Genomic DNA, 57671 nt, shown 5'->3' with positions numbered 1-57671 from the left:
CGTACGGCGGCGACCGGGCCGCCCGGATGCGGCTCACCCTGGAGGTGGCCCGCGCGGTGCGCGCCGCGGTCGGCGAGGACGTGCCGGTGCTGACCCGGATCTCCGCCACCGACTGGGTCGAGGGCGGCTGGACGATCGAGGACAGCGTGGTGCTCGCCGGCGAACTGGCCGGTGTCGGCGTCGACCTGGTCGACGCGTCCTCCGGCGGGGTGAGCACTGACCAGCGCATTCCGCTCGGCCCCGGCTACCAGGTGCCGCTGGCCGCCCAGATCCGCCGCGAGGCCGGCGTGCCGACCGGCGCGGTGGGCCTCATCGTGGAGCCCGAGCACGCCGAGCAGATCGTCGCCAGCGGCGAGGCCGACCTGGTGCTGCTGGGCCGGGAGTTGCTGCGCGACCCGTACTGGCCGCGCCGGGCCGCCGCGAAGCTCGGCGTCGCGTACTCCGGGCCCGCCCAGTACGCCCGCGCCGCCTGATCACCACCGGTCGGGCGGCCGCCGCGTGAGCGGCCGCCCGACCGTCGGTCAGCCGGCCAGGTGCGACCAGTCGCCCTCCAGGTCCTGCCAGGTGCCCTGGGCGGCCACAGTGCCGCCGAGCAGCACCACCACGTGGTCGGCCCGGACCAACGCGGCGCGCTTCGCTGTCGAGCCGACAACCGTCACCCCGTGGCCGCGCAACGCCTGCCACAGCGCCAACTCGGTGGTCACGTCCAGCGCCGACGACACGTCGTCGGCGACCAGCAGTTCGGTACGCGGGGCCAGCGCCCGCGCCAGCGCCAACCGCTGCAACTGCCCGCCGGAGAGCCGGGTGCCCTTGTGCCCGATGAGCAGCCCCAGCCCGCCACCAGCGGCGGCCAGGTCATGGTCGAGCTGGGCGATGCTGACCGCCCCCGCCGCGTCCACCTGGTGCCCGAGGGCGATGTTGTCGGCAACGGTGCCGGAGAGCACCCGGGGCAACTGACCGACGTAGCCGACCTGGTTGGGACGCAGGAACAACTCCGGCTCCGTGACCGGGTCACCGTTCCAGGCCAGCTCGCCGGTGTGGTGCACGATCCCGGCCAACGCCCGCAGCAACGAGGACTTGCCCGACCCCACCGGCCCGACGACCAGCACCAACTGCCCCCGCTGCACGGTCAGGTCCACGTCCCGGACGGCCACCGTGCCGTCGGAGTGCACCACCCCGAAGCGACGCAGCTCCAGCCGGCGCAGCGGATGCCGGGGCGGCATGGTCGGCGCGGGAGCCGTCCCGGCGGTCAGGTCGACCTCCGGCACCCCCGCGGAGTACGCGCCCACCCCGGTCATCGCCGCCGTGCGCCGGGTCCAGACCCGCGCCGAGGGCAGCTGCGAGATCAACGACGCCGTCGTCCAGGCGAACCAGCGGGCCGCGCCCAGGGTGGAGACAGCCACCAGCACAGCCCCGGCGGAGAGCGAACCGTTCAGGTAGAGCGCCCAGGCGCCGATCGGCAACAACCCACTGGCCATCGACGGTGTGGAGCGCGCCCACACCTGCACCGAGATCTCCCGCCGCTGCCGGTCGCTGCGCAGCACGTCCAGGCTGGCCAGGTGGCGCAGCACCGCCGCGGTCGCGCCGGCGAGCTTCACCGTCCGCGCCGCGGAGAGCGCGGAGACCAACGCCGTGGCGAACGCGGCCTGCGCCGCCACCGTCGCCCGGGCCGCACGCTCCAGCTTCGGCCCGAACAACGTCGCGGCCAGCCCGGAGACGACCATCGTGCCGAGGAAGAACAGCCCGGGTACGACGCTGCCGGTGACCGCCGTCATGGTGACCACGAGCGCCAGCGCGACGGCCTGGTCCAGCACGTTGTCGGCGAGCTGGACCACCCGCTCGGTGTCCCCACCCTGCGCCACCACCTCGGCGGGGGTGTGGGAGCTGACCCGACGCGGCCCGGTCTGGCCGTGCACCAGGCGCAGGCCTATCCGCAGCATCTGCCGCACCCACCACTGCGGAAACCAGACGTGGGTGTAGAACGGCAGCGGCAGGGTGACCAGCAACCCGGCGACGATCCCCACCGCCGGCAGGTACGGGTTGCCCGTCCCGTCGACCAGGTCCGCCCAGAGCCAGGGAAGCACCGGGCCGTCCAGCCCGAGCAGGCTGAGCCCGAGGAACAGCACGATCGCCGCCACCCCGTACCGGGGATCGTTGGTGCAGAGTCGACAGATCTCCCGCAGCGTCCGAACCGGCGGCACCGGCGGCAGTGGCGGCGGGTCGGCCCGCGTCGGCCCTACCGCGCCCTGCGTGCTGTCGGGCGGTGTCTTCCGGCTGGCCTGCTCATTCGGCTCGACCCGTGTCGGCGCCGGCTCGGTCGGCCAGGCGGCGCCCTGCTCATCCGCCGCGATCGGCTCACCCCGCGCGGGCACCGGCTCGGTCGGCCACGGGTCGGCCGGGCCGGGGCCGACCAGCAGGTCGGTGCCGACACCGGTACGACCGGCCGGCACCACAGTGGCGTACGCGGCCGCGTGGCTGGTCGCCAACAGTTCGGCGAAGCGCGTCGACGTCTCCAACGGACCGGCCTCGACCACAGCGCCGTCGGCCAGGACGACCACCTCGTCACAGCGGCGCACCGAGGAGAGTCGGTGCGCGATGACGATGCCGATCCGGTCGCGCAGCAGTCGTTCGGTGGCCCGCTGCACCCGCGCCTCGGTGACCGGGTCCAACCGTGCGGTGGCCTCGTCGAGGATCACCACGTGCGGCTCCCGGACCAGGATCCGGGCGAACGCCACCAACTGCTCCTGACCGGCGGAGAGCACGTGCCCGCCCTCCCCCAGCCGGGTCGTCAACCCGTCCGGCAGCTCGGCGATCCAACCGGCCAGGCCCAGCTCGTCGAGCGCCCGAGCCGCCGCGTCGAGCAACTCCCTGTCGAAGAGCGCCACGTTCTCGGCAAGCGTGCCGGCCAGGATCTCGGTGCGCTGCGGCACCAACGCCACCCAGCGGCGCAACTGCTCGACGTCGAGGTCGCACAGGTCGGTTCCCCCGAGGAAGACAGTGCCCGGCGGCACGTCGACCGCCCGGGTGAGCACCTTCGCCAGCGTCGACTTGCCCGAACCGGTCCGTCCGATCAGCGCGTACGAGCGACCACGCGCGAAGGTGAGACTGAGCCCGCGCAGCGCGGCACCCCGGTCACTTTCGCCGTACCCGAATGTCAGGTCCCGAATGCGCAGGTCACCCTCGCTCGGGCTGGCCCCGCCGACCGGCTCCTGGCGGGCCTTGTAGAGCAGCTGCACCCGCGCCCACGCGCCGAGGGCCTCCTGGATCTCCGGCACCATCCGGCTGACGTGCTCCGCGGTGGCCCCGAAGGCCAGGGCGAGCAGCCAGATGGCGGTGAGCCGGGCGGCGTCGATCCGGTCGGTGGCCAACGCCCAGGCACCGCCGAGCACCACCGCGCCGATGCCCGTCCGGATCGTCGCGGTGGCCACCGTCGCCACCCGGGCGGACAGCACCCAGACCACCAGGCCCCGGGACAGCACGGCGGCGGCCCGCTGGGCGTACAACCGCAGCACGTACGGCCGCGCCAAACTGGTGCGTACGTCGTCCTGGCCGTGCACCGCCTCCTCCATCACGGCGGCCAGGTCGGACCACGCCTCCTCCTCGGCCATCCGGGCCGGGCCGATCCGCGCCGTGGGCCGGCGCAGGCCGACCGCGAGCAGCACAGTGAACAGCACCATCGCGATCCCCGCCGGCCACCACACGAACAGCGCCACGACCATCGACAACAGACCGACGCAGAGGCCCTGGGCGAGTCGGGTGCCCTGGTTACGAATTGCCGACGCCACCTGATAGACGTCCCCGTCGATCCGGTCCAGCAACTCGCCCACCGGGGTGGTCTCCAGGGTGGGCAGGTCCTGCCCGAAAGCGACGCGACAGAGCCGGCGACGCACGTCGGCGGACCAGTCGGCGGTCAGACCGGCCATCAGCAGACTCACCGCGAGGTCGCTGAGGACCACGGCGACCAGGGCCACGGCCAGTACGGTGAAGAAGCCCGCCGAACGATGCACCAGCACCGCGCCGGCCAGCGCCGACGCGCCCGCCTGCCCCGCGGCCCCCAGCACGATCAGGACGGCCACGATCGTCATACGACGGGTCGAGGTACCCCACAGATCACGGAGCAGGCGCATGGAAGTCCTCCGGGACGTGGGTGGCGGAGACCTCAGCCTGCCGGCACCACCCCGTCAACTCAACCGATTTTCCGGTCCTGAGCAGGGCATCCATCAGTTCCGCCAGCGGCGGCGACCGACCTGCTCGATGCCGCGACCACGGCCGGGCCACCCCGTGCCCGCACCGGACACCAGGCACCGAACCGGCGGTTTCCGTGTCAGTGCCGCCAGCGGCCGGGCAAAGGCGGCAACGCCCGGGTCGGCGCCGGCCGAAGCCCGACGGCGTTGCCGGACTCTGGACGTTTTTCCCGATCTGATGCGATCCAGCCGATCACGATGCCCCCGAGGCTTCTTGATCGACTCGGGTTCCTTGATGTCGGGGTGTCCCGGCGTCGGGGATGCCCCGACTTCCGTGAGCCCGAGTGGATCACGTAGGTGCGGGCGGTTTCGACGCCGTGGACGGCGTGCCGCCTGGGTGGTTTGTTCGGTGGTGGGTGGTTGTGGGTGGTGACCGGGCGCACCCTCAGGGCGGAATCCTGGCGGGGTCGGGGTCGTTACATACCCTGACGATCGCAGGACCACCGACCCGCCGCCCGAGCGCTGGGGGCTGGTCGCGCAGGTGGGAATGCCAGCCCGGACCCGGTCGTTACAGTCCCCACGAACGACCGACAGGCACCGCCTCGACGAGGGTGCCGGCGGGTGGGCCACCCCCGGAATGACCCCGGCCCCCCGGTCGTTACATCTGGACCCGGCGCCACGAGCCCCCGCTCGCCAGGCCGCCGACAGCGGACGCCCGACAGGGTGTCCCCCCTCCTAAGACTTTGTGCAGCGCCGGACGAGGTGCTCACACCCTGCCGCCGCCCCCCTTGGCGGTTCGGGTGTCCTACCCCCGAAGGAGCTACCCCTCATGAACACGATCTTCCGTAAGAGCATGCTGTCTGTTGCTGGTCTCGCGTTCGCCGGTGGCGTCTTCGCCGGCCCGATCGCCGCCCACGCCAACCCGGCCGTGGACGCCAAGCCCGTCGCCGCCGTGCAGTCGGCAGCGCCGAAGCCGCAGGGCGACCAGTCCCACATCACCCTCAACGACGAGCAGAGCGCCAACGTCAAGGCGATCATCGCCGCCACGAAGAAGGCCGGCCTGCCCGAGCGGGCCGCGGTCATCTCGATCGCGACCAGCCTGCAGGAGTCCAAGCTGGAGAACCTCGGCCACCTGGGCGACGCCAACGACCACGACTCGCTGGGCCTGTTCCAACAGCGCCCGACCAGTGGTTGGGGCACCCCGGAGCAGATCACCAACCCCGAGTACTCCACCACCGCGTTCCTCAAGGGCCTCAAGCAGGTCGACGGCTGGCAGGACATGCCCCTGACCCAGGCGGCGCAGACGGTGCAGGTGTCGGCGTACCCGGACGCCTACGCCCAGTGGGAGCAGCAGGCCACCGACCTCGTCGCCCAGCACTGGAACAGCTGACCCACACGACAAGCACGCAGACATCGACCGCTGGCCGGCACCCCCAACCCGGGGTGCCGGCCAGTTCTGCTCTCTGAATCCGCAGATCTTGGACAGTTTCCGTTCCGCGCGAACGGAAACTGTCCAAGATCTGCGGGGATGCTTCACCGCGAGCCAACCCGCAGCGGTTCAGAAGAGGACGGTGGCCAGGGTGCCGATCGGCTGGAAGCCGCAGCGCTCGTAGACGCGGCGGGCCGGGAGGTTGAAGTCGTTGACGTACAGGCTGACGGTGGGGGCGACCCGCAGCAGCGCGTCGCGGACCACGGCGGCCATGGCGGCGGTGGCGATCCCCCGACCTCGCCATTCCGGTGCCACCCAGACGCCCTGGACCTGCGCAGTCCGCTTGGTCACCACTGCCAGTTCGGCCTTGAAAACGACCTTGCCGTCGACGATGCGGGCGTACGCGCGACCGCTGCGGACCAGGTCGTTGACCCGCCGGCGGTAGCTGCGTCCACCGTCTTCGGCCAGCGGGGAGACACCGACTTCTTCGGTGTACATGGCGACGGCTGCCGGGAAGAGCCGGTCGACCTCGCCGGAGCGAACCTGGCGTACCTCCGGATCGGCGGGTACGGGTGGCAGCGTGTCGGTGACCAGCAGTGGCTGATTGGGGCGCACGTCTCGCGCTGGCCCCCAGGTGTCGGAGAGACGGTCCCACAGGCCGAGGACGGCATCGGCCCGGCCGACGATGGAGGAGCACAGCCGTTCCTCGCCAGCGAGCAGGTCGGCGAAGGCAGCCACCGCGGCGTCACTGGCCAGCACCGGGGTCAGGTTGCCGCCGAGCCAGCAGAGTGATTCGAGGTTGCGGCGGGCCCCGTACCCCAGGATTCTGCCCTCGGCCCGCCACCAGGAGAGTCCGCGCGCGGCGATCCGCTCGGCGACCTGCGCGCCCGCGAACGGGTCATGGTCGAGCAGTCGCTCGACCGCGCGGCGCTCCGATTCCCCCAGTTGGCGTACCGGCACCGTCAGCACGACTATCAGCCTGCCAGATCGACCCCCCGCTCCGCCGGTCGAGTGCCGAGGCCGGCACCGGTTCTGCTGGCCCACCGAGCGGCCGGGTCCGCCCGGCCCAGCGGACGACCGGGGGCACCAGGGCTCCGAGCAGGAGAAACAGGGCACCGAGTACGAGCCAGCCGGGTACGCCCCAGCCGAGCGCGAGGGTGGTCACCACTACCGGTGCGAGCATCTTGCCCAGTTCGTAGCCCATGCCGTACGTCCCCTGGTACTGCCCCTGTGCATCCGCTGGCGCCAGCCCGAAGGAGATCCCCCAGCCGGCGGCGGAGTGCCACAGCTCCCCGGTGACGTGCGCGAGTGCCCCGAGGCCGAGCAGGCCCACCGCTCCGGCGGTGGGCAGCGCACCGCTGGCGGCGAAGAGTACGCAGGCCACGGCGATGGCCACACCCGCTCGGCGGGCGGCGCGGGCGGCTCCGGGCAGTGTGGCGGCGGCGCCCGCGGCGCGTACCTGAAGGAGCACCACCAGCACGGTGTTGACCAGCGTCAACGCGGAGATCATCCAAGCCGGGGCCTGGGTGTGGCCGGCGATCCACAGCGGCAGGGCGATGGTGAGCAGGCTGAAGTGCATCGACATCAGCCCGTCGACCAGGGTGAAGACGAGGAACGGGCGGTCCCGGAGGGCGACCAGCCGAGGGCCGTGCGTCGGGGCGGCGACCGGGGCGACGGCGGGCAGCCGGAGGAAGACCACCGCCGCGGCCAGTGACGTCGCCGCCGAGGCCAGGATCAGCGCGACGTACCCGGTTCGGGTGTCGGCGGCGATGGCGAACCCGCCGAGGACCGCGCCGACGGAGATCCCGACGTTCGTGGTGGCTCGCAGGTAGGCGCGGGTGCGGACCCGCTGGTCGGCGGGGATCGCTCCGGCGATCAGCGCGCCGCGGGCACCGCGCTCGACCGCGTCGGCGAGGGCGGTGGCCGCTCCCACCAGCACGAACGTGGGAAACGACCGGACAGCGATCAGGCCGATGGTCAGGGTGCCGGCGACGAAGAGCGCGCCGACCTGCACACCGCGTGGGCCGACGCGGTCGGCCAGGTAACCGCTCGGGGCGCTGGCCAACACACCAACCAGGGCCGAAATGGTCAGCCCGATGCCGACCTGGGTTGCCGACAGGCCGACCGACCGGGTGAGGAAGAGCGCGCTGGCGACGAGCCAGAGGCCCCGTCCAACGGTTTTGACCAGGGTGCCAAGGGTGAGGACCCGGGCCGGGCCCGGCGGGGGGAGCAGGCGCATGGCCGACACCCTAACAAGACGTACGTACGGTTTGGTAAACCAGGGTTGTCGGCGATGCATTGCCGATATATCGTTGATGCATCAGCGATAGTCCTACGGAAGGAAGAACCCGATGAGGTTCCACCGACAGCACCACCCGATGCACGAGGCCCGGATGCGGGGGTTCGGTTTCCCGCCGGTTCCGCCCGGTCCGCACGGTCATGGCCACGAACACGGACACGGCGGCCCCTGGGGCGGCCGGGGTCGTGGACGGGGTCGGGGCCGACGCCCCAACGTTCGAGGCTCCGTGTTGGCCCTGCTCACCGAGCGGCCGATGCACGGTTACGAGATGATCCAGGAGATCGACTCCCGCACCGGCGGTGCGTGGCGGCCGAGCCCCGGCTCGATCTACCCCACCCTCCAGCTGCTGGAGGACGAGGGTGTGATCGTCGCCAGCACCGAGGAGTCCGGTGGTGGGCGGAAGCGGTTCACTGTCACCGAGGCCGGTCAGGCGGAGGCCACCGAGGCCGCGCAGACCCCGCCGTGGGCGGACGTCGCCCAGGGCACGGTGAGCAGCTGGCACGACATCCGTGACTCCGGCGCACAGGCGATGAACGCGCTGCGCCAGGTGATGATGAACGGCACCGACGACCAGCGTGAGCGGGCCGCCCAGGTGCTCGACGAGACCCGGCGCAAGCTGTACGCGATCCTCGCCGAATCCGAGTGACGCCAGGCCGCACCACGGCACGGCACGAGCAGCACAGCGCGAGAGCGCAGGATCAGCACGAACGCACAGCGGCCGTTCCCCGCACGGGGAACGGCCGCTTTTTCCATGTGGAAAATCAGTGCACGGTGACGGTCGGGCCGGTGACCAGCCCGCGCAGCTCCTCGGGGAGCTCGGCGCCCATCTCGTCGGCGATCCGCAGCGCCTCCTCGATCAGGGTCTCGACGATCTGCGCCTCGGGCACCGTCTTGACGACCTGCCCCTTGACGAAGATCTGGCCCTTGCCGTTACCGGAGGCGACGCCCAGGTCGGCTTCCCGGGCCTCGCCCGGACCGTTGACAACGCAGCCCATGACGGCGACCCGCAGCGGCACCGGCAGCCCTTCCAGGCCGGCGGTGACCTCTTCGGCGAGCTTGTAGACGTCCACCTGGGCCCGCCCGCAGGACGGGCACGAGACGATCTCCAGGCCCCGCTCGCGCAGGCCGAGGGACTCCAGGATCTGGTTGCCGACCTTGATCTCCTCCACCGGCGGGGCGGACAGCGACACCCGGATGGTGTCGCCGATCCCCTCGGCCAGCAGCGCACCGAAGGCGACCGCCGACTTGATGGTGCCCTGGAACGCCGGCCCGGCCTCGGTGACGCCGAGGTGCAGCGGGTAGTCGCACTGCTCGGCGAGCTGCCGGTACGCCCGGATCATCACGACCGGGTCGTTGTGCTTGACCGAGATCTTGATGTCGCGGAAGCCGTGCTCCTCGAACAGCGAGCACTCCCACAGCGCCGACTCGACGAGCGCTTCGGCGGTGGCCTTGCCGTACTTGCTCAGCAGGCGCTTGTCCAGCGACCCGGCGTTGACGCCGATCCGGATCGGCGTCCCCGCCGCCCCTGCGGCACGAGCGATCTCCTTGACCTTGTCGTCGAACTGCCGGATGTTGCCCGGGTTGACCCGGACCGCCGCGCAGCCGGCGTCGATCGCGGCGAAGACGTACTTGGGCTGGAAGTGGATGTCGGCGATCACCGGGATCTGCGACTTCTTGGCGATCGCGGGCAGCGCCTCGACGTCGTCCTGGGACGGCACCGCCACCCGCACGATCTGGCAGCCGGACGCGGTCAGCTCGGCGATCTGCTGGAGGGTCGCGTTGATGTCGGAGGTGAGGGTCGTGGTCATCGACTGCACGGACACCGGCGCACCACCACCGACCGGGACCGAACCGACCATGATCTGGCGGCTGGCCCGACGAGGAGCGAGCGGCGGTGGAGGCACGGCCGGCATACCGAGACTGATAGCTGTCACTTCAGGCACTCACCTTGAGAAGAGCGTGATGGGGTTGACGACGTCCGCGGCGATGGTCAGCAGCGTGAACGCGCCGCCGATCAGGATCACCGCATACGTGAAGGGCATCAGTTTGAGGTAGTCCACCCGACCGGGGTCGGCCCGGCCGATCCGCGCGTAGACCCAGGAGCGGGCCCGTTCGAACCAGGCGATGGCGATGTGGCCGCCGTCCACCGGGAGCAGCGGCAGCAGGTTGAACACGCCGATGAAGAAGTTCAGCGACACGAAGAGCATGAAGAAGACCAGCCACGCGTTGTTCTCCACCGCCTCGCCGCCGAGTCGGCTGGCACCGACCACACTGATCGGGGTGTCGATGTCCCGCTCGCCGCCGGTGAGGGCGGTCCACAGGGCGGGGACCTTCTGCGGGAGGCGCTGGAGCGCCTGGGCGGTGCCGACGGCCAGTTGACCGGTGAAGTCGGCGGTGGCGCCGAAGGCGCCGACCGGCCCGTACGTCACGCGGGTGGGCGTGCTGGGGACGAGCCCGACGCCGAGCGCGGCCACCGGCGCGGCGGCACCTGTCGGGTTGTCCAGCGGCGGCCGCTGGGTCTGCGCGAGCACCGTGCTGGTGGTGGCCGGCTGTCCGTCGCGGACGTACGCGATCTGCGCGGTCTCCCCGGGCTTGAGCGAGCGCAGGGTGCTGAGCAGATCGCCGTAGGAGTTGATCGCGGTGCCGTTGATCGAGGTGATCCGGTCTCCGTTGCGCAGTTGCGCCTGAGCGGCAGGGCTGGCCGCGTCGGCGGGGGTGCACGCCCGCACCGCGTTCTCCGGAACCACGCACTCACTGAGCTGGATGACGGCGGGCTCCTGGCGGGCCTGCGCGTCGGTGGTCGGGAAATCGGGGTTGGGCAGGCCGGCGGAGACGGCGAGGATCCAGATCGTGACCAGGGCGAGCGCGAAGTGCGTGATCGACCCGGCGGCCATCACGATCGTCCGCTTCCAGACCGGGTAGCGCCACATCACGCGCGACTCGTCGCCCGGCTCGACGTCGTCGTCCTGCGGCGTCATCCCGACGATCTTGCAGAAGCCGCCGAGGGGGATGCCCTTGAGGCCGTACTCGGTCTCGCCCCGGCGGAACGACCAGATTGTGGGGCCGAAACCGACGAAGTACTTCGTGACCTTCATCCCGAACGCCTTGGCGGTCAGCAGGTGACCCGCCTCGTGCAGGCTCACCGAGATGAGAATGGCCAGGGCGAAGAGGACCACCCCGAGCAGGTACGACATCAAGCTCCTTCCACCGAACCCGCGATGATCTCCTGCGCGTGCGCGCGTGCCCACGACTCGGCCGCGAGCACGTCCTCGACGGTACCTGGTTCGTCGAAGTCCGGAGCGTCCTCCAACACGCGTTCGAGGGTGTCGACGATGCCGAGGAACGGCAGCCGGCCCGCCACGAACGCGGCCACGCACTCCTCGTTCGCCGCGTTGTAGATCGCCGGCCGGCAACGCCCGATCTCCCCGGCGGCCTTGGCCAGGGCGACGGCCGGGAACGCCTCGTCGTCGAGCGGCGCGAACTCCCAGGTGTGCGCGGCCGTCCAGTCGACGGCGGTGGCCGCCTCGGGCACCCGGTCCGGCCAACCGATGCCGAGCGCGATGGGCAGCCGCATGTCCGGTGGGCTGGCCTGGGCGATCGTCGACCCGTCGACGAACTCGACCATCGAGTGGATCACCGACTGGGGGTGCACCATCACTGTGATGTCGGCGTAGGGCACGTCGAACAGCTCGTGCGCCTCGATCACCTCGAGGGCCTTGTTGACCATGGTGGCGGAGTTGATCGTGACGACGGGCCCCATGTTCCAGGTCGGGTGAGCGAGCGCCTGCTCGGGTGTGACCTGCGTCAACTCGTCGCGCAGCCGACCCCGGAACGGGCCGCCGCTGGCCGTGACGATCAGTCGGCGCACCTCGCCGCGCGATCCGGAGCGTAGGCACTGGGCCAGCGCCGAGTGCTCCGAGTCGACCGGGACGATCTGCCCCGGCCGCGTCACCGCGGCCTTGACCAGCGGGCCGCCGGCCACGAGCGACTCCTTGTTGGCCAACGCGAGAGTACGACCACCGCGCAGCGCGGCCAGCGTAGGAGCGAGGCCCAGCGAGCCGACCACCCCGTTGAGCACGATGTCGCACGGCCACTGGGCAAGCTCGGTCATGGCGTCCGGGCCTGCCACGATCTTGGGAAGCTTGAAGTCACCGGTGGCCCACCCGCGCCGGCTCGCCTCGGCGTAGAACGCGAGTTGCAGATCCTGCGCGGCGGACGCCTTGGCCACCCCGACCGCCTCGACGCCCAGTTCGAGGGCTTGCGCGGCGAGCAGTTCGACGTTGCCGCCGCCGGCACCCACGGCGACCACCCGGAACCGGTCCGGGTTGCGCCGGACGATGTCGATGGCCTGGGTGCCGATCGAACCGGTGGACCCGAGCAGAACAAGGTCGCGGGGGGAAGTCACCCGGCCATTCTTCCCCACCCCCGCTGCACGCCCGCTGGGAGCCTCAGCCCTCCCCCTCCGCCGACGCTTCGGGCAGCGCCTCCTCACCCAGCAGGTCGGCCGGATCAATGGAGAACTCGAACGGCTCCCGCATGACGAAGCGCGTCCCGGCCGCAGCGGCAGCCACCGGCCGATACTCCCCCTCGGTCAGCTCGTACAACGCGATGGTGGGCACCCGATTGCGCAGGTCAACCCGGAGGAAAAAGGGCACGCGGGCGGCAGCGTACTCACGCGGGCGGTCGATGATGTCCTTGCGCCGGTTTCCGGGCGAGACGATCTCCCCGAGGAGCACGGCGTGCCTGATGTCCATCGTCGTGCGACCTCCGCCGGGAGCGTCGAGAATGACGATGTCCGGGATGAAGAGATCCTGGCCCGAGACGATGTTCGTCTCAAGATAGAGCCACAGCTTCGCCCGACGGGCCGCCTGCTTGAGGAGATAGGCGAGGCCCAGCTCAGCGTCCTGATGGTCGTACCCGGCATGTGGTGTCACGATCACGCTTCCGCTCAAGACCTCAACCTTGGGGCCGTTGGTCTCCGGCAACAGGTCGAGGGCGAGCTGCGCAGTCCAAGGCTCGTCGTGCCACCGCAGCACGTCGAACGACGGCTCGGTGTCCTGCGGCGCTGGCTCCGGCGCGAACGCTGCCTGGGCCATCCGGGCTCACCCCCTCAGCGGACCATCCTGCTCAGCTCAGCCTAGTCGCGCTGCCCCACCCGGAACGGCATCGCACACGCGGTGCGACAGATGGGGATATCGGCTTGGCCCCGGGTTCCGGCGGCGTTCAGGCCGGGGCGACGCAGAACACGACGTCGAGGTAGTCGGAGCGTTTTGTCCAGTTCGAGTAGTGGTAGTCCATGAAGCCGGGCGCCTGGGCCTCGCACACCGCGTCGGCCTGCGCCTCGTCGACGACGGCCTGTTCGATGCGAGCCAGCACCCGCCATGTACCGGGACCGCACGGGGCGATCGCGTACACCACCCTGGCCGCGTCACCGGTGTTACGCACACACTGCCCGGCCCGCACGAACTGCTCGTCGCCGTTCGCCCTCGCGGTGGGCGTGACCACTGTCGGGCTCGCTCCCGCGCTGGTCTCCGCCGCTGGCGTGGCACGGGAACCCGCCCATTCGATCACCTGGAACACCACGCCCACGATGCCGGCAATCGCGGCAGCGGCACCCAACCAGCGCAGTAGGGCCCGCAGCGGCCGGCTTGGGGTGGACCCGGTTTCGTCATCCATGCTCGCCTCCGACCCTGGTGCTGGGCAGCCCTTCGCGAATCGCGGCGCCGATCCACTTTCCACATTGACAGGTCGCCACGAGGCACGTCACGCACCCCGGATCGCCAACGGGGGCAGCACGGCTTCCGCTACCCACCCTGTCGAGCCAGGTCAACGGCCGTCCTCGGCGGTCATGACCGGTTCGACCCGTCGGCGGTGGCGTCGGATGTCCGACTGACGCCGCTCGTCGGCGATGATCGACTCGGGTTTACGGAAGTCGGGGTGTCCGCATCGTGCGGACACCCCGACTTCAGTGAAACCGTGTTGATCAAGCGTGGTCGTCGACCGGGGGCCGCCGGAGCGGCCCCCGGTCACTGTCAGCCGCCGTTGATGACGAACTGTGAGCCCGGCTGGATGACGATGTTGCCGTCGGCCGAGTTGGTGATGGTCACGTTGGTCAGGTTGGCGTTGCCGCGCGCGCCGCTCATCGCGAGGATGCCGGCACCGTTGACGGACTTGTCGATCCGGACGTTGGTGATGGCGAGATTCGGTATGTTGCCGCCACCGTTCTTGAACTGGATGCCGTCGTAGGTGGAGTCGATGATGTCGGTGTCCCGGATCGTGACCCCGACGATGTCCCTGGTGGCCGGGAAGATCGTGATGGCACCGAACTCCTGGTCCTCGTTCCAGAACGCGCCGCCGGTGCGGTAGAGCCCGTTGTTGGCGATCAGCGTCGTGCCGGAGAACGGCAGCGGGTCGTGGTCGGTCGCCAGCATGATGCCCGGGTAGTTGGCGGTGTCGTAGATCAGGTTGTTCTCGATCGAGTTGTCGTAGCCGCCGTAGATGGCGATGCCGTTGGCCCGCCAGGGCAACTGGATGGTGTTGTTGACGAAGTGGTTGTCGTGGGCGATGTCGACGCTGCGGTCCTTGACGTACGGGTTGGCCCAGACGGCGAGGGCGTCGTCACCTGTGGTGCGGAAGGACGAGTTGAACACCCGCGAGTTACGCGTGCCGTTGCTGAAGTTGATGCCGTCGGCGTACGTGTTGCGGATCCGCATGCCGCTGAAGTCCAGCCCGTCGGCCGGCCCCCACAGGTCGGGGATGTTGTCGTAGTCGCGACCCACCCAGACACCCACGTTGGCGTGCTCGATCCAGACGTTGCTGATCTTCGTCCCGGTGCCGAAGCGCCCGTTCAGACCGACGCCGCCCTCGGCGTTGCCGTCACCACCGCGGATCCGGCCCGAGCCGAAGATGGCGATGTCGGAGATCTGGGTGTTCTTGTCGATGTCGAAGCCGAAGTTGCCCTCGTGCGGGTGGTTGATGCCGCCCACCACGTTCTGCGGCTCGGTCAGCGTGTAGAGCTGCGAGTGCCACATGCCGGCACCCCGGATCGTGACGTTGCTGATGCCGACCTGGTTGTGCGTGCCCCGGTTCAGCGGGTCGTCGGTCAGGATCTTCTGCTCCTGCCGCCACTGCCCGGCGGGGATCCAGACGCAGCTGATGACACCGTTCTGGTCGTCGGTCACCGCCCGCTGGATGGCGGCGGTGTCGTCGAGCCCGTCGTTCGGGATCGCACCGTACGAGGTGATCGAGGTGCAACCGGCCGGCTGGCTCGCCGCCGGCGCCACCTGCTCCAGATCGATCATGTCGATGACGTAGAAGGAGGCGGTGTCACCCGAGTCGCGCTGCAACTTGAACCGGGTGCCGGCCGGGTACGACTGCGCCAGCAGCGCGTTCGACTCGTCGAAGAGCCGCCGGGCGTCGGCCTGCGGGGTGTTGGTCAGCGCCTCCGGCCCGTCGGTGTTGCCGTAGAGCCAGCTGTGCTTCGACGACAGTGTCAACTTTCGGGAGAAGACGTCGTTGACGTAGAGGCTGATGGTCGCCTCGATGCCGCCGCCACCGGGCGCGTCCGGGATGGAGTTGCGCACCACAATGGAGTTGGCCTGGTTGGCCGAGGTGAACTCGACGAACTGGCCGGTGCTGGTGAGCCGTACCGACTTGCGCCCCGAGGACTCGCTGGCGAAGTTGGTGTGCCCGAAGGTCCGCAGCGGGTCGGCCTCCAGCAGCGTGCCCTGGTAACGGCCGGCCTCCGCCTCGTAGGAGACGTACGGGACGGCGGCCCCACGGCCGACCACTATCGACTGGCTGAACGCGTTGTTGGTCTCGTTGGTCTCGGTGACCACGTTGGTGGCGTCGGCGGTGGCGGTGATGGTGGCGCCGCCGCTGGTGGCGGTCCAGCTACCGCTGACGGCCACTGTGACCGTCGCGCCGGCGGCGATGGAGGCGGTGTTGGTGTTGAGCGTGGTGCTGCCCGCCACCAGCCGGGTGACGGTTGTCGCGCCGGTTGCGGTGGTGCCCCGGTTGCGGACCGTCACGGTGAAGGTGACGGACGCCCCGACTGCCGGGTTCGGCGGGTTCGAGGCGATGCTGAGCACCTGGAGGTCGGGGCCCGGGGCCTGCGCCACCACCAGCGGCGACGCCGCGGTGAGGCTGTTGTTGCCGTTGTTCTGCTCGACGATCGTGTTCGCCGGGTCGACCACCGCCGAGACGGCGTAGCTGCCCATCGGCCGCGTACCGGCGTTGAACGACACGGTGGTCGAGGCACCCGCGGCGAGCGTGCCCACCGAGGCGCTGCCGACGACAGCGCCGGCCAGGCTGAAGTTCACAGTGGTCGCGCCGGCGGTGGCGGACCCGATGTTCTGCACCACTGCGGAGAGGGTGACCGGGGAGACCTCGCTGGGCGACGAGGGCGACCAGGTCACCGAGCTGACGACCAGGTCCGGGTTGGGCGCCGGGGTGCCGCACACCTCAAGCTCGGCCACCTGGCCGGACGGGGCGCCGGTGTTGCCGGTGAACCGCAACTGCACGTCAGCGGTGGTGGCGCTGACCGGGATGGTCACCAGGTTGGTGCCCTGGGCGAACTGGTAGGCCGCCGCCGACACCAGACTGGTGTACGAGGACGACGCCTGGTCGCGACCGAGGACCTGGATGGTCTGGGTGCGGGTGCCCCAGGCCGGGTCCGGGTTGAGCTTCACCGTGACGCCGGAGATGGAGTGGTTCGCGCCCAGCGCCACCGTCAGGTTCTGCGGGTAGCTCGCCGCACCCTCCCAGTAGGTGGTGAGCTGCCCGTCGTTCGCCTTGTCCGGGGTGAAGCTGAAGGTGGAGCCGCTCGCCGTCATGCTCTTGCCCTGCGCCACGTTGGTGCAGGCGGGCGGGTTGCTGCCGGTCCGGGTGACGGTGTTGCTGTTGCCGGACAGGTTGCCGGCGCCGTCGCGGGCCCGGACGTAGTACGACACGGTCGCCGTCGCCGGCTGGGTGTCCTGGTAGGTGAGGACGGTGCCCAGCGTCGCGATCAGGCTGCCGCCCCGGTAGACGTTGTAGCCGGCGAGCCCGCTGCCACCGGAGTCGGTGGAGGCCCCCCAGTTGAGCGTGATCGTGCTGCCCGACGTGCTCTGCGACAGGGTCCCGGGGACGCTCGGCGCGGTGGTGTCACCACTGCCGGTGCGGGTCACCGTGTTGCTGTTGCCGGAGATGTTGCCGGCGGCGTCGCGGGCCCGGACGTGGTACGACACTGTCGCCGTGGCCGGCTGCGTGTCGTTGAACGTGGTCACGTTGCCGACGGACTGGAGGAACGCGCCGTTGCGGTAGACGTCGTAGCCGGCGATGCCGCTGCCGCCCGCGTTGTCGGTGGAGGCGACCCAGTTGAGGCTGATGGTGGTGCCCGACTGGGTGTAAGAGAGGCTTCCGGGGACGCTCGGCGCTGTGGTGTCGGGGGTGGTGCCGCCGCTGCCGTACACCTCCAGCTCGGAGAGCTGCCCGGCCGGCCAGCCGCTGTTGGCGGTGATGGTGATCCGGACGTAGCGGGTGGAGGTCGAGCTGAAGTTGATCGTGGCGGCGCTGCCGCTCGCCGGGTTGAAGGTGTACGTCTGCGACCCGACCAGGTCGGTGAAGGAGGAACCGTTGGTGCTGCCCCGCACGCTCAGCGTCTGCGTCCGGGTGCCCCAACCGCTGGTCGGCAGCTTCAGTACCACCTGGTTGACGCTCTGCGATGAGCCGAGATCGACCTGCACCCACTGTGGGAAGGCGTTGTTGACGCTCTCCCAGTAGCTGCCCGTGTTGCCGTCGACGACCTTCGACGAGTCGTAGACGTCGGCGTGGCCGCTCTCCTGGGTGGGACGGCCCTGGGCGAGGTTGGTGGCCGCCGGGGCGAAGCCGGCGCTAGGAGCGGCCGCCGGGCCGGCGGGGCGGGCGGCGGCGGCCGGGTTCGCGACGGCGGTCGCCCCGGCCGTGGCGATCAGTGCGGCGGCGGCCGTGGCCGCCACCATCCTGAACAGATTCGTTCGTCTCATCACTGTCCTTGTCGTCGGGGGACGGTTGCCGCGGTGGCTGGACCACGGGGTGGGGGTGCGGCGGTGCAGCGCCGGCCGATGCGAGAGGGCCGGTGTCGAGAGAGACGGGGTGGTACGGGCGGCGCGGGGGCGCCGCTCGTCCGGGAAACACCAGATGGGTACGACCATCAACGGGCCTCCCCAGGAGGCCCGTTGAATCTTCCGAGGGCATGCACAGAACCGTGCATACCTTTGTCAAAATCTTGCGTTACTTTGGTCCAAAGGTTACTGACGTGCTACGGGAGCGTCAACACTTCGACCACCGTGACTATTGACGGACTTGTCTGCCCTGACGGCCGTCACCCGCGTCGCCCTGCCCACAATTTCGGGGAAGGTGCCGGCCCCCGACGACTGGAGGCCACACCTTCCCCGAAGTTGCGCGGATCTTGCGTCAGGTAGTGCGAGAACGATCAGGCATCTGGCGCCGTCAGCACGAAGGTCTCCAGCAGTTCCCCGCCGTACCAGTCGGTGCGCTGGCCCACATGCTTCATGCCCAACCTCCGAGCGACAGCCATCGACGGCTCGTTGCCCGGCGACACGACCGCGTAGATCTCCCGGGTGCCGGTGGCGAACTCCCGATCCAGCAGCACACGAGCGGCCTCGGTGGCGTAGCCGTGACCCCACGAGTCCGGATGCAGGTGCCAACCCGTCTCGATGTCCTCGGTACGCACCGCCTCGTCCCGGCCGGGCAGCGGCTTGAGCAGCGCCGTGCCCACCACCTGACCGGTCTCGCGTACCTCGACCGCCCAGGTGCCGTACCGGCCACCGTCGTCGGCGTGCCGGTCCTGCCAGATCCGCAGCCGCTCGACGGCCTGGGCGGGGTCGGTCATCGGCATGCCTGGCGACACCGCCAACCAGCGGGTGATCTCCGGGCGGGAGTAGATGTCGTAGATCCGGGCCAGATCGGCCGGATCGTCGGTCCAATCACGCAGGATGAGGCGTTCGGTGGTGAGAACAGTCATGACCGGCGATCTTAAGGAGTGACGGCCGCGACGACAGGGAAGGAGGACCCGATGGGCAACGGATGGCAGCGCGCGAGACGGATCACCAGTGCCGCGTTCCGTCCGGTGCGCGGACGGGACCTGTCGCTGCACGCCGCCGCGATCACCTTCTACGGGGCGATCGCCGTGGTGCCGGTCGCCCTGCTGGCGATCTGGCTCACCGCACTGGTGGCCGGTGCCGACCGGGTACGCCGGCTCACCTCGTACGCCGTGGAGGCCCTGCCCACCGCGATCGGCGCGCCCCGGGCGGTGGAGGCGCTGGTCGACGCCGGGGTGGGCTTGACCCCGCTGCTGGCGCTGGCCTCCCTGCTGCCCGCCTCACTGTACGGCGAGGGCCTGCGCCGGGCGTTCGTCTCGGTGGCCGCGCCCCGCTCCGACGAGCACCTGGTCGGCTGGCGGGGCCGGCTCCTGCTGCTGCCACTGCTCGCGCCGGCCCCCGCGCTGCTGCTGTCGATCCTGCTGGCGCTCCCGCTCACCACCCGCCTCGTACGCCAGGGCGGTTGGCTCGGTGTGCTCGGCGTGGTGCTGTCGTTCCTGGCGGTCTGGCTGGTGCTCACGCCGGTGCTGGTGTGGGTGTTCCGGGTCGTCGGGCCGGCCTCACCGGACTGGCTCTCCACCCTCGGGATCGGGTCGTTCACCGCGGCGAACCTCTCCGGCTTCCTGCACGGTTTCGTGCTCTTCGCCTCGCTCCCGCTGGACCTGGGCGTGCCCTTCGGGGGCTTCGACGAGATCGGCGGCGGCGTGGCAGTCCTCCTCTGGCTCTACCTGTTCCACGTGATCGTCCTGGCCGGCTACTCCGCCACCCTGGCCCTCTCCCGCTGGCGCGCGAACCGCACCCGAACCCCCGCCCCCGCCCCCACCCCCACCCCGCCGGGTTGATCAAGAGATTTGCGTCAAGAAACGGCCTCCCGGTGACGCAAACCTCTTGATCACCACAGGCAGGGGTCAGGGGGTGGAGAGGGCTTCGGTGGGGGTCAGGCGGGCGGCTCGGATCGACGGGTACACGCCGGCGACCACTCCCACCAGGAGGGCGCCGGTGATTCCGCCCAGCACCGCGGTCAGGGGAATCGTGGGCGGCCAGCCCTGGTAGCTGGCGTAGCCGACCGTCGCGAGCACCCCGAGCGCCGCTCCGGCGGCACCGCCGAGCACGCTGAGCAGCACCGACTCGGTGAGGAACTGCACCCGGATCTGGCCGCGGTTCGCGCCGAGCGCCCGGCGCAGGCCGATCTCCCGACGGCGCTCCAGCACCGAGATCACCATCGTGTTGGCCACGCCGATCCCGCCGACCAGCAGGGCGACAGCCGCCAACCCGAGGAACAGCGCGGAGAAGCTGTCCTCGGTGGCCCGTTTCGCGGCGAGCGCGTCGGAGGGGCGGCTGACCTGGACCAGCCCGGGCAGCTGCGGGTTGAGGGTGGCCGGCAGCACGGCACGGACGTCCTCCAGCGCGTCCTCCCTGGCCCGCAGGTAGACGACAGTGGGGTGACCGTCGAAGCCGAGCATGGCCTTGGCGGCGTCCCACCCGACCAGCACCGAGCGGTCGAGATCCGGGGAGAGCGGCAACGGGTCCAGGATGCCGATGACTGTGAACCAACGCTCGCCGATGAACACCTGGGGTGGCTGCCGGGGGTCCACAGTGGCGAAGCCGAGCCGGCTCGCCGCGACGTAGCCGAGGACGGCGGTCGGGAGCCCGGCCGACCCGGCGTCGAGGGCCCGGCCGCTGCGGATCCTGCCGTTGACAGTTCCCAGCAGGTCCGGCCGGGACGCGAGCACAGTGAGCCCGGACGTGTCGTACCGGTCCAGCAGGTCGTTGCGGCGCACTGCCGTGTGGGTGTTCGCGACAGCGCTCGCCGTGTGGACCGGCCCGATCCGCGACGCCATGGCGGCGGCGTCCTCGGGCAGGAGGACGGGCGGGTTCTGATCCGGCACGGGTTCGGCCCGCAGCAGGTTGGTGCCCAGGGCCGAGAGCTGGTCCATCAGGTCGCGCTGGCTGGACGCGGGGATACCCACCACGACGACCAACGTGGCGATGCCGATGGAGATGCCCAGGGCCGAGAGGACGGCCCGCACCCGGCGGGTGGTCAGCCCGAGCAGACCGAGCCGGAGTACGTCGGTCGGGGCGAGCCGGAACGGGCTCATGCTCATGCCCTGCTCCCGGCGACGGTGTCGGCGACGATCCGGCCGTCGCGGATCTCGACCTGTCGAGGCGTACGGGCGGCGAGATCGCGGTCGTGGGTGATCACGGCGATGGTGGTTCCCTCCGCGTTGAGGTCCATGAGCAGGGCAAGAACCGCCTCCCCGTTGACCGTGTCGAGGGCGCCGGTCGGCTCGTCGGCCAGCACCAGCGCGGCCTCGTTGACGAGTGCCCGAGCTATCGCCACCCGCTGCCGCTCCCCGCCGGAGAGCTGCTGTGGCAGGTGGTCGACCCGGTGCGCCAGGCCGACCCGGGCCAGCGCCTCGATCGCGGCGCGGCGACGACGACGGCGGGGCACCCCGGCGTAGAGCAGGCCGGTGGCGACGTTCTCGGCGGCATCCAGCCCGTCGGTGAGGTGGAACTGCTGGAAGACGAAGCCGAGCCAGCGGCCCCGCAACGCGGAGAGCCGACGGTCCGACAGCGCGGTGACCTCCTGACCGGCCACGCGTACCCGGCCGCTGGTCGGCAGATCGAGGGTGCCCATGATGTTCAGCAGCGTGGACTTGCCGGACCCGGAGGGCCCGACGATGGCGAGCATCTCGCCAGCGCGCACTGTCAGTGAGACGTCGTCCAGTGCGGTCACCCCGCCGGGGTACGTCCTACTCACCCCCTCGACGTTCAGCACCGGCTCGGCGATCACGATGCCGTCACCACGTCGAGGCCCTCGGTCACACCGGTGCCGCTGACCTCGACCAGGCCCCGGGCGAACATCCCGGTCTCCACGGCCACCAGCCCACCGTCGGGCAGTTGCAGCGCGTGCCCGCCCTCGCGGAGCGCCACCAGCGCGCCCACCGGCACCGCGAGCACGCCCTTGCGGACGGCGGTGGTGAACCGGACCTGCACAGTGGCCGCGTCCAGCTTGGCCACGTCCGCCGCGCGGGTCGGTGCGACGAGGACGTCCACCGTCGGTGGGCTGCCCTGCCCGGTGCCGCCGTCCGCCCCGCCGCCGCGCACCGTCTGCGAGATCGAGGCGACAGTGCCCGGGATCTCGGAGCTGTCCGGCAGGGCGACGACCACGGCGGCGCCCACAGTGATGGTGCCGACCTCGGCGGCCCCGACCGGCACGGTGACCAGCTTGACCTTCTCGGTGACGGCCAGCAGCTCACCGGCGACCGGGTCACCGGGTAGCGCCTTCACCGCGCTGACCCGGGCCGGCCCGGTCAGCACGGCGACCTGCCCGACCCCGATCGTGCCGGTGGGGTCCAGGCCGAGGGCCTGCTGCCACTTCTTGATCGCGCCGACGAGGCTTCCGGTGAGCACTGCCTGACCCGCGCCGATCTTCGTGCCGTCGGTGCCCCGGGACGGCTGCGACGCGATGGGGTAGCCCAACGCCTTCAGGTTGTCCGACACGATTCGCACGTCGCTGCCCACCAGACCTGGCTTGTCGAGCGGGCGGAAGAGCGGGGTCCCGCCGAACAGCACCGGCACCGGTCGGTCGTTGACCCAGTAGAGCGGCTTGCCCCGGGCCACCGTGTCGCCCACCTTCGGCAGCCGGGTGACGACGCCCTCCCCGGCACCCTTCACCAACCGCTCCGGGCCGAAGCCGAGCATGCCGTTGAGCGAGCGGCTGTCCGACAGGTCGGCCCGAGTCACAGTCGTCGTGGTGACCGGCGGCGGGGCGCTCGCGGCGTCACCGCCGGGGTGATGCCGCAGGGCCAGCGCCCCGACGCCGGCACCGACGGCGATCACCAGGGTCACCAGGGTCACCACGACCCCGGTACGCCGGGTCGTCCGCCGACCAGGATCGTCGGTCGGGTTACTTCTTGGCACCGAAGATCTCCATGGTGCATTCCCTCTCGACAGCGGCGAGGGCGGGACCCTCAAGGCCGCCGGCCGGGTCGGCGACCCCGTCGTCGTAGGTCCATCCGGAGCCGTCCGGCAGCGAGTGGATCTTCATTCCGCGTCCGCGCAGGCACTGGACGTAGTCGTTCCACTGGCTCACGTAGTTCGGGTTCTTCTCCGGGTCCAGCTCCGGCGGCTGGAGCGGCAGCTTGTTCGCGCACGCCACGTACGCCGCCTTCGGCTCCCCGCTCTGGTCGAGGGACAGGCCCGTACCGTCCCCCACCGGGCCGGGTTGTGACCGGCCGTCGTTCAGCTTCACGCCGTTGTCGTGCAGGCAGATGTTGTACGTCCCCCAGAGCCGCTCCTCCTCCTCGTCGGTCATGTCCAGGCGTAGCTGCGGCCGCCCGTTGGCGGCACCACCGGCAGGGGTCGCACTCGCCGGGGCGGACGGGGTGACGAGCGACGCGACGTCACCGCTGGCGGTGCCCTTGTCGGCGCTGGACGCACCGCCGCCGCAGCCGGTGAGGGCGACGGCGAGCACTGCGACCGCGGCGAGCCCGGTGGCGACCCGATGGGTTGAGTTGGTCATGGCGTGCAGCTTCACGACCAGGTGTCAGAGACCTGTAAGGAACCGGTCGTCATCCGATAGCCCCAGCTCAAGGCCGTACTGCAACCGGTCGGGGCCACGTACAGTCGCTGCCGTGTGTGCGTACGTGCTGGTAGCCGAGGACGACCAGAAGCAGGCGGAGTTGGCGCGCCGGTATCTGGAACGCGAGGGGCACGAGGTGGTCGTGGTGGCCGACGGGCGGGCCGCCCTGGAGCAGATCCGCCAGCGGCCCCCGGCGCTGCTGGTCCTCGACGTGATGATGCCGAAGGTCGACGGCCTGGACGTCTGTCGCATCCTGCGCCGGGAGTCCGACCTGCCGGTGCTCATGCTGACCGCCCGGTCGACCGAGGACGACCTTCTGCTCGGCCTCGACCTGGGCGCCGACGACTACATGACGAAGCCGTACAGCCCACGTGAACTGGTCGCCCGGGCCCGCAGCCTGCTGCGCCGGGGCCAGCGGACGCAGACGGACCCGGTGCTGCGGGTCGGCGCGGTGCACGTCGACCCGGTGCGCCACGAGGTACGCAGCGACGGACGCCTCGTCGACTGCACACCTGGTGAGTTCCAACTGCTCCAGGCGATGGCCGCCCAGCCCGCCCGGGCGTTCACCCGGGACCAGCTCCTGGGCTACCTGCACGGGTTCGACAGGTACATCACCAACCGGACCGTCGACGTGCACGTGATGAACCTCCGCCGGAAGATCGAGCCGAACCCGCGCAAGCCGGCCCGGCTGGTGACCGTGTACGGCATCGGATACAAGCTTGTCGAAGAGTCCCCCCGTGTCGGGTGAGGTTCCGCTGCGCCGCAGCCTGCTGCTCCGACTGCTGGCGCTGGCCGTCCTCATCGCCATCGGCTCGATCGCGGCGACCGCGTGGCTGGCCGTGCGCACCACCACCGGAGCGATCCGGCAGGAACAGGGGCAGGCGCTCGCCGACGACGCGCACATCTACGACACAGTGCTCGCGTACGCGGCGACCCACCCGAACTGGGACGGGGTCGACGCGACCCTTCGGCCGCTCGCCCGGGACGTCGGCCGGCGGATCGCCCTGACCACCGAGACCGGTGCGCCGATCGTGGACTCGGCCCCCGGCGCGGGCCCGTTGCCGACGACGTCGTCCGCGACAGTCGACGCGCTCGCCGTCGACACCGCCCTGATGCCCGGCACCACAGTGCCGGGCAGCGGTGACGGTGGCACCAGCCGCATCGACCCCCGCACCACAGGGCCGTACCTCCTCCCGCCCGAGGAGCGCGCCGCGCTGCGCGACAAGGCGGCCGAGGCGGTCCAGTGTCTGCGGCTGCGGGCGCAGATCGACGCCGCCGTCGTGGACGGGCCCACCGGCCGCCCCCGCATCGACACCCCCGGCACCGACCTCGCCGACAGTGCCGCCTGCGGCCAGTTGAGGGAAGAGCTCGCGACCCGAACGGCCACCGAGGGCAAGGCGCTCACCCAGCTCAACGCCCTGGTGAACACCTGCCTGGCGCGGCGGCGCCTGCCTGCCGTGCAGGTGGACCTGAACTGGACCTGGACGAGGCAGCCGGCGGCCAGCGCACCCGACTCCCGCAGCGCGGCCGGCGTCGACCAGGAGCACAACAGGGCGGTCAGCGCCTGCGTCGGCACCAGTCGACGGGAACAACTCCTCCCGTACGTGGCCCCGGCCGCGACCCTCTTCGTCACCGACCCGGGCGGTCGCCCCTCGACCACCTTCGACCTGTCCCCCGCCAACCAGACCCGCATCGTCGCGGTCGCCGGCCTCGTCCTGCTGGTGACGGTCGGCTTCACGGTCCTCGCCGGCATCCGGCTGACCCGTCCGCTGCACGCGCTGACCGGGGCCGCCCAGCGGATGCGCGACGGTGACGGCGCCGCACGGGTCCGGGTGACCGGACGCGACGAGATCGCCCGGCTGGCCGAGGTCTTCAACGACATGGCCGAACGGCGGGAACGGCTGGAGCAGCTGCGCCGGGCCATGGTCAGCGACATCGCCCACGAGATGCGTACGCCGGTGAGCAACATCCGGGGCTGGCTCGAAGCGGTCGAGGACGGCGTCGCGGCCCCCGACCGCCGGCTGCTCTCCTCGCTGCTGGAGGAGGCGACTCTGCTCCAGCACGTGATCACCGACCTGCAGGACCTGGCCGAGGCCGACGCGGGCGCGCTGCGGCTGCACCGTGAAGAGGTCTACCTCACCGACCTGCTCGCCCAGGTCGCGGAGGCGCACCGGGCCCACGCCGACCGGATCGGCGTCGCCATCACGGTACGCACCGAGGCCGACCCGCAGGTGGACGCCGACCCGGTGCGACTCCGCCAGGCCGTCGGCAACCTGGTCGCCAACGCGGTACGGCACACCCCGTCGGGAGGGGGCGTGACGATCAGCGCCAGCGCGACCGACGCCGAGGTCATCGTCTCGGTGACCGACACCGGCAGCGGTATCAGCGCCGAGGACCTGCCCCGGGTGTTCGACCGCTTCTGGCGGGCCGAGAAGTCCCGGAGTCGACAGACCGGCGGCAGCGGCCTGGGCCTCGCCATCGTTCGCAAGCTCACCGAGGCCCACGGCGGCACGGTCAGCGCCACCAGCACCCCCACCAAAGGCTCCACCTTCACCCTCCACCTACCCCCCTCCCCCGCCCCGCCCCCGCCCCCACCCGGTTGATCAAGAGGTTTGCGTCACCGGCAGGCCGTCGAATGACGCAAACCTCTTGATCACCGAGAGCGGGCCGGAGGAGGGGTGGGGTGGGTGGGGTGGGTGGGGTGGTGGAAGGGGTGACCTGGGCTGGTGGGGCGGACTAGGCTGCCGCGGCATGAGCAGTGAGATTCCGGCCCGCGCCGACGTCGTGATCGTCGGTGCCGGGCACAACGGGCTGGTCTCCGCGGTCCTGCTGGCCCGGGCCGGCCTGGACGTCCTCGTGCTGGAGGCCGCCGACGTGATCGGCGGCGCGACCCGCACCGAGAACCCGTTCCCGAAGGTGCCGGGGCTGCGCCACTCCACCGGCTCGTACCTGCTCGGGCTGATGCCCCCGGAACTGCTCGCCACGCTCGACGTCCGGATCCCGGTGCTGCGCCGCGACCCGCACTACTTCCTGCCCACACCGGGTGGCCTCGGCTCGCCGTACCTGCTCTTCGGCAGTGACACCGCCGCCACCCGGGCGCAGCTCGCCGAGTTCTTCTCCCCCGCCGACGTGGCCGCCGACGACGCCATGCAGGCCGAGCTGGCCGCGCTGCGGGAAGACCTCGCCCCGGCCTGGCTGGCCGAGCCGCTGAGCGTCCAGGAGACCGCCGAGCGGCACGTCCGCCCGGCGCTGCGCCAGATCTTCGTCGACCTCGTGCAGGGCTCGGTCGCCGACTACCTGGCCCGGTTCGAGTTCCGCTCCGAACTGCTGGTCAGCATGTACGCGGTCACCGACGGCCTGTCCGGGCTCAACGCCGGCCCGGACGACCCCGGCACCGGCCACAACTTCCTCGTGCACAACATGTGCCGACTGCCCGGCTCCGGCGGCACCTGGATGATCGCCGAAGGTGGGATGGGCACTGTCTCCCGGACGTTCGCCGAGGCCGCGCGCGCCGCCGGAGCGACAATCCTGACCGGTACGCCGGTGCACGCGGTGACTCTGGACGGCGGCGCGGCGAGCGGAGTGGTGCTGGCCGACGGTCGGGAGGTCGCCGCCCGGGTGGTGCTCGGCGCGTGTGACCCGTACCGGTTGATGGACCTGTTGCCCGACGGCGCGCTCCCGGCGCGGCTCGGCGAGCGGATGGCGGCGGTCCGCCGGCCCGGCACCACGCTCAAGCTCAACCTGGCGCTGACCGGGCTGCCGCGCTTCTCCTGCCTACCGGACGGCACGCCGAGCCCGTTCGGCTCCACCATCCACCTGCTGCCGGGGTCGGCGTCGCTGGTCGGCGGGGCGGAGGCGTCGCCGATGACAGCGCTGCGCGCCATGTGGGCGGACGTGCAGGCCGGCCTCCTGCCGGCGGAGCCCACCATCGAGTGGTACCTGCACACCACAGTCGACCCGTCGCTCTCCGACGCCGCCGGGCACCACTCGTCGGCGCTCTTCGTGCAGTCCGTCCCCTACGAGCTGGCCGGCACCACCTGGGACGCGGAACTGCCCGGCTACGTCGAGCGGCTGCTGGGCATCGTCGAGCGGTACGCCCCCGGCACCACCGACCTGATCGCCGACGCGGTGCCCCTGCCGCCGCCCGGCATCGAGGAGCACTTCGGCATCACCGGCGGGCACATCCACCACGTCGACAACACCGTCTCGTTCACCGACCGGATGCCCTACGCCACCGGCGTCGACGGTGTGTACGCCGGCAGCGCCGGCTGCCACCCGGCCGGCAGCGTCATCGGCGCGGCCGGCCACAACGCTGCCCGCCGCATCCTCAAGGACCTGAGCGCCTAACCCAGACTCCCGCGATCTTGCACTTTCGGACGTCGCTATGGGCCATATGCCCCTCGTTGTCGCAACAGCAAGTGCAAGATCGCGGTGTGGTGAGGCGGGTCAGATCACTGCCTCACCGGCGGGGGCGGGGGTTTCCGCGTCCACCCGGTGGGCTCGCACCTTGTGGCCGACACTTGTCAGGCAGCGGCCACTGGGCAGGTCGAAGCGCCAGCCGTGCAGCTGGCAGGTGAGCTGGTCACCGTCGACGATGCCGAAGCGGGTCAGGTCCGCCTTCAGGTGCGGGCACCGCCGCTGCACCACCCAGTCGCCCAACGTGATGTCCTCGGCGTCGGTGCTGCGTTCGTGCTCGTCGTACCAGCCCTCGGCGTACTGGAGCCGCTCCTCGGAGAGGCACTTGAAGAACGCGTAGACGAACTCGTTGTACTGGCCGATCCGGGCCGCCGAGAACCGGCAGGACAGGAAGAGCGAGTTGACCCAGTCCACCTCGTCGATGAAGAGCAGGTGCTCGATCAGCGACCGCTCCATCCGGAACCGGTAGCGCACCTTCTCGTCCGCGTACGGCCGGACCTCCTTGCCGGGGAAGTCCACCACGATCGACTCGACGCTCTCGCCGTCATACCCCACCAGGTCGAAACGGACCGGGCCGCCCACCCCCTTGGCCAGGTAGATCGACTCGTCGAGCAGCGGCTCGATCCGACGCTTCATCTCGCCGAGCACGTCCACCTCAGGGTGCCGCCAGGACGCCTTCTCCGCCTCGATGATCGGGCGCTTGCGCTCCCGCATCTCCTCCAGGTGCGCGACCTTGTCGGCGAAGAACTCCTGCACCGGCACCGGGTGGGTGGTGCTCGCGCCCTCCGTGGTGACCTCGGCGACGCTGCCCGGCAGCAGCACGATCCCGTTGGTGCCGCCGACCTTTGCGTACTCCGACAGGAAGACGGACTGGTCGGGGAAGATGTTGCCCTCGTCGCCGTGGATGTCGTTGAACTGCCACAGGGCGTCGTCGAGGAAGCACGGCGGGCCGGCGATCGGGAAGACGTGCGACGCCTTCAGGTCGTCGATGTACCGCCAGGTCCGGTCGAACTGCCGGTCACGCTTCTGCTTGCCGAACGCGGTCTTCGCCGCCTGCGGCAGCTCGTAGACCATCGGGTACCAGATCGCACCGGAGAACTGGAGCAGGTGCGCGTGCACGTGCCCCAACTCGGCGAAGACGCTCAGGTCGGTGGGACGGGCATCGTTCTGGTTGAGCAGCCGCACACCCTCGTGCTCGACCCAGAGCGAGGAGTCGCCGATCGGCCCGTCGGTCGGGCTGGTCAACGCCTGAATCATGATCTTCAGGCCGCCCGGCAGCTCCACCACCTGCTCGTTGGGAGCCTTCAGGAACTTGGTGAAACCCAACGCCCGGAACTCGTCCTCCATCTCCGAGGTGGGGAACTCGGGGAGCAGGACCGTCGCGTCCTTGGAGACGAAGTCGCGCAGGTGCTTCGCGTCGAAGTGGTCCCGGTGCAGGTGGGAGACGTACAGGTAGTCGACCTGACCCAGGCTCTCCCAGTCCAGCAGAGAATTGTCCGGGAACGGGAACCACGACGCGAAGTAGGCCGGGTTGACCCACGGGTCGCACAGGATGCTGCCCGCGGTCGTGTCGATCCGCATGCTGGCGTGCCCGGTTCCGGTCACTCGCACCGCACAGTCCCCCTCAAACAGACAATCAGGTGTACGCCAAACGCTACCGGAGGGAGTCTGACCGCCGCCCCGCGACGCCGGTAGTGCCGTCCAGCCCAGGTGGGGCAGGGCCGATGGCCAGGAAACCCCCACCCCACCGCACCCCGTACGAGGCGTGCCAGACTAACCAAAGATCCGATCGCGAGGGAAGGACCGACAGTGGCAGGAAGCGAGCCGGTAACGTCGCCAGACCAGCACAAGCCCGGGCACCGCAAGGCCGGGCAGATCGGCGCCGTGCTGTCCGCACTGGCGCTGCTGGCGATGATCTGCGGCAACCACGAGGGCAGGGTCGAGGACATCTGGCTGATCGGCCTGGCCGCGCTGCTGCTGATCATCGTGATCGGCGACGTCGTGTTGCGGCGCAGCGGTCTGCGCTCCTGACCCGACCACCGCCGGACGACCGGCCGACGTACGCCGAGGGCCCGCCCCCACCCGGGGGACGGGCCCTCGTCCGTATCGCGTCGGGGTCAGCGCCCGAAGAGGATGTCCTGCACGTCCTTGAGCGCGGCGTCGACCTCGGCCTCGAAGTAGCCGCCCGGCACCAGGCCGAACCGGAGCGTGTCCAGGTCCTTCGGGTCGACCGGCATGGGGTTGCGGCGCTGCATGCCACCGAGCAGGGTGTCGAAGAACCGGTCCACCTGGTCGGGGTCGTACCCGCTGCCGAACCGGCGCACCTGGAAGCTACGACGGATCTGGTCGACCCGGTACAGGTCGCTGCCGGGCGGACCGGCCATCGGCGGACCACCCATCGGCGGGCCGGCAACCGCGGGCGGGCCGGCCATCGGCGGACCACCCATGCCCTGCTGCGGCAGCGGAGGCGGACCGGCCGGACCACGGCGCATGTCGCGCAGATCCCGCTCCGGCATCCGGATCTCGGCCGTCATGTCGGCGCGACCGTGCCGCCCAGCCTCGAAGCCGTCGAAGCGCGGCTCCTCCGGCGGCGGCGGATAACCGCCGGGCGCGCGCTGGTCGTCGGAGCCGTACCCACCGCGCTGGTCATCCGGGCCGTAGCCACCGGGTGAGCGCTGGTCGTCCGGGGGGCCGTACCCGCTGGGGCCGGCGGGCAGACCGCGCTGCGGCATGCCGTGGCCACCCATCGGGCCGGGGCCCATCGGGCCACCGGGACCCATCGGGGGGCCGGCCGGGCCACGTGGCGCGTCGTAACCACCGCCACGGGGGGCGTCGTAACCACCGGCGAAGGCACCGGTCGGCTCGTCGTAGCGACCGTAGGGCGGGCCGGCCTGCGCGGGCATCGGCCGGGGCGGCATCGGCTGCGGAACCATGCCCCGGTCATCACGCATCGGCGGACCCATCCGGTCCGGTGGGCCCATCCGGTCGCCCATCCGGGGGTCGCCACCGCGCCCGGCGCTGTTGCGCTCCTCCAGCTCGGCCAGCTGCCGCTCGACCCGGTCCAGGTGAAGGTCGACCTGCCACTCGTCGTAGCCGTTGAAGCGGACCCGGAAGACGACGTCATGGACCTCCTGGGAGGCCACCGGGGCGCCGACCTGTCGGCCGTCGAGCGTAGCCTCGACCCGGTCGAGGAAGGCATCCACCTCGTCGACCTTGTATCCCCGGCGGAGCGCCTTGCGCCGGAAACGCTGACCCTGACTCGCCACTATGTCTCCTGGTCTCGTTCGCCACGCCCGGTCACGCCGGTGCCTCTCCGGCGCGGTCGGTGAAGGTGTCGTTGTCTTCGGCGGCGGCGAGCTGGCCACACGCGCCGTCGATCTCGCGACCTCGGGTGTCCCGAACTGTGGTGGACACCCCCGCGTCGCGCAACCGCCGGACGAACTCCCGCTCGACCGGCTTCGGGCTCGCGTCCCAGCGGCTGCCCGGCGTCGGATTGAGCGGAATGAGGTTCACGTGGGCCAACTTGCCGGCCAGCAGCCGCCCGAGCAGGTCGGCTCGCCACGGCTGGTCGTTCACGTCCTTGATCATCGCGTACTCGATCGACACGCGGCGGCCCGTCCGGGCGGCGTAGTCCCACGCTGCGTCCAGCACCTCGGCTACCTTCCAGCGCTGGTTTACCGGCACGAGTTCGTCGCGCAGATCATCATCGGGCGCGTGCAACGACAACGCAAGGGTCACTGAGAGGTCTTCGCTGGCCAGTCGGTGGATGGCCGGAACCAGGCCGACCGTGGAAACGGTGATGTGCCGCTGGGACAGGCCGAGCCCCTCCGGGGCCGGGCTGACCAGCCGACGGATCGCCGCGACCACCCGGTTGTAGTTGGCCAGCGGCTCGCCCATGCCCATGAAGACGACGCGCGACAGCCTCGGCGGGGAACCGGCCACCACGCCGGAGGCCGCCACCCCGGCCATGTACACCGCCTGGTCGACGATCTCCGCCGTCGACAGGTTGCGGGTCAGCCCGGCCTGGCCGGTCGCGCAGAACGGACACGCCATGCCGCAACCCGCCTGGCTGGAGATGCAGACGGTCACCCGGTCCGGGTAGCCCATCAGCACGCTCTCCACCAGCGCACCGTCGTGCAGCCGCCAGAGCGCCTTGCGGGTCGCGCCGTCATCGCAGGCCAGCTCGCGCACCGGGTTGAGCAACGTCGGCAGCAACTTCTCGGCCAGCCGCTCCCGGGTCGCGGCGGGCAGATCGGTCATCGCCTGCGGGTCGCGGACCAACCGCCCGAAGTAGTGGTTGGAGACCTGCTTGGCGCGGAAGGCCGGCTCACCCAGCCCGGCGATCAACGCCTGGCGGCCGGCCAGGTCCAGGTCAGCGAGGTGCTGAGGGGGCATGGAGGCCCGGCGCGCGGCGGGGGCGACCGAGATGGCGGGGATCAAGGGCAGGCTCGTCATGGCTGGTCCAGTGTGTCACGCCGTCGGCGGCGGCTGCCGGTCCGGAGGTGTCGAACGGGCCGCGACCGCCGGAGCCGGATGACCAGGTCGCCGTGATTCATACCTCAGCTCACCACCGGCACGAAGACCGCCAACAGCAGGTAGGCCGTCGGTACCGCGAACAGGATCGAGTCCAACCGGTCCATCAGACCGCCGTGGCCGGGCAGCAGGTTGCTCATGTCCTTCACGCCGAGATCCCGCTTGATCATCGACTCGGCGAGGTCGCCGAGGACCGCCGCGCAGGAGACGGCCACCCCGAACAGCGCACCCCACCAGGGGGCAACCTCGAACATCAGCCACAGCAGCAACGCGCCGCCCAGGGCCGCCGCGGTGACCGAACCGGCGAAGCCCTCCCAGGACTTCTTCGGGCTGATCGACGGGGCCATCGGGTGCCGGCCGAAGGAGACCCCGGCCGCGTACCCACCGGTGTCGGAGAGGACCACCCCGATCAGCGTGGCCAGGATGCGCAGGTGCCCGTCGTCGGGGGCCGCCGCCAGCAACGCCGCGAAACCGGCGAGGAACGGCACGTAGACGGCGATCAGGGTGGCCGCGGTGAGATCCCGCTGGAAGCCCGCCGGCCCGTCGCCCAACCGCCAGATCATGGTGCCCAGCACTGTGACCAACAGCCCCAGGCTGAGCGCGTCCGGGCCCGCGTACCAGGCCAGGCCCACTGTCAACACGCCACCGGCGATCAGTGGCACCAGCGGCGGGTGCGCGCCGCTGCGGCGTACCGCGCGGGCCATCTCCCAGATGCCGACGGCGACAGCGGCGGCGATCACCGGCAGGAAGGCCAACGGATAGACGATCAGCGGCACCACGATCAGCGCGCCGAGGCCGAGCCCGACCCCGATCGCCGCGGGAAGGTTGCGCCCCGCCCGCCCGTTGCCCAGCTGCTGGGTGGCCGGTCGGTCGAGGCTGGCCCGACGTCGGCCCTTCGACCGTCGACCGGTCGTCGGAGCCTCGTCCGGCACCACCTCGGCCCGCACGGGCGCGAGCTGCTCGGTCGGGTACCCCGGGTCGTCGAAGCGGACGGGAGGGCCGTCGAGGCGGCTCGGCTCGTCCAAGCGCCCACGGTCCGGGCCGTCGTAACGGGGTGGCCCGTCGCCCGCAGGAGGTCGGTCCGGGTAGCGGTCACCGCGACCCCGGTCGTCGTACCGGTCAGGCTGGTTGCGGTCGTCGACGTGCCGGTCCCGGTCGTCGAAACGATCGTGCCGGTCGCGGTCGTCGAAGCGGTCGTCCGGGCGGACCGGGCGGCCACGCTCGTCGTACGGGTCCGCGGGGTGCGGGTCCGTGTACGGCCGGGCGTGCGGGTCGGCATACAGCTCAGGGCCGGCGGCCGGACGGGGGCTCCACTGGCCGGCCTCCAGCTCCTGGTCCGGCCAGGGCAGCGCCACCGGGCGCTCCGGTCGGTCCCAGCTGCGAGGCTCACTGCCGTAGGGGTCGGGGTGGGACATCACGCACCGCGACGCGGCACGAGAACCACCACATGACGCAAGACCACAAGCATCCCCTACACGTGCGATGTTCCTCCGATTGACCGCCCCGACGGTCGGTCGATCCCCGGTGTTCACCACCCGGTGGCCGGGAATCCTGCCGAGCCTACTGCACACGCCGGATCGGCACGGCGGACGAGGCACGCCCACTGACGCCACAGGGTGCCGCCAGGCCGTCGGCCAGCGACGCACACCCATCCGGTACGGCAGACCGCAGGCGATCCGCAGCCGTCGATCCGACTCCTCGGGTGCGCGATCGAGTACTGAGCAAACGCGTCCCGCGTGGTCCGCTGGTGCCGCGCTGGCGCCAGCCCGCGCTCCGCAACGGGGAAGGGCACTCACATGTTCACGTTCGGTCTCGCGGCGTTGACGGTAGCCGCCATGGTCCTGGGAGCAGGGTCACCGGCCGCCGCCACCACCACGGCACGGACCAGGATCACCATCGACCGCCACACCAGCGAGCTGTTCCCGTTCGAGCCGCCCTACGCTGAGCCGCCGGGAGTGACGTACCCGGCGGCACGGGTCACCGCCACCGCCCGGCACTGCCCGGCCGGCATCGTCCTCATGTCGGCCTCGCTGGTGCAGGACGGCCTGCCGACCCTCTGGGCCACCGCGGGACACGGCGCCGGCGAGATCCTCTGCGACGGTGGCACCGTCGAACTCGGGATGGCGTTCGCCCGGATCGCTCCGGCGCTGCATCCCGGCCGGGCCACCGCCCACTTCTCGCTGCGCGACTCGACCACCGGCGAGCAGTTCACCGAGAGCACCAGGACCGTCTGGATCCCCTGCTGACCTACGGAACGAGGCCCGTTCCCGACGTCGGGAACGGGCCTCGGAGCATGGCTCACACCTCGAGCAGCTCGGTTTCCTTGTGCTTCACCAGGTCGTCGATGTTGGCCACGTACCGCTGGGTCAGGTCGTCGAGTTCCTTCTCGGCGCGGCGACCGTCGTCCTCGCCAGCCTCGCCGTCCTTGACGATCCGGTCCAGCTCTTCCTTGCCACGGCGGCGGACGTTGCGGATCGCCACCTTGGCCTCCTCGCCCTTGTGCCGAGCCACCTTGATCATGTCGCGGCGGCGTTCCTCGGTCATCTGCGGGAGCAGGATGCGCAGCTGGTTGCCCTCGTTGTTCGGGTTCACCCCGAGGTCCGAGTCGCGGATCGCCTTCTCCATGGCGTTGATCTGCGAGTTGTCGTACGGCTTGATGATGGCCATCCGCGGCTCGGGCACCGCGATGGACGCCATCTGCGTGAGCGGCGTGGGCGTGCCGTAGTAGTCGATGATGACCTTGGAGAACATGGCGGCGTTGGCGCGACCGGTACGGATGGCGCCGAACTCCTCCTTGGCGTGCTCAACCGCACGCTCCATCTTTTCCTCGGCCTCGAGGAGGGTGTCGTCGATCACCGGTCTCCTCGCCTCCTTCTGTGCTCGTGGTGGGCTCTGCTGAAAGTCGTCAGACCGCTGTCGTCGTCGCCGGTCGGCGGGACTCAGGCGGTGATCAGGGTGCCGATCTTGTCGCCACCCACCGCGCGGATGATGGTGTCGTCACCCTGCGCGCCAAAGACCAGCATCGGCAGGCCGTTCTCCATGCAGAGGCTGAACGCCGCCGCGTCGGCCACCCGCAGGTTGCGGCGCAGCGCCTCGGAGAAGGTGATCGAGTCGAGCTTGCTGGCGGTGGGGTCGATCCGCGGGTCGGCGGTGTAGACGCCGTCCACGCCGTTCTTGCTCATCAGCACCACGTCGGCCCGGATCTCCAGCGCCCGCTGGGCGGCCACGGTGTCGGTGGAGAAGTACGGCATCCCGGCGCCGGCGCCGAAGATGACCACGCGGCCCTTCTCCAGGTGCCGGATGGCCCGCAGCGGGATGTACGGCTCGGCGACCTGGGCCATCGTGATGGCGCTCTGCACACGGGTCTCGATGCCCTCCTTCTCCAGGAAGTCCTGGAGCGCGAGGCAGTTCATCACGGTGCCGAGCATGCCCATGTAGTCGGCGCGGGCCCGGTCCATCCCACGCTTCTGCAGCTCCGCGCCGCGGAAGAAGTTGCCTCCGCCGACCACCACGGAGACCTGCACGCCGCGGCGGACCACTGTGGCGATCTGCCGGGCGATGGCCTGGACGACGTCCGGGTCGACGCCGATCGCGCCGCCACCGAAGACCTCACCGGAGAGCTTCAGCACCACCCGGCGGGCACGCCCAGGCGGCGGTGCCGTCGGATCGTCCAGCTCCAGCGTCCGGTCACTCACAACCTGCGTCATCCGCCCCGCCCTTCCCCACGCGCACGCCCCGTGCGGCGCGTACCGCGAACCTGCCGCTGCCGACCCTATGTGACGAGGAGGCCGCGGTGCCTGTCACGTACACCGGCGGCCTCCTCGTTGACGTCTTCTGCCCACGGGCGCGCGTGGCGCCCGGTGACGGCTCAGGCCTGGCCGACCTCGAACCGCACGAAGCGGGTGACCTCGATGCCGGCCTCGGCCAGCAGCTGCTTCACCGACTTCTTGTTGTCAGAGACGGACGACTGCTCGATCAGGACGAAGTCCTTGAAGAAGGAGTTGACCCGACCCTCGATGATCTTCGGCAGGGCCGCCTCGGGCTTGTTCTCCTCGCGGGCGGTCTGCTCGGCGATGCGCCGCTCGGACTCGACGACCTCAGCCGGAACCTCGTCCCGGGTGAGGTACTTCGGCCGCATCGCGGCGATCTGCATGGCCACACCACGGGCGTCGGCGTCGCCGGCCTCGTCGGTCTTGCCGGTGTACGACACCAGCACGCCAACGGCCGGCGGCAGGTCCTGGGCCTTGCGGTGCAGGTAGACGGCGGTGGTGCCCTCGACCCGGGCGAACCGGTTGAGCACCAGCTTCTCGCCGATCTTGGCGGACTGCTCCTGGATCAGGTCCGCGATGACCTTGCCGTCGAGCTCGGAGGCGAGCAGCTCCTCGGCGGAGTTCACGCCGGCGCGCTCACCGTGCTCGACCAGCTGCTGGCCCAGCGCGATGAACGACTCGGTCTTGGCGACGAAGTCGGTCTCGCAGTTGAGCTCGAGCAGCGCCTTGCCGGAGTGGGCGACCAGGCCGTTCGCGGCCGTACGGCCGGCCCGCTTGCCGACGTCCTTGGCGCCCTTGACGCGCAGGATCTCGACGGCCTTGTCGAAGTCGCCCTCGGCCTCGGTCAGCGCCTTCTTGCTGTCCATCATGCCGGCGCCGGTGAGGTCGCGGAGCTTCTTGACGTCCGCGGCGGTGATTTGGGACATGGCTCTCTCTTCGGTGTTGAGACGGCGTGTGGATGGTCAGAGGTGCCGGTTACCCGGATCCGGGCGGATCGTGCCCGGCGTACCGTCGCTGCCCGCCGTTCGCGAAAACGGACGGCGGGGCAGCGACGGTGCGATCACTCCGCGGTGGCGGCCGCCGGCTGCTCGGTGGCGGCCTGCGCCGGCTGCTCCGGGGTGGTGGCGGGCTGCTCGGTGGCGGCAGCGGCGGGCTGCTCGGCCGGGGCGGCCGGGGCGGCCGGAGCGGCCGACTCGTCGGCCTTCTTCGGCTCGAGCAGCTCGCGCTCCCACTCGGTCAGCGGCTCGTCGCTCGCGACACCCTCGGGCTTCTCGTCGTTGCCCCGGCGACGGCCGGAACGCGCGATCAGACCATCCGCGACGGCGGCGGCGACGACCTTGGTCAGCAGCTCCGCCGAGCGGATCGCGTCGTCGTTACCCGGGATCGGGAAGTCGACCTCGTCCGGGTCACAGTTGGTGTCCAGCACCGCGATCACCGGGATGCCCAGCTTGCGGGCCTCGTCGACGGCGATGTGCTCCTTCTTGGTGTCGACGATCCAGACCGCGGCGGGAAGCTTCTGCATGTCCCGCAGACCACCGAGGGTGCGGGTCAGCTTGATCTTCTCGCGGGAGAGCTGCAGCGTCTCCTTCTTGGTGTAACCGGCGGCGGTGCCGCTGAGGTCACCCAGGCCCTCCAGCTCCTTCATCCGCTGGAGCCGCTTGTACACGGTCTGGAAGTTGGTCAGCATGCCACCGAGCCAGCGGTGGTTGACGTACGGCTGGCCGACCCGGGTCGCCTGCTCGGCAATCGCCTCCTGGGCCTGCTTCTTGGTGCCGACGAACAGGATGCTGCCACCCTCGGCGACGGTCCCACGCACGAACTCGTACGCCTTCTCGATGTACTCGAGGGTCTGGCGCAGGTCGATGATGTAGATGCCGTTGCGCTCGGTCATGATGAAGCGCTTCATCTTCGGGTTCCAGCGCCGGGTCTGGTGCCCGAAGTGGACACCGCTCTCCAGCAGCTGACGCATGGTCACGACGGCCATGGTTGGGGTACTCCTCAAGGTCCCTGGTTGTCACGCCCGGCCGGTGGCCGGGCGTCCTGGCGCCTGGTCGCCGACCCATGGTGGACCCGATCAAGATCGGGACCAGGGAGGCCGTCGCTCCACGACGATTCGTGAAGAGGGCGCGCGAGGTCGACCGCACGAGGCGGTCGCCAGTTGGCCAGTGTACGCCCCTCGCCCCTTCAGCCGCCCCGGGGTGCGCGGAGGTGCTGATCCGGTCTCCGGGGCTCCGGGGCTCGACGTGCTTGGGAAGATCGCGCTGTTTCCTGGAAACAGTGGCCCCCGCGTCGCCGGAGGCCACTGTTTCCTGGTTGTTGTCCGAATCATCAGCGCACGCCAGGCCGGTGGCGGGTCGGGCCGGTTCAGCCGGCGGCGAGCGCGGCGGCTACGAAGAGCACCAGGCCGACGGTCAGGTAGGCCGTCGGTGGGCGCAGCCAGCCCCGACCGTTGTCGGCGAGCGCCAGACCTCCGGTTCGGAGCCCGTACAGCCCGGTCGCGAAGATCGGCAGTCCGGCGACCAGGGCGATACCCACCACCACGTTCCCGGCATCCACCGGGTCGCCGGTCACGCCCGCCAGCAGCACCCGCAACGCGGGGACCTCGAAGACCAACACCAGCAGTGCGAAGAGTACGGCCAGCACCGGTCGACGGGTCCGATAGACGCCATCGGCGGCCGGCGGATACACCGGCGGCTCGCCCGCGGGCAGGTCGGGTCGCGGGCCGATCCCCGGCATCGGGCCGGTCGGCATCTCCAGCGGGTGCGGCGTGTCGCCGCCGCCCCGGGTCGGCTCGACGATCGGGTACCCGGCGAGCGGAGCGGGACGAGCCTGGTCAGCGAGCACGCTGGCCGGCGTTGTCGACGTGCTGTCGCGGGCGGTCTCCGGCGCGACGCCGGTCAGCGGGGAGCCCGCCGTGGTCGTCTCGCGGGCGGCCCGGCGACCCGGCAGCTCACCGGAGGTCTCCGAGGGGTCCCGGTCCGCGCGCCGTGAGCGGGTGGCCCGGTAACCGTCGGCTTCCGGCCGTGCGGCACCCAACGGGTCGACAGCGCCGAAACGTCCCGAATCAGCCTCGCTCGCCCCGAACCGACCGGTCTGATCGTCGAGGGCACCGAAGCGACCCGAGTCCGATTCCGGCGTACCGAAGCGGCCCACGTCCACCGCGCTCAGACGACCCGAGTCCGACTCGGGAGTACCGAAGCGGCCGGCGTCGACGGCGCCGAAGCGTCCCGAGTCCGGCTCGCGGCGGCGGCCGACGCCGGTGTCCTCGACGGAACGGCCGTCTTCCGCGCCACGCTGCTCGGGAATCTCGCTGTCCCGGTACCGCTGTTCACCCGCGCCGCGCCACTCCGACTCGCCGTAACCGCGACCCCGCTCGTCGGGGTACCAGCGCGACTCCTGATCTTCCGGAAAACTCCGTCGTCCGTCCACGTCAGGCACCGTATGCGACCGGCCACGCCCGCGCCATTTCAGCCCGGCCGGCCGCGAAGCCGATTGCCCGGGCAGCGGGGACACGAGTCACGCCGTAGCACAGCTCGGGCATGATCGTCCGACTGTCCACAGCACCCCTGTTGTCCACAGCTGGACCCCCGCCGGGTCGCGGCGGCCGCCCGTCGGCGGGCACGGTGCCGGCCATGACGAAGCGGAACCAGGCGGTTGGCGCGTACGGCGAGCAATGCGCGGCTCGGCACCTGACCGAGGCGGGGCTGCGCCCGATCGCCCGCAACTGGCGCTGCCCGGCCGGGGAGATCGACATCATCGCGTGGGACGGGCCGGTGCTCGCCTTCTGTGAGGTGAAGACCCGCCGGGGTGAGGGCTTCGGCACCCCGGCCGAGGCGGTAGTGCCGGCCAAGGCGCGCCGGCTGCGAGGGCTCGCCGCACGGTGGCTGACCGAGACCGGTACGACAGCCGAGGAGGTGCGTTTCGACGTGCTGTCGGTGCGGTTGCCCGACGCCGGTCCGGCGCAGGTCGAGCACCTCAAGGGCGCGTTCTGACATGCGTACCCGGAGGATCGGTGACACGCCGTGAGCTACGCGAAGGTGCTCTGTGTGGGCCTGGTCGGAGTGACCGGCCACCTCGTCGAAGTGGAGGCCGACCTGGCCGCGGGCCTGCCGGCGGTGGTGATCTCCGGGCTGCCGGACACCGCCCTGCACGAGGCCCGCGACCGGGTCCGTGCCGCCGTGGTCAACTCCGGCCAGCGCTGGCCCAACCGGCGGATCACCCTCAACCTGCTGCCCGCCACGCTGCCGAAGTTCGGTTCAGCCTTCGATCTGGCCATCGCCGCGGCGCTGCTGGGTGGTTCGGGTGAGTTGCCGCTGCTCCCCCTGGAGGGGGTGGTGGTCCTCGGCGAGCTGGGGCTCGACGGGACGGTCCGGCCGGTGCGCGGCGTGCTCCCGATGGTCGCCGCCGCGGCCCAGGCCGGCGTCGCGCGGGTGATCGTCCCGGTCGGCAACGCCGCCGAGGCCGCCGTCATACCCGGGGTACGGGTGCGAGCGGTGGACAGCCTGCACCGGCTGGTCGCCTTCGTCCGGGACGGGACCCCGCTGATCGAGCCACCGGCGGACATCCCGGCACCGGTGGTCGGTGGACCGGATCTCGCCGAGGTCGCCGGGCAGCAGATGGGGCGGCGCGCCCTGGAGGTCGCCGCGGCCGGCGGGCACCACCTGGCGCTGCTCGGCCCTCCGGGCGCCGGCAAGACGATGCTCGCGGAACGGCTGCCGTCGATCCTGCCCGAGCTGGACGACGACGCGGCGCTGGAGGTGACCGCACTGCACTCGGTCGCCGGGCTGCTGCCGCCGGGCGGTCGGCTGCTGCGTCGCCCGCCGTTCCAGGCGCCGCACCACACCGCGACAGTGCCGTCGCTGGTCGGGGGCGGCTCGGGGCTGGCCCGACCCGGCGCGGTGTCGCTGGCGCATCGCGGAGTGCTCTTCCTGGATGAGGCTCCCGAATTCAGCAAGGGCGCGCTGGAGGCGCTGCGCCAGCCGCTGGAGCACGGCCGCATCCAGCTGAACCGCAGCGGGGGTGGCACCGTGTACCCGGCTCGCACCCAGTTGGTGCTGGCGGCCAACCCGTGTCCGTGCGCGAAACCGGCCGGCGATGCGCACTGCGAGTGTTCGCCGCTGGTTCGCCGCCGCTACCTGAGCAGGCTCTCCGGGCCGCTGCTGGACCGGATCGACGTCCAGGTGCGGCTGATGCCGGTGCGGGCGGCCGAGCTGATGGCGACCGACGGTGACGTCGAGCCTTCGGCGACGGTCGCCGCCCGGGTGGCGGCGGCCCGGCAGGCGGCGGCCACCCGCTGGGCCGGCCTCGATCGGCGACTCAACGCCGAGGTGGAAGGGCCGCACCTGCGCCGACCGCCGTGGCGGCTGCCGGCCCAGGTCACAGTGGAGCTGCGGGGCCGGCTCGACTCCGGCTCGCTGTCGGCGCGCGGCTTCGACCGGGTGATCCGGATGGCCTGGACCATCGCCGATCTGGACGGTCGCGACCGACCTGATCGAGATGACGTCCGGGAAGCGCTTCAACTACGGACGGGGGAGGCGACGTGAGCGCCGAGGAGGAACGCAGGCTGGCCCGGGTCGCCCTGACCTGGCTGGCGGAGCCGGGCACGCGCGCGGTCTATCACCTGGTCGAACGGCACGGCCCGGTGGCGACCCTGGATCTGCTGCTCGACGGCGGCAGCCCGGACGGCTGGCTGCACACCACCGTCGCCGCACGCTCGGCGGCCGGCGACGCACGGGCGGTGGCCGCGGAGGCCCTGGCGCGGGCGGACCGACTGGGTGCCCGGCTGGTCACGCCGGACGACGAGGAGTGGCCGGCCCAGGTCGCCAGCCTGGCCGCGTTGCGGCTGCCGGACGTCAGCCGCCGGGTCGACGGTGAGACCGCCCCGCCGCTCTGCTTCTGGGTACGCGGGAGCTGGCCGCTCGGCGAGGCGCTGGATCGCTCGGTGGCCGTGGTGGGAGCGCGGGCGGCCACCGGCTACGGGCAGCACGTCGCGACCGAGCTGGGGTACGGCTTGGCGGAGCGGGACTGGACGGTCGTGTCCGGTGGCGCGTTCGGCATCGACGCCGCCGCCCACCGGGGCGCCCTCACCGCGGGCGGTCTGACCGTCGCGGTGCTCGCCTGCGGGCTCGACCGGCCGTACCCGATGGGCAACGCCGCGCTCTTCGACCGGATCGCCGAGACGGGGCTGCTGGTCAGCGAGTGGCCGCCCGGTGCCGAGCCGCTGCGGCCCCGGTTCCTGATCCGCAACCGGGTGATCGCCGCAGGCACCCGGGGCACCGTCGTGGTGGAGGCGTCGGCGCGCAGTGGCGCGACGCAGACCGCGCGGCGAGCCATCCACAGCAATCGGGTGGCAATGGTGGTGCCGGGGCCGGTGACCTCGGCGATGTCCGTCGGCGCCCACGAGTTCCTGCGCGAGCACGCCAAGGCCCGGCTGGTCACCGGGGTCGCGCACGTGCTGGAGGAGGTAGGTCGGATCGGCGCCGACCTGGCCCCTCTGGCGCGTGGACCGCAGCGGGCCACCGACGCGCTGGACGACGACGCGCAGTCGCTGCTGGAGGCGCTGCCCCGCCGAGGCGCGATGGGCGTGGACCGGCTCTCCTCGCGCGCCGGCGTCGACGTACGGACCGCGTTGCGCAAGCTGTCGCTGCTGGAGGAACTGTCCATGGTGGTCCGTCGCGACGACGGCTACGCCCTCGCCCCACCCGCCAAACACACGCGTGCGGCGGCGGAGACGTCCGGTCGACCTGTTACCTGAGCGGGCGCGTCACCGCCGCCCGCCCGGGATGGTCTCCCGGATGCCCGCACCTCTCGCGCTCGGGGCCCCGGCCAGCCGACACTGCCGGTACCGTGCCCGGTCATGGGTGCAATCAAGCCGTGGCACATCAGCGTGCTCTGCTGTCTCGTCGTGACCGCCGTGCTCGTTGTCGGCTTGGTCGTGTTCCTCGTCAAGAAGAGCAACCGCCGATAGTTCGGGTGGACACCGGCTCCGTCAGGTCCGGTGGCGTAGGCACCCCGGCCGTAGGCTGATGCCGTGCCAGCTGTGATCGAGAGTGCCGGGGCCGACGGCACGCCGGCGCGACCACGATGAGCCGGCCCGACCGGGGCACCCGGGCCATGCACCAGGCGCTGCCACCAGCGTTGCGTGACGCTGTCGACGACTTCGCCGAGCACCTGTCCCGGGTTCGTAACCGGTCCGCGCACACCGTCCGCGCGTACGTCACCGATCTCGTCTCGCTGCTCGACCACGCCGTCCGAATGGGCTGCGTCGACCTCGCCGAGCTGGACCTGTCGGTGCTGCGCAGTTGGCTGGCGAAGCAGCGCACCACGGGTGCGGCCCGCACGTCGTTGGCCCGGCGGGCCGCGTCGGCGCGGGCATTCAGCGCCTGGGCCCACCGGGCCGGGCTGCTCCCCGCCGACGTGGGCGCCGCGCTGGCCAGCCCTCGCGCGCACCGGGAACTGCCCAGCGTGCTGCGCGCCGACCAGGCCGCCGCTCTGGTCGAGGCACCGTCCCGGCAGGCGCCACCCACCAACCCGCCAGTGGAGTCGGGCCCGAGCGCAGCGGCCGAGGCGGTGCCGCTGCGGGACCGGGTGCTGCTGGAGCTGCTCTACGCCACCGGCGTACGGGTCAGTGAGGCGTGCGGGTTGGACGTCGGGGATGTCGACCACGGTCGGCGGGTGATCCGGGTGTTCGGCAAGGGCGGGCGGGAACGCTCGGTGCCGTACGGGTTGCCCGCCCAGCGGGCGCTTGACGACTGGCTGCGCCGGGGCCGCCCGGCGATGGTGGGTGCCCGCTCCGGCGACGCGCTGCTGCTGGGTGCCCGGGGTGGTCGGCTCAACCCGACGACCGCGCGTCAGATCGTCGGTGCGTACGCCGAGACCGCCGGGCTGCCGCGGACCAGCCCGCACGATCTGCGCCACTCCGCGGCCACCCACCTCCTGGAGGGTGGCGCGGACCTGCGCGCCGTGCAGGAGTTGCTCGGCCACTCGTCGCTGGCGAGTACGCAGATCTACACCCACGTCTCGGTCGAGCGGCTGCGTGCCGCGTACCGGCAGGCGCACCCGCGCGCCTGATCACGGGCCGCAAGGCACGCACGCGCGCGCCTGATCAAGGGCCGGAGAGCACGCGAGCGTGGCGGTTACGATCATCAAGTGAGCGTCCCGAATCCTCCTGAGCCGATCCCGGGCGCCCGCCTGCTCTTCTCCCTGGACCCGGCGGTCAGCCACCTCAACCACGGCTCGTTCGGCGCGGTGCCGATCGGCGTGCAGCGCGCCCAGCAGCGGCTGCGCGACGAGATGGAGGCGAACCCGCTGCGCTTCTTCACCCAGGGGCTGGTCGACCGGATAGCGCACACCCGCCGGCACCTCGCCGGGTTCCTGGGCGCCGACCCGGACGGCAGCGCCCTGGTGGGCAACACCACCACCGGCGTCGCGGTGGTCCTCCAGTCGGTTGGCCTGAAGGCCGGCGACGAGGTGCTGAGCACCGACCACGGGTACGGGGCGGTGAGTCTGGCGATCCAGCGCGAGTGCCGCCGCACCGGCGCGGTCAGCCGGGTCCTGCCGATCCCCCTGGCCGCCACCGACGAGCAGATCGTGCAGACCATCCGCGCTGGCCTGCGCCCCGGGCGGACCCGGCTGCTCGTCGTCGACCAGCTGACCTCGGCCACCGCCAAGCTCTTTCCGACCGCCGCCATCGTCGGGGTGGCCCGCGAACACGGCGTGCCGGTCCTGGTGGACGCGGCGCACGCCCCGGGGATGCTGCCGACCCCGGTGGCCAGCATCGGCGCGGACTTCTGGGTGGGCAACCTGCACAAGTGGGCGTACGCCCCGCGCGGGACCGCCCTGCTGACGGTGGCACCGCAGTGGCGGGACCGGATCGAGCCGCTGGTGGTGTCCTGGGAGCAGGAGTCGGGTTTCCCGGCCCGGCTCGAGTGGCAGGCGACGCTCGACTACACGCCCTGGCTGGCGGCTCCGGCGGGTCTGTTCACGATGCGCAGTCTCGGCGTCGAGCGGGTGCGGGCGCACAACGCCGCGCTCGCCGCGTACGGCCAGCGGGTGGTGGGGGACGCCCTGGGGGTGGCCCCCGCCGACCTGCCCGACCCCGGCGGACCGGGGGTGGCGCTGCGCCTCATTCCGCTGCCGGCCGGTACGGGCACCACTATCGACGCGGCGCGGGCGTTGCAGGCGCGGATCGGTGAGCGGCTCGCCGCGGAGGTGGCGGTGATGAGTTGGAGCGGCCGGGGGTGGCTGCGGCTCACCGGCCAGGTCTACAACGCCGCCGACGAGTACGAGCGGTTGGCCGCGCGGCTGCCGGCACTGCTCGCCCAGCGCTGACCGGACGGCCGGGAGCGGCCACCGGGACCGGACCGACCGGGAGCAGGCGCACCGGGCCGAGGCCGAGCAGGGCCAGCGGGTCGAGATACTCGTCGCCCCGGCGCAGGCCCCAGTGCAGGCACGCCTCGGCCGGGCACCCATGATGCCCGGGCAGCAGCGCGCCCAGCGGCGAGCCGGCGGTGACCGGCTGGCCGGGGCGCACGGCGGGTTGGACCGGCTCGTGGGTGGTCCGCAGCCCGTCGGCGTGCCCCACTGTGACCACCGGTCGACCGGCCACCAGGCCGGCGAAGAGCACGGTGCCCGGCCCGGCGCTGCGGACCACAGCTGCGGCCGGGGCGGCCAGGTCGACGCCGCGGTGGCCGGGCAGCCACGGTCGCGGCGGCCTGTCGAACCGGCGCACCGGGCGGGGCGGCCCGTCGAGCGGCCAGCGGAACCGCCCGGTGGGCGCCGGGGCGGCGACCGGCTCCGCCAGGGCCGCGACCGGCACTGTCGGTGTCGGTGGTTGGCCGGGCACCGCCGCGACCAGCACCGCCAGCCCGCAGAGCTGCACTGTCAGTGCGAGCGGAAGCGCGGCCCAGAGCAGCAGCGTGCGGCGGATCGAACGGACGGATGGCTGTCGCATGACGGCAGCCTCCGGCCGACGCCGGGTCGTCCACCAGCCCGGTCGACGCATCTGTGGACAACCGGAGGTGCTGTGGACGACCACCCAACGGCTTCGATGATCTGCTATGCCCCCGACGGCGGGCCGCTGCCCACGGCCGGTCGCGCGCACGCCGCCGTACCTCCGGTGCCGTTTTCGGGCCGCCACGAAGGGCCTAGGCTGGGCCGCGTACGGCGGGTCCCGCCGTCTGTACCGGGGAGGCCCTCATGACCACTCTCGATGACCGGACGCCGTCCACCGCCGGGCCGACGGTGGCCGACGTGAGCGCCCCGTCCCGGCTCGCGGAGCCGGACGAGACGATCAGCGCCGAGGAGTTGCAGCTCGCGGCCCGCAACCACGGCATCCCGCTGGAGGCGCTGCGCTACGACGTCACCCCGGCCGGGCTGCACTACCTGCTGATCCACTACGACATCCCGGCGCTCGACCCGGCGACGCACACGCTGACCATCGGCGGCGCGGTGGACCGGCCGTTGACTGTCACCCTCGCCGACCTGCGCGAGCGGCCCCGGGTCACCCGGCAGGTGACACTGGAGTGCGCCGGCAACGGGCGGGCCCTGCTGCACCCCCGGCCGGTAAGCCAGCCGTGGCTGGTCGAGGCGGTGGGCAACGCGGAGTGGACCGGCACCCCCCTCGCTCCGCTGCTGCGGGAGGCGGGTGTCGACCCGGACGCGGTGGACGTGGTCTTCACCGGCGCCGACCACGGTGTGGAGCGCGGGATCGAGCAGGACTACCAGCGGGCCCTTCCGGTCGCCGACGCGCTGCGCGAGGAGGTGCTGCTGGCGTACGAGATGAACGGCGCTCCCCTGCTGCCGCAGCACGGCGCACCGCTGCGGCTGATCGTGCCGGGCTGGTACGGCATGGCGCACGTGAAGTGGGTCCACTCCATCGAGCTGCGGACCGAGCCGTTCGAGGGGTACCAGAACGCTGTGGCCTACCGGGTGCGCCGCGACGCCGACGACCCGGGCGTGCCGGTGACGCGGATCGAGCCGCGTGCGCTGGTCCGCCCGCCCGGCTTCCCCGACTTCATGTCCCGCCGTCGGGTGCTGCGGCCCGGCCCGTGCACCCTGGATGGTCGGGCCTGGTCGGGGCACGCCCCGGTGGTCGCCGTGGAGGTGACCACCGACGGTGGGGAGAGCTGGGCGGCGGCCGAGCTGGACCCGACGGGCGCGGGAGATTTCGCCTGGCGGCGCTGGCGGCACGAGTGGGTCGTCACCCCCGGCCGGTACGTGCTCGGCGCGCGGGCTACCGACGCGTCCGGGCGGACCCAGCCGGTCGAGCCGCAGTGGAACCGTGGCGGCTTCGCCAACAACATGGTGCAGCGGGTCGAGGTCGTGGTGCCGGCCGAGTGATCGGCGGTGGGTGTCAGGCCACGGGTGGGGGGCCCGTGGCACGGCCCGGCGACTCGGGTGCGCTCAGCCGCCGAAGCCGGAGTCGGCGGGCAGTGAGATGTCGGGCTTCTCCAGCTCTTCGACGTTGACGTCCTTGAAGGTCATCACCCGGACGTTCTTCACGAAGCGGGCAGGACGGTACATGTCCCACACCCAGGCGTCGTGCATCTCGACCTCGAAGTAGACCTCGCCGTCGGAGTTACGCACGTGCAGGTCGACCTGGTTGGCCAGGTAGAACCGGCGCTCCGTCTCCACCACGTAGGAGAATTGGCGGACAATGTCGCGGTACTCCCGGTAGAGCTGCAGCTCCATCTCGGTCTCGTACTTTTCGAGATCTTCCGCGCTCATCGCACTCCGCCTTCCATGGCCACATCTTCCCCCACCGGCGTCGGAGGCCGAGGCTGCTCGCCCAACGCCACGCCGACGGTACCCCCTGACGCCCACGAGCGCTCCATCGGCTCATCCGAGCCGTTGCCGCCGGGCCGTCGAGCGCGCGGCGGCCGGCCGTCGCGGCCGGAGACCACTGCGACATTGACGTACGAGAACCGGTGCTCCCGGCACGGCCCGTGCTCCCGCAGCGCCGCCGAGTGCTCCGGGGTGATGTAGCCCTTGTGCTCGGCGAAGCCGTACGCCGGGAACACCGCGTCCAACTCCACCATGAGCCGGTCCCGGGTGACCTTGGCCAGCACACTGGCCGCCGCCACACACGCCGCCACCCGGTCGCCCTTCCACACCGCCAGCCCGGGCACACCCAGGCCGTCCACGCCGAAGCCGTCGGTCAGCACGTACTCCGGGCGGGTGGTGAGCGAGGCGAGGGCCCGACGCATCGCGGCCAGGTTGCACACGTGCAGGCCCCGGGCGTCGACCTCCTCGGCCGGGATGACCACCACGGCGTACGCGAGCGCCCGGTCGACGACCTCCGCGTACACCCGTTCCCGGCTGGCCGGGGTGAGCAGCTTCGAGTCGGCCAGCCCCTCGATCTCGCCGCGCCGCCCCTCGGGCAGCACCGCCGCGGCGGCGACCAGCGGACCGGCGCACGCCCCCCGGCCCGCCTCGTCGGCGCCGGCCACGTGCCGGAAGCCGCGCCGCTGCAACGCCCGCTCCAGGGCGTACAGGCCGGCCTCGCGGCGCACCACTGTGCGCGGCGGGGTCAGCACGACGCCTCGTCCTGGCCGGTGGCGGTCGACTGCCCCAGCCGGGTCAGCAGGGCGGGCAGTTCGGGCGGGTAGAACCGGTCACCGCTGGCGGCCAACTCGTCCGGAACCCACCAGCGGTGGTCGGCGATGCTGCGTCGCTCGATGTCGTTGAAGCCCGTGGTGTCCACCTGCCAGGAGTCCACCCGGAAGAGGAAGAAATCCTGCTCCTGGCGGTACCAGACGCCGTCGAAGGAGAACTCGGTCGCGTCGGACCAGACCGGCTCGCCCAACTCGGCCGGGTCGAGCCGCAGGCCGGTCTCCTCGGCCAACTCCCGGGCCGCGCCCGCCGCCGGGGACTCCGACGGATCGAGCCCGCCGCCAGGAGTGAACCAGTATCGGTGCCCGGGTCGGGCCGGGTCGAAGCCCTCGAACAGCAGGACCCGGCCGGCCGCGTCGACGAGCAGCACGCGGGCCGCGCGTCGAGGGGTGTAGGCACGATCGCCACTGTTCGCGCCTGCGGGGCTCGCAAGCTCACTCCTCGCGCTCACGGTCACCGCACCAGCCTGCCAGACCGACGACGGATCGCCCACGCCCCGTCGGCCTACGGCTTGGGAATGCCGTCGAACCCGTCGGGCACCGTCAGCCAGGTGGCCCGGTTGACCGGCCAGAAGACGGTGAACGCCCGCCCGACCACGTCGTCTTCGGGGATCGTCGCCTCGGTGATGTTCTGCTGGGACTGCTGCCAGTGCTCCAGTGAGTCGCCGGAGGCCGACCGGTGGTCGCCCATCACCCACAGCCGGCCCTCCGGCACTGTGATGTCGAACTCCTGGTCGGCGGGCTTGTCGCGAACCCCGTCCAGGGAGAAGATGTACGGCTCGTCCAGCGACTTGCCGTTGATCATCAGCCGTTCTTCCGGGTCGCAGCAGACCACGTGGTCGCCGGGGATGCCGATCACCCGCTTGATGAAGTCCTCACCGTCGGGGTTGCCGCTCCACGCGGTCGGAGCCTTGAACACGATCACCTCGCCGCGGTGCGGTGACCGGAAGTCGTAGACCAGCTTGTTGACCAGCACCCGGTCATCGATCTTGAGGGTGTTTTCCATGGACGGGGAGGGGATGAAGAAGGTCTGCAGCACGAAGGCGCGGACCAGCACCGCGACCAGGATCGCCACACCCAGCAGGATCGGCAGCTCCTTCCAGAAGGAGCTGCGCGGCTTGTCGGTCTGCTCGTCAATCACGCCAAGGAGCCTACGTTGCCCGGCTGGACGGCACCGTCCGGAACGCGCGGGAACCACGCAGCGCGGCTGCCAACGGAAGCATCAGCAGCACACCGCCCTGCGGAGTCGGTCGGGCCGGAGGCGCAGTGGGTGACGCCGTGGCCGGCCCGGAGACGTCCTCGAACGTGGACGGCACCGACAGCGCGCTCCACCGCGACGACGGCCAGACCACCATGAAGGCCCGGCCGACCACGTTGTCGATCGGCACCGGCCCCTGGCAACGCGCGTCCTGGGAGACCTCACGGTGGTCACCCATGACGAAGATCTGACCGGGTGGCACGACGATCTCGTCGAAGCGCCGGGAGCGACACTCCGCCGGGTTGGGCGGGAGGTCCAGGGGTGAGTCCCGCAGGACGTACGACTCGTTGAGCGGGGTGCCGTTGACTGTCACCCGGCCCTGACTGTCGCAGCACTTGACCCGGTCACCGGGAAGGCCGATCACCCGCTTGATGAAGTCCTTCTCACCGGGGCGGCTCACCCCGACCAGGTCGCCGACGGTGCGGGCGAGGCGGCCGGCGACGCCGGGCTTCGGCTGTTCGTCGACCTGCGGCGCCCAGCGGTCGGTGCCCCGGAAGACCACCACCTCGCCGCGCAGCGGGTCGCGAACGTCGTAGACGACCTTGTTGACCAGCACCCGGTCACCGACGAGGAGGGTGTCCTCCATCGAGCCGGACGGGATGAAGAACGCCTGGAGCAGGAAGGTGCGGATCAGCACCGCGAGGCAGAACGCGACCACCAGCAGCAGCGGCAACTCCTGCCAGAGGGGCATCTGCCGGCGGGTGCGGCGAGCCCGTCGGCGCCACGGATCGACGGTGCCGTCCTCGTCAAGCGTCTGCACCACGCCACTCCCCGGTCCGCAGAAAACACCACCGCCCGGGAGCCTCGTCGAGGCTCCACGGGCGGTAGTGGACAACTACCCGCCACCTGGGCGGGACCGCCGCCTCGCTGCGCCCGTACCGACCAGGGTAGTGCGCTCTGGTCGGTACGGCATACGCGCAGCTCGGGCGGCGTGGCGAGCGGGAAGTCAGCTGGGCTGCTTCTCCCGCTTCTCCTTGATCTTGGCCTTCTTGCCGCGCAGCTCGCGCAGGTAGTAGAGCTTGGCGCGACGCACGTCACCGCGGGTCACGACCTCGATCCGGTCGATGCCCGGGCCGTTGAGCGGGTAGGTCCGCTCGACGCCGACACCGAAGCTGACCTTGCGGACCGAGAAGGTCTCGCGCAGACCGTCACCCTGGCGGCGGATCACGACGCCCTGGAAGATCTGGACACGGGACCGGTTGCCCTCGACGACGCGGGCGTGCACCTTGACGGTGTCACCGGCCCGGAAGTCAGGAAGGTCGGTCCGCTTCGACTGGGCGTCAAGGGCGTCCAGGATGTTCATCGCTGCGTCCTCGTAAGGCTCACGGCGCACCGTCACTCGGTGCGCGGGTGGGTGATTCTGATTCCCGGGTGGTGATCGGCGAACCGACCCCCGGTCGGGGATCCTCGCAGCCGACCGCGGGCGCGGACGGTTGCGGCAACCCCCCTACTTTGCCACATCCCCCGGTGGAGGTTGAAATCCGGCCTGGTCCAGGGCCGCGATGTCCCGTTTGTCGAGCCGGTCGGTCGGCAGCGCGGCCAGCAGGTCCGGACGGCGGGCCGCGGTCCGCAGCAGACCCTCCTCGCGCCGCCAGCGGGCGATCTTGCCGTGGTCACCGGAGCGGAGCACCTCCGGCACGTCGTGCCCACGCCAGCTCGGCGGCTTCGTGTAGATCGGCGCCTCCAGCAGCCCGTGCGCGTGCGACTCCTCGTCCAACGAGCCCGCGTTGCCCAGCACCCCGGGCAGCAGCCGGGTGACCGCCTCCAGCATCACCAGGACCGCGACCTCGCCGCCGAAGAGCACGTAGTCACCGAGCGACACCTCGGTGACCGGCATCCGGGTGGCGGCGTGCGCCAGGACCCGCTGGTCGATTCCCTCGTAACGGCCGCAGGCGAAGAGCAGATGCGACTCGGCCGCCAACTCGTACGCCATGGCCTGGGTGAACGGGGCACCGGCCGGCGACGGCACCAGCAGCCTCGGCGGCGGGGCGTCGACCGGCGCGAGGGCGTCCAGTGCCTCACCCCACGGCTCGGGGCGCATCACCATTCCCGGCCCGCCACCGTAGGGGGTGTCGTCGACAGTGCGGTGCACGTCGTGGGTCCAGGTCCGCAGGTCGTGCACGGCGAGCTGGAGTACGCCGTTGGCCCGCGCCCGTCCGATCAGCGACAGGTCCAGCGGGGCGAAGTACTCCGGAAAGATCGACACGACGTCGACGCGCATGCGGGCTGGTCCTAAAGGTCGAGCAGTCCGGCTGGTGGGTCGACGATCACACGTCCGCCGGCCAGGTCGACCTCCGAAACGATCGCCCGGACGAACGGGATCAACGCGGTGCGCCCCTCGGGACGCCGCAGCACCAGCAGGTCGGACGAGGGTGCGTGGTCGATGCGGGCGACCTCGCCCAGGCGTTCGCCGGCCGGGGTCACCACGGCCAGCCCGACCAACTGGTGGTCGTGGAACTCCTCCGGGTCGTCCGGTGGGGTCACGTCGGCGCTGTCCACCACGAGCAGCGTCCCACGCAGTGCCTCGGCGGTGTTGCGGTCCGGGATGCCCTCGAACGCGATCAGCACCCGGCCCTGGTGGAAGCGGGCTTCCTCGATGGTCAGCTCCGCCGGAACCCGGAACTGCACCCCGGGCTCATCGCTGGATGGAGGGGGTGTCGCCCCCGGCTCAGTGCGCAGCACAGTGTTGCGCGCAGGCGGGGGTGTCGCCCCCGGCTCAGTGCGCAGCACTGTGCCGGGGGCGAACCGTGCCTCGGGCTCGTCGGTCCGCACTTCCACGGTGACCTCACCGCGGACACCGTGCGGCTTGCCGATCCTGCCGACGACGAGCTGCATCAGTACGAGTCGACGATGTCGACGCGGACCCCGCGGCCGCCGATGGAGCCGATCACCTGGCGCAGCGCCTTGGCGGTCCGGCCGGACCGCCCGATCACAGTGCCGAGGTCCTCGGGGTGCACGCGGACTTCGAGCCGCTTGCCCCGACGGGAATCGACCAACCGCACCCGGACGTCGTCCGGGTGGTCGACGATGCCCTTGACCAGGTGCTCCAACGCCGGACGCAGTGGCATATCAGGCCTGCTCACCGGCGTCGGCAGCGGCCGGGGCCTCGGCCGGAGCCTCGGTCTTCGGCGCCTCGGCGGCCGGAGCCTCGGCCGGAGCCTCGGTCTTCGGAGCCTCGGTCTTCGGAGCCTCGGCAGCCTTGGCGGCCTTCTTGGCCGGCTTGGCCGGGGTCTCCGGGGCGAGCCCGGCGGCGGCCTTCGCCTCAGCCTCGTACGCCGCCTTGCGGTCGGCACGCTCGGGGGCGACCAGGAGCGGCGGCGGGGCCGGCAGGCCCTTGTACTTCTGCCAGTCACCGGTCAGCTCCAGCAGCCGCTGCACCGCCTCGCTCGGCTGAGCGCCGACGGACAGCCAGTACTGGACCCGCTCCGACTTGACCTCGATGATCGAGGGGTCTTCCTTGGGCTGGTAAATCCCGACGAACTCGATCGCCCGGCCGTCGCGCTTGGTGCGCGAGTCAGCGATGACGATGCGGTACTGCGGGTTGCGGATCTTGCCCATCCGCAGGAGCCGGATCTTTACGGCCACAGTTGTTTCGCTCCTGTTGCGATCTCACCGGCCCAGGCGGGCGGTGTGCATGGGTGAGCGCCGACCGGGCCCGTGGGGTTGGGCCGGAGACTACTCGGTGGACTGGCGACGCGCCTGGGTTAGAGGGCGCCGGACGCGCGCCGGATACCAGCGACCCATTCTGCCAGACCCGCTGCCGATCGCACGCATCGGACCCGTACACCGCGTTGTCAGTGACCTGGACTACCGCTCAGCGCACCGGCGGACGATCCCATCCCGGTGGCAGTTTGTCCGGTACGCCCCACTGTGCCGGGGGCGCGAAGTCACACCAGGTGCCGTCGAACGGGAACTCACCGGCCTCGGCGAGCGCGATCACCCGCTCCCCCTCCGCACGGACCGCCTTCTCGTCCGTCACCCAGTAGTCGGCGCCGAAGGCGAGCCGCTCGACGAACTCGTCCTCGTCCTTCCACTCCCAGCTGCGGTCCGGCCACACCACCACGTCCAGGTCCTGGTCCACCACGTCGACGCCGGCCACCAGGCCGTCGTCCCAGCGGACACCGGGCTCCTCCAGGTTGACGTACCAGTGGGCGAACCGGCCCTCGGCGTCCCGGAACCACCAGACGGAGTGCGCCGCCCCCGTGGGCAGGAACTTCAGCAGCGGCGGGCCGTTCCAACGCCCCTCGGCCAACCGGTACGTCGACGAGATCCACTCGGCGAACGGCATCGCCCGCATCCCCAGCCCGGCCTCGGTCACCTCGTGGGCCACCGGCGAGTCCCGGGCGATCCAGACCAGCAACCCTCGATCGTCGTCGCTGACCACGCGGGCCGGCCGGACCCACCCGATCCGGCCGTGCCGTACGTTCCGGTGCATGATCAGCCGGCCCGGCGCGAACCGGTCGACAGGGTTGCCCGGCCGCACCTCAGTAGGCGCGGGCGAGGATGGCGATCAGATCCGGCTCGTCCTCCGAGTCCGGTACCGAACCGTCGGCGCGCAGCAGGCAGCGCACGGTGACGCCCTGACCGTTCGCCTCCGCCTCGCCGGCCACGCCGACCGCCGACCACGGCACCCGGGCCCAGCCGGTCGCGGCGGCCTCGATCGCCTCGGCGAGGGTGGCGACCTCCACAGTGCGCGACTCGCGGTTGGCCAGCGCCTGGTCGTGCAGCACCTGCTGGTCCGTCTCCAGGGCGGCCAGCACAGCGGTGACCACGTCCGCCACCGGCGTCGGGGTCTTCGAGCCGTCGGTGCGACGCACCACCGTCGCGTTGCCCACGGCCAGGTCACGGGGGCCGACCTCGACGCGTACCGGATAGCCGCGCAGCTCGGCGTCGACGGCCCGGCGGCCGAACGGGGTGTCGGTCCGGTCGTCGAGCGCGACCCGGACACCGGCGTCGCGCAGGCCGTCGCGCAGCTTGGCCGCCGCCTCGCCGACGCCGTCGCCGTCCTTGACGATCATGACGTACGCCTGGATCGGCGCGAGCCGCGGCGGGACGCGCAGGCCGTTGTCGTCGCCGTGCGCCATGATCAGGCCACCGAGCATGCGGGTGGACGTGCCCCAGGAGGTGGTCCAGGCGTGCTCCCGGCCGCCCTCCTTCGACGAGTAGCTGATGTCGAACGCCTTGGCGAAGTTCTGGCCCAGCTCGTGGCTGGTGCCCAGCTGCAACGCCTTGCCGTCGCCCATCATGCCTTCGCAGGTGTACGTGGCCGTCGCCCCGGCGAAGCGCTCGCGCGTCGTCTTCAGGCCGACCACCACCGGAATGCCGATCACGTTGACCATCAGGTCCTCGTACGCCTCGTGCAGGATCCGCCGCGCGTACGCCCGGGCGTCCTCACGGGTGGCGTGCGCGGTGTGCCCCTCCTGCCAGAGGAACTCGCTGGTGCGCAGGAAGATCCGCGGACGGAGCTCCCACCGGACCACGTTCGCCCACTGGTTGAGCAGCAGCGGCAGGTCCCGGTACGAGTCGATCCACTTGGCCATGAACTCGCCGATGACCGTCTCGCTGGTGGGGCGCACCACGATCGGCTCGGCCAGGGGCTTGCCACCACCGTGGGTGACGACCGCCAGTTCCGGCGAGAAGCCCTCGACGTGCTGCGCCTCGCGCTTGAGGTAGCTCTCGGGGATGAACAACGGGAAGTACGCGTTCTCCGCACCCGCCGCCTTGATCCGGGCGTCCATCTCGAGCTGCATACGCTCCCAGATGGCGTAGCCGGCCGGTCGGATGACCATGGTGCCGCGAACCGGGCCGTTGTCGGCCAGCTTCGCCTTGGCGATCAGGTCCTGGTACCAGCGGGGGAAATCCTCCGCACGGGGAGTGAGCACGCGTGCCATGACCGCACATCCTATGCGCCGCTCGTCAGGGCAGTGCGCTCGGGCGCGGCATCGTTAGCATCTGCCGTCATGACCTTCCTCAATCCGCACAGCGGAGCGGCTCCCACCCCCGAGCCCGAGGCCCCCGATCTGGCCGACCTGGCCGCGAGATGGGTGAGCTGGGTGGCCCGGCACCGGCGGCCGACCAGCCCGATCGCCGACCCGTCCGGCCGGCACGCCGGGCGTCACCAGCCCGCCGACGTGTGGTTCCTGGCGGGTACGCACGGTGGCTCTGTGCAACGGCACTGCGTGGTTCCCTCCGGACGGCCGCTCTTCTTCCCGGCGTTCTGCTGGTGGCAGGTCGGCGGCGGGGCCGGCCCGGCCGAGCCCGACCTCGACGCGACCGGGCACGCGCAGCTCGACGGACTCCCGGTCGCGCTGACACCGGCCGGTTCGGCCGAGCCGTTCCCGGTTCGCGGCTTCTTCAACAACGTCGTCACCATGTGGCCGTGGTCCGTTCCGGTCTCCTGCTGGGGGCTGTGGGGGCTGATCCCGCCGCCCGGCCCCGGCCGACACGAGCTGAGCTTCGGTGGCACCGACGGCGGGCGGTTCTGGGTCGAGGCGCAGTACCAGATCGAGGTGCGCTGAGCCGTCCTACACTTCGACCACGATGATTGAGCAGAGGGGCCCCACCCCGGTACGGACCGGCATCGTCGACGCCGCCCGCGCGTTGACCGTCGCGACCGGATGGGACGGCGTCCGGATGGGCGCCGTCGCGAACGCCGCAGGGGTGAGCCGGCAGACCGTCTACAACGAGTTCGGCAGCAAGGCGGGGCTGGCCGAGGCGCTCGCCCGCGCCGAGGTGGACAGGTTCGTCGGCGCCGTCGGGGCCGCTCTGCTCGCCCACGGCACCGACGTACGGGCCGGCGCGTACGCGGCCATCGCGCACACCCTCACCACGGCAGCGGAAAACCCCCTGGTCAAGGCCATCCTGACCAGCGCCCGAGGCGGCTCGGACGAGCTACTGCCGTACCTCACCACCCGGGCCGAGGTGGTGCTCACCGAGGCGTCCGGCGCGCTGATCGACTGGGCCGGTGACCACCTGCCCGGAGCGGACCAGGCCGCGCTGGCCTTCGCCGCCGACACCATCGTCCGCCTGGTGGTCAGCCACATCGTGCTTGCCCGCGAACCGATCGAGCAGACCGCCACGGCCCTCGCCGACCTTGCCGTACACCTGTTCAGCGCCGCCGCCCGCCCAGACCGCTGACCCGCACCCCGCACCCCGAGCAAGTTCTCGGTTGCTGCTGCCTCAGGCGCGCAGGAGGCAGCAACATCCCTGATGCTGCGGGGATCTTTCTCAATGATCTCGCCGCACGCCAAGATCGCGCTCGATCCTGGATGTAGTGGCATCCCCAAACGTCGAGGCCACTACATCCTGGTTCGAGCGCGATCTTGCGGCGCACACGGCGCGGCGCGGCACGGCCCGGGGGCGGCACGGCCCGGGGGCGGCACGGCCCGGGGGCGGCACGGCCCGGGGGCGAGATGGGAAGGGCAAACGTCTGAACTACAGTCACCTGTCAGAATCACGTACGCCTGCGCCTGCTGCAAGAAAACCACAGTCTGCCGAACTACCCT

At 71.5% G+C, this 57671-nt stretch carries 52 protein-coding genes and 1 pseudogene (1 of these 53 running past the window's edge); 17 read left to right on the top strand and 36 right to left on the bottom strand.

Annotated elements, in window-relative coordinates; all coding sequences use genetic code 11:
- Positions 1-473 carry the 3' end of an NADH:flavin oxidoreductase/NADH oxidase gene (locus NIE79_RS19820; protein ID WP_238679975.1) on the top strand. The gene continues 595 nt to the left of window position 1, outside the view, so 473 of the gene's 1068 nt are visible here — the last part of the coding sequence; its start codon lies beyond the left edge, outside the window; its stop codon occupies positions 471-473.
- Positions 474-521: 48 nt separating this feature from the next.
- On the opposite strand, the gene NIE79_RS19815 is transcribed toward NIE79_RS19820, so the two are convergent.
- Positions 522-4127, bottom strand: a complete 3606-nt coding sequence (locus tag NIE79_RS19815; RefSeq protein WP_238679974.1) for an ABC transporter ATP-binding protein — start codon at positions 4125-4127, stop codon at positions 522-524.
- 886 nt (positions 4128-5013) lie between these two features.
- Between NIE79_RS19815 and NIE79_RS19810 the strand changes: the two genes are divergently transcribed.
- Positions 5014-5574 (top strand): hypothetical protein, encoded by a 561-nt coding sequence (locus NIE79_RS19810; protein ID WP_238679973.1) that lies wholly within the window; start codon positions 5014-5016, stop codon positions 5572-5574.
- 168 nt (positions 5575-5742) lie between these two features.
- Here NIE79_RS19810 and NIE79_RS19805 read toward each other — a convergent pair whose 3' ends face one another.
- Entirely contained in the window at positions 5743-6582 is an 840-nt protein-coding gene (locus tag NIE79_RS19805) for a GNAT family N-acetyltransferase (RefSeq protein ID WP_238679972.1), read from the bottom strand.
- On the bottom strand, positions 6512-7852 hold the full coding sequence (locus NIE79_RS19800) for an MFS transporter (RefSeq protein ID WP_238679971.1): 1341 nt from the start codon (positions 7850-7852) through the stop codon (positions 6512-6514). The genes NIE79_RS19805 and NIE79_RS19800 overlap by 71 nt, the downstream gene beginning before the upstream one ends.
- A 112-nt stretch (positions 7853-7964) precedes the next feature.
- On the opposite strand from NIE79_RS19800, the gene NIE79_RS19795 reads away from it, so the two are divergent.
- Positions 7965-8558: a PadR family transcriptional regulator gene (locus NIE79_RS19795; protein WP_238679970.1), complete on the top strand. Its 594-nt coding sequence runs from the start codon at positions 7965-7967 to the stop codon at positions 8556-8558.
- 115 nt (positions 8559-8673) lie between these two features.
- On the opposite strand, the gene ispG is transcribed toward NIE79_RS19795, so the two are convergent.
- The 7 genes from ispG to NIE79_RS19760 all read right to left on the bottom strand — a co-directional run bounded on the left by ispG (position 8674) and on the right by NIE79_RS19760 (position 18917).
- A complete protein-coding gene (gene ispG, locus NIE79_RS19790) occupies positions 8674-9846 on the bottom strand; it encodes a flavodoxin-dependent (E)-4-hydroxy-3-methylbut-2-enyl-diphosphate synthase (protein WP_210787026.1) in 1173 nt (390 codons plus the stop codon).
- 9 nt (positions 9847-9855) lie between these two features.
- Entirely contained in the window at positions 9856-11106 is a 1251-nt protein-coding gene (locus NIE79_RS19785) for a M50 family metallopeptidase (RefSeq protein ID WP_238679969.1), read from the bottom strand.
- The gene (gene dxr, locus NIE79_RS19780; protein ID WP_238679968.1) at positions 11106-12317 is read right to left on the bottom strand and encodes a 1-deoxy-D-xylulose-5-phosphate reductoisomerase; all 1212 of its coding nucleotides are present in this window, start codon (positions 12315-12317) and stop codon (positions 11106-11108) included. The genes NIE79_RS19785 and dxr overlap by 1 nt, the downstream gene beginning before the upstream one ends.
- Positions 12318-12360: 43 nt before the next feature.
- Positions 12361-13008, bottom strand: a complete 648-nt coding sequence (locus tag NIE79_RS19775) for a Uma2 family endonuclease (protein WP_238679967.1) — start codon at positions 13006-13008, stop codon at positions 12361-12363.
- Positions 13009-13135: 127 nt separating this feature from the next.
- Positions 13136-13588, bottom strand: coding sequence for an LppU/SCO3897 family protein (locus NIE79_RS19770; protein WP_238679966.1), 453 nt, complete (start codon positions 13586-13588; stop codon positions 13136-13138).
- A gap of 356 nt (positions 13589-13944) precedes the next feature.
- Positions 13945-17916: a CARDB domain-containing protein gene (locus NIE79_RS19765; RefSeq protein ID WP_238679965.1), complete on the bottom strand. Its 3972-nt coding sequence runs from the start codon at positions 17914-17916 to the stop codon at positions 13945-13947.
- Positions 17917-18365: 449 nt separating this feature from the next.
- Positions 18366-18917, bottom strand: a complete 552-nt coding sequence (locus NIE79_RS19760; protein ID WP_238679964.1) for a GNAT family N-acetyltransferase — start codon at positions 18915-18917, stop codon at positions 18366-18368.
- A gap of 51 nt (positions 18918-18968) precedes the next feature.
- Here NIE79_RS19760 and NIE79_RS19755 point away from each other — a divergent pair, with 51 nt between their 5' ends.
- Entirely contained in the window at positions 18969-19835 is an 867-nt protein-coding gene (locus NIE79_RS19755; protein WP_238679963.1) for a YhjD/YihY/BrkB family envelope integrity protein, read from the top strand.
- A gap of 66 nt (positions 19836-19901) precedes the next feature.
- Here the strand turns inward: NIE79_RS19755 and NIE79_RS19750 are convergent, their stop codons facing one another.
- The 4 genes from NIE79_RS19750 to NIE79_RS19735 are packed head-to-tail and all read right to left on the bottom strand — an operon-like array spanning position 19902 to position 23518.
- Positions 19902-21098, bottom strand: coding sequence for an ABC transporter permease (locus NIE79_RS19750; RefSeq protein WP_238679962.1), 1197 nt, complete (start codon positions 21096-21098; stop codon positions 19902-19904).
- Positions 21095-21784 (bottom strand): ABC transporter ATP-binding protein, encoded by a 690-nt coding sequence (locus tag NIE79_RS19745; protein ID WP_238679987.1) that lies wholly within the window; start codon positions 21782-21784, stop codon positions 21095-21097. Before NIE79_RS19745 ends, NIE79_RS19750 begins: the two co-directional genes overlap by 4 nt.
- Positions 21784-22917, bottom strand: coding sequence for an efflux RND transporter periplasmic adaptor subunit (locus tag NIE79_RS19740; protein ID WP_238679961.1), 1134 nt, complete (start codon positions 22915-22917; stop codon positions 21784-21786). Before NIE79_RS19740 ends, NIE79_RS19745 begins: the two co-directional genes overlap by 1 nt.
- On the bottom strand, positions 22904-23518 hold the full coding sequence (locus tag NIE79_RS19735) for a hypothetical protein (RefSeq protein WP_238679960.1): 615 nt from the start codon (positions 23516-23518) through the stop codon (positions 22904-22906). Before NIE79_RS19735 ends, NIE79_RS19740 begins: the two co-directional genes overlap by 14 nt.
- Before the next feature lie 112 nt (positions 23519-23630).
- Between NIE79_RS19735 and NIE79_RS19730 the strand changes: the two genes are divergently transcribed.
- The 3 genes from NIE79_RS19730 (at position 23631) to NIE79_RS19720 (ending at position 27925) form a co-directional block, all read left to right on the top strand.
- Complete coding sequence (locus NIE79_RS19730; RefSeq protein ID WP_238679959.1) at positions 23631-24326, top strand: response regulator transcription factor; 696 nt, start codon at positions 23631-23633, stop codon at positions 24324-24326.
- On the top strand, positions 24316-26181 hold the full coding sequence (locus NIE79_RS19725; protein WP_238679958.1) for a HAMP domain-containing sensor histidine kinase: 1866 nt from the start codon (positions 24316-24318) through the stop codon (positions 26179-26181). Before NIE79_RS19730 ends, NIE79_RS19725 begins: the two co-directional genes overlap by 11 nt.
- 148 nt (positions 26182-26329) lie before the next feature.
- Positions 26330-27925, top strand: a complete 1596-nt coding sequence (locus NIE79_RS19720; RefSeq protein WP_238679957.1) for a phytoene desaturase family protein — start codon at positions 26330-26332, stop codon at positions 27923-27925.
- A gap of 99 nt (positions 27926-28024) precedes the next feature.
- Here NIE79_RS19720 and NIE79_RS19715 read toward each other — a convergent pair whose 3' ends face one another.
- Positions 28025-29605, bottom strand: a complete 1581-nt coding sequence (locus tag NIE79_RS19715) for a Rieske 2Fe-2S domain-containing protein (protein ID WP_238679956.1) — start codon at positions 29603-29605, stop codon at positions 28025-28027.
- Between the two features lie 198 nt (positions 29606-29803).
- On the opposite strand from NIE79_RS19715, the gene NIE79_RS19710 reads away from it, so the two are divergent.
- The gene (locus tag NIE79_RS19710; RefSeq protein ID WP_091400308.1) at positions 29804-30025 is read left to right on the top strand and encodes a DUF2631 domain-containing protein; all 222 of its coding nucleotides are present in this window, start codon (positions 29804-29806) and stop codon (positions 30023-30025) included.
- Positions 30026-30111: 86 nt separating this feature from the next.
- Here NIE79_RS19710 and NIE79_RS19705 read toward each other — a convergent pair whose 3' ends face one another.
- From NIE79_RS19705 to NIE79_RS19695, 3 genes are all read right to left on the bottom strand, one after another.
- Positions 30112-31260, bottom strand: a complete 1149-nt coding sequence (locus NIE79_RS19705) for a DivIVA domain-containing protein (protein ID WP_238679955.1) — start codon at positions 31258-31260, stop codon at positions 30112-30114.
- 31 nt (positions 31261-31291) lie between these two features.
- Positions 31292-32449 carry a dual-specificity RNA methyltransferase RlmN gene (rlmN, locus tag NIE79_RS19700; RefSeq protein WP_238679954.1) on the bottom strand — a complete coding sequence of 386 codons (1158 nt, stop codon included), beginning with the start codon at positions 32447-32449 and terminating at the stop codon, positions 31292-31294.
- A 104-nt stretch (positions 32450-32553) separates the two neighbouring features.
- Complete coding sequence (locus NIE79_RS19695) at positions 32554-33942, bottom strand: phosphatidate cytidylyltransferase (protein WP_238679953.1); 1389 nt, start codon at positions 33940-33942, stop codon at positions 32554-32556.
- Positions 33943-34323: 381 nt separating this feature from the next.
- Between NIE79_RS19695 and NIE79_RS19690 the strand changes: the two genes are divergently transcribed.
- Positions 34324-34773 (top strand): hypothetical protein, encoded by a 450-nt coding sequence (locus NIE79_RS19690; protein ID WP_238679952.1) that lies wholly within the window; start codon positions 34324-34326, stop codon positions 34771-34773.
- A gap of 52 nt (positions 34774-34825) precedes the next feature.
- Here the strand turns inward: NIE79_RS19690 and frr are convergent, their stop codons facing one another.
- From frr to NIE79_RS19665, 5 genes and pseudogenes are all read right to left on the bottom strand, one after another.
- Entirely contained in the window at positions 34826-35383 is a 558-nt protein-coding gene (gene frr / locus NIE79_RS19685) for a ribosome recycling factor (RefSeq protein ID WP_204943784.1), read from the bottom strand.
- Between the two features lie 83 nt (positions 35384-35466).
- A complete protein-coding gene (pyrH, locus tag NIE79_RS19680) occupies positions 35467-36234 on the bottom strand; it encodes a UMP kinase (RefSeq protein ID WP_030487501.1) in 768 nt (255 codons plus the stop codon).
- Between the two features lie 161 nt (positions 36235-36395).
- A complete protein-coding gene (gene tsf / locus NIE79_RS19675; RefSeq protein ID WP_091400300.1) occupies positions 36396-37223 on the bottom strand; it encodes a translation elongation factor Ts in 828 nt (275 codons plus the stop codon).
- A gap of 134 nt (positions 37224-37357) precedes the next feature.
- On the bottom strand, positions 37358-38281 hold the full coding sequence (rpsB, locus tag NIE79_RS19670) for a 30S ribosomal protein S2 (RefSeq protein WP_238679951.1): 924 nt from the start codon (positions 38279-38281) through the stop codon (positions 37358-37360).
- A 380-nt stretch (positions 38282-38661) separates the two neighbouring features.
- Positions 38662-39763 (bottom strand): annotated as a pseudogene (locus NIE79_RS19665) (hypothetical protein).
- Between the two features lie 166 nt (positions 39764-39929).
- On the opposite strand from NIE79_RS19665, the gene NIE79_RS19660 reads away from it, so the two are divergent.
- The 5 genes from NIE79_RS19660 (at position 39930) to NIE79_RS19640 (ending at position 45627) form a co-directional block, all read left to right on the top strand.
- Positions 39930-40289: a YraN family protein gene (locus NIE79_RS19660; RefSeq protein ID WP_238679949.1), complete on the top strand. Its 360-nt coding sequence runs from the start codon at positions 39930-39932 to the stop codon at positions 40287-40289.
- 30 nt (positions 40290-40319) lie between these two features.
- Positions 40320-41840, top strand: a complete 1521-nt coding sequence (locus tag NIE79_RS19655; protein WP_238679948.1) for a YifB family Mg chelatase-like AAA ATPase — start codon at positions 40320-40322, stop codon at positions 41838-41840.
- Entirely contained in the window at positions 41837-43051 is a 1215-nt protein-coding gene (gene dprA / locus NIE79_RS19650) for a DNA-processing protein DprA (RefSeq protein WP_238679947.1), read from the top strand. The genes NIE79_RS19655 and dprA overlap by 4 nt, the downstream gene beginning before the upstream one ends.
- Before the next feature lie 329 nt (positions 43052-43380).
- Positions 43381-44367, top strand: a complete 987-nt coding sequence (locus NIE79_RS19645; protein ID WP_238679946.1) for a tyrosine recombinase XerC — start codon at positions 43381-43383, stop codon at positions 44365-44367.
- A 78-nt stretch (positions 44368-44445) separates the two neighbouring features.
- On the top strand, positions 44446-45627 hold the full coding sequence (locus NIE79_RS19640) for an aminotransferase class V-fold PLP-dependent enzyme (RefSeq protein ID WP_238679945.1): 1182 nt from the start codon (positions 44446-44448) through the stop codon (positions 45625-45627).
- On the opposite strand, the gene NIE79_RS19635 is transcribed toward NIE79_RS19640, so the two are convergent.
- Positions 45548-46249, bottom strand: coding sequence for a murein hydrolase activator EnvC family protein (locus tag NIE79_RS19635; RefSeq protein WP_238679944.1), 702 nt, complete (start codon positions 46247-46249; stop codon positions 45548-45550). The two genes, NIE79_RS19640 and NIE79_RS19635, sit on opposite strands and share 80 nt — an antisense overlap.
- A 245-nt stretch (positions 46250-46494) precedes the next feature.
- On the opposite strand from NIE79_RS19635, the gene NIE79_RS19630 reads away from it, so the two are divergent.
- Positions 46495-47637: a sulfite oxidase gene (locus NIE79_RS19630; RefSeq protein ID WP_238679943.1), complete on the top strand. Its 1143-nt coding sequence runs from the start codon at positions 46495-46497 to the stop codon at positions 47635-47637.
- Between the two features lie 63 nt (positions 47638-47700).
- Here the strand turns inward: NIE79_RS19630 and NIE79_RS19625 are convergent, their stop codons facing one another.
- From NIE79_RS19625 to proS, 12 genes are all read right to left on the bottom strand, one after another.
- The gene (locus NIE79_RS19625; protein ID WP_007075222.1) at positions 47701-48024 is read right to left on the bottom strand and encodes a DUF2469 domain-containing protein; all 324 of its coding nucleotides are present in this window, start codon (positions 48022-48024) and stop codon (positions 47701-47703) included.
- Positions 48021-48833, bottom strand: a complete 813-nt coding sequence (locus NIE79_RS19620; protein ID WP_238679942.1) for a ribonuclease HII — start codon at positions 48831-48833, stop codon at positions 48021-48023. Before NIE79_RS19620 ends, NIE79_RS19625 begins: the two co-directional genes overlap by 4 nt.
- The gene (locus NIE79_RS19615; RefSeq protein ID WP_308193196.1) at positions 48827-49360 is read right to left on the bottom strand and encodes an NUDIX hydrolase; all 534 of its coding nucleotides are present in this window, start codon (positions 49358-49360) and stop codon (positions 48827-48829) included. The genes NIE79_RS19620 and NIE79_RS19615 overlap by 7 nt, the downstream gene beginning before the upstream one ends.
- A 53-nt stretch (positions 49361-49413) precedes the next feature.
- The gene (gene lepB / locus NIE79_RS19610) at positions 49414-50049 is read right to left on the bottom strand and encodes a signal peptidase I (RefSeq protein WP_238679941.1); all 636 of its coding nucleotides are present in this window, start codon (positions 50047-50049) and stop codon (positions 49414-49416) included.
- Positions 50050-50059: 10 nt separating this feature from the next.
- Positions 50060-50929 carry a signal peptidase I gene (gene lepB, locus NIE79_RS19605; RefSeq protein ID WP_238679940.1) on the bottom strand — a complete coding sequence of 290 codons (870 nt, stop codon included), beginning with the start codon at positions 50927-50929 and terminating at the stop codon, positions 50060-50062.
- A 183-nt stretch (positions 50930-51112) separates the two neighbouring features.
- Positions 51113-51469 (bottom strand): 50S ribosomal protein L19, encoded by a 357-nt coding sequence (rplS, locus tag NIE79_RS19600; protein WP_030335223.1) that lies wholly within the window; start codon positions 51467-51469, stop codon positions 51113-51115.
- A gap of 144 nt (positions 51470-51613) precedes the next feature.
- Complete coding sequence (gene trmD, locus NIE79_RS19595; RefSeq protein ID WP_238679939.1) at positions 51614-52387, bottom strand: tRNA (guanosine(37)-N1)-methyltransferase TrmD; 774 nt, start codon at positions 52385-52387, stop codon at positions 51614-51616.
- An 11-nt stretch (positions 52388-52398) separates the two neighbouring features.
- On the bottom strand, positions 52399-53001 hold the full coding sequence (gene rimM, locus NIE79_RS19590) for a ribosome maturation factor RimM (RefSeq protein WP_238679938.1): 603 nt from the start codon (positions 52999-53001) through the stop codon (positions 52399-52401).
- Positions 53001-53261 (bottom strand): RNA-binding protein, encoded by a 261-nt coding sequence (locus NIE79_RS19585; RefSeq protein ID WP_186718042.1) that lies wholly within the window; start codon positions 53259-53261, stop codon positions 53001-53003. Before NIE79_RS19585 ends, rimM begins: the two co-directional genes overlap by 1 nt.
- A complete protein-coding gene (gene rpsP, locus NIE79_RS19580) occupies positions 53236-53751 on the bottom strand; it encodes a 30S ribosomal protein S16 (RefSeq protein ID WP_238679937.1) in 516 nt (171 codons plus the stop codon). The genes NIE79_RS19585 and rpsP overlap by 26 nt, the downstream gene beginning before the upstream one ends.
- A 229-nt stretch (positions 53752-53980) precedes the next feature.
- Positions 53981-54601: a ribonuclease FAU-1 family protein gene (locus tag NIE79_RS19575; RefSeq protein WP_238679985.1), complete on the bottom strand. Its 621-nt coding sequence runs from the start codon at positions 54599-54601 to the stop codon at positions 53981-53983.
- A 49-nt stretch (positions 54602-54650) separates the two neighbouring features.
- A complete protein-coding gene (gene proS / locus NIE79_RS19570; protein ID WP_238679936.1) occupies positions 54651-56057 on the bottom strand; it encodes a proline--tRNA ligase in 1407 nt (468 codons plus the stop codon).
- A gap of 69 nt (positions 56058-56126) precedes the next feature.
- Here proS and NIE79_RS19565 point away from each other — a divergent pair, with 69 nt between their 5' ends.
- Positions 56127-56684, top strand: a complete 558-nt coding sequence (locus NIE79_RS19565; RefSeq protein WP_238679935.1) for a hypothetical protein — start codon at positions 56127-56129, stop codon at positions 56682-56684.
- A 22-nt stretch (positions 56685-56706) separates the two neighbouring features.
- The gene (locus NIE79_RS19560; protein ID WP_238679934.1) at positions 56707-57303 is read left to right on the top strand and encodes a TetR/AcrR family transcriptional regulator; all 597 of its coding nucleotides are present in this window, start codon (positions 56707-56709) and stop codon (positions 57301-57303) included.
- Positions 57304-57671: the final 368 nt, after the last annotated feature.

Origin of the sequence: Micromonospora trifolii, from assembly GCF_022229005.1 — a bacterium.
Taxonomy (GTDB): domain Bacteria; phylum Actinomycetota; class Actinomycetes; order Mycobacteriales; family Micromonosporaceae; genus Micromonospora; species Micromonospora trifolii.
This window is presented reverse-complemented; position numbering and strand designations above follow the sequence as displayed.

Coding starts and splice junctions, on each gene's coding strand:
- NIE79_RS19815 (WP_238679974.1), bottom strand. CDS start 4,127: ATGCGCCTGCTCCGTGATCTGTGGGGTACCTCGACCCGTCGTATGACG.
- NIE79_RS19810 (WP_238679973.1), top strand. CDS start 5,014: ATGAACACGATCTTCCGTAAGAGCATGCTGTCTGTTGCTGGTCTCGCG.
- NIE79_RS19800 (WP_238679971.1), bottom strand. CDS start 7,852: ATGCGCCTGCTCCCCCCGCCGGGCCCGGCCCGGGTCCTCACCCTTGGC.
- NIE79_RS19795 (WP_238679970.1), top strand. CDS start 7,965: ATGAGGTTCCACCGACAGCACCACCCGATGCACGAGGCCCGGATGCGG.
- NIE79_RS19785 (WP_238679969.1), bottom strand. CDS start 11,106: ATGTCGTACCTGCTCGGGGTGGTCCTCTTCGCCCTGGCCATTCTCATC.
- NIE79_RS19775 (WP_238679967.1), bottom strand. CDS start 13,008: ATGGCCCAGGCAGCGTTCGCGCCGGAGCCAGCGCCGCAGGACACCGAG.
- NIE79_RS19770 (WP_238679966.1), bottom strand. CDS start 13,588: ATGGATGACGAAACCGGGTCCACCCCAAGCCGGCCGCTGCGGGCCCTA.
- NIE79_RS19765 (WP_238679965.1), bottom strand. CDS start 17,916: ATGAGACGAACGAATCTGTTCAGGATGGTGGCGGCCACGGCCGCCGCC.
- NIE79_RS19760 (WP_238679964.1), bottom strand. CDS start 18,917: ATGACTGTTCTCACCACCGAACGCCTCATCCTGCGTGATTGGACCGAC.
- NIE79_RS19755 (WP_238679963.1), top strand. CDS start 18,969: ATGGGCAACGGATGGCAGCGCGCGAGACGGATCACCAGTGCCGCGTTC.
- NIE79_RS19750 (WP_238679962.1), bottom strand. CDS start 21,098: ATGAGCATGAGCCCGTTCCGGCTCGCCCCGACCGACGTACTCCGGCTC.
- NIE79_RS19735 (WP_238679960.1), bottom strand. CDS start 23,518: ATGACCAACTCAACCCATCGGGTCGCCACCGGGCTCGCCGCGGTCGCA.
- NIE79_RS19720 (WP_238679957.1), top strand. CDS start 26,330: ATGAGCAGTGAGATTCCGGCCCGCGCCGACGTCGTGATCGTCGGTGCC.
- rlmN (WP_238679954.1), bottom strand. CDS start 32,449: ATGACGAGCCTGCCCTTGATCCCCGCCATCTCGGTCGCCCCCGCCGCG.
- NIE79_RS19695 (WP_238679953.1), bottom strand. CDS start 33,942: ATGTCCCACCCCGACCCCTACGGCAGTGAGCCTCGCAGCTGGGACCGA.
- NIE79_RS19690 (WP_238679952.1), top strand. CDS start 34,324: ATGTTCACGTTCGGTCTCGCGGCGTTGACGGTAGCCGCCATGGTCCTG.
- pyrH (WP_030487501.1), bottom strand. CDS start 36,234: ATGACGCAGGTTGTGAGTGACCGGACGCTGGAGCTGGACGATCCGACG.
- tsf (WP_091400300.1), bottom strand. CDS start 37,223: ATGTCCCAAATCACCGCCGCGGACGTCAAGAAGCTCCGCGACCTCACC.
- rpsB (WP_238679951.1), bottom strand. CDS start 38,281: ATGGCCGTCGTGACCATGCGTCAGCTGCTGGAGAGCGGTGTCCACTTC.
- NIE79_RS19660 (WP_238679949.1), top strand. CDS start 39,930: ATGACGAAGCGGAACCAGGCGGTTGGCGCGTACGGCGAGCAATGCGCG.
- NIE79_RS19645 (WP_238679946.1), top strand. CDS start 43,381: ATGAGCCGGCCCGACCGGGGCACCCGGGCCATGCACCAGGCGCTGCCA.
- NIE79_RS19635 (WP_238679944.1), bottom strand. CDS start 46,249: ATGCGACAGCCATCCGTCCGTTCGATCCGCCGCACGCTGCTGCTCTGG.
- NIE79_RS19630 (WP_238679943.1), top strand. CDS start 46,495: ATGACCACTCTCGATGACCGGACGCCGTCCACCGCCGGGCCGACGGTG.
- NIE79_RS19625 (WP_007075222.1), bottom strand. CDS start 48,024: ATGAGCGCGGAAGATCTCGAAAAGTACGAGACCGAGATGGAGCTGCAG.
- rplS (WP_030335223.1), bottom strand. CDS start 51,469: ATGAACATCCTGGACGCCCTTGACGCCCAGTCGAAGCGGACCGACCTT.
- trmD (WP_238679939.1), bottom strand. CDS start 52,387: ATGCGCGTCGACGTCGTGTCGATCTTTCCGGAGTACTTCGCCCCGCTG.
- rimM (WP_238679938.1), bottom strand. CDS start 53,001: ATGCAGCTCGTCGTCGGCAGGATCGGCAAGCCGCACGGTGTCCGCGGT.
- NIE79_RS19575 (WP_238679985.1), bottom strand. CDS start 54,601: ATGCACCGGAACGTACGGCACGGCCGGATCGGGTGGGTCCGGCCGGCC.
- proS (WP_238679936.1), bottom strand. CDS start 56,057: ATGGCACGCGTGCTCACTCCCCGTGCGGAGGATTTCCCCCGCTGGTAC.
- NIE79_RS19565 (WP_238679935.1), top strand. CDS start 56,127: ATGACCTTCCTCAATCCGCACAGCGGAGCGGCTCCCACCCCCGAGCCC.
- NIE79_RS19560 (WP_238679934.1), top strand. CDS start 56,707: ATGATTGAGCAGAGGGGCCCCACCCCGGTACGGACCGGCATCGTCGAC.